The following is a 51,469-nucleotide window of genomic DNA, read 5'->3' as shown; positions in this document are numbered from 1 at the left end:
TCATTGAAGAGGATTCAGAATTAATACTACCTATAGAGCAAGTAATCATTGAAGAGGATTCAGAATTAATACTACCTATAGAGCAAGTAATTATTGAAGAGGATTCAGAATTAATACTACCTATACAGGAAGTAACTATTAAAGATGATTCGAAATTTATAATTCCTATTTGTGATAGATTAAGTAAGGAAAAGATCTTTATTATTTCAAAACTAATACAACGACTATATTATAGTGAAATGAGCCATAAAGCATTGCAAAACTGCTTAATAGATATTAAGCGTGAAAATAATGTAAAAGTAAATAAGTTAAGCTTGACTAGAAATTCAAAAGATAAATTGGAGACAACATACATACTTTCAACACAAGAAGTAATTATTAAAGATGATATTGAATGTATAAAGAAAAAAGATGATAGTAATATTACTATCAATGATGTTTATAAAATTCATGAAAATATAAATAATGATTACTGTGAAACTTTAATATCAACACTACCAATCATAATAGCTGAAAAAAATATAGATATTCCTATTGAATCAACATTTAGATTGAAAAATGCTGCATTAGATATAAAAAATATGAAGAAGGACGTATATTTAACTAGTAGTAAGTTACTACCTATGTTTGAAAAAGATGATATTTTTCCATCATTGAATGGAAAACTTTTTTTAGAGGGTTTTGTTAGAAATAAAATAGACTTTTCTATAGCAAAAGGTGTTTATGATAACATAATTAACCTAGATACTGAATGCGTTATAATCTATATACCATTTAAATGTACCACTTTAATCAACTGTAAGGTTCGCCCAGTTTTCTCAAAAGGAAAGGGTCTAGATTATATACCCATTTATATATCATCAGATTGTTTAAATATCAATAATGATTTTAATGAATATTTAAACGAAAAAAATACTCAATGTAATGAATATATCAATTGTGACATTACACCTATAAATTGTAAAATAGAAAGGGTGAAAATTTATGAAACATATACACTTGTTGATAGAAAACCTTTTAGTAAAAAATTTCCTTTAGAAATGAATTTTCATACTATTAAAGAGAACATATTATTAAATCTTTCATTAACATTGGTTCAAAAACAAGATATATCAATTAATCATAGAAAAAATCCTAGGTAATAACATGTGAAACGACAAGGAAATATAGACAATAAGCAAAAATGTGCTATATTTATACGATGCAATATAACTTTGTCGATTTTTGAAATGACTGGTAAATAAATTAACAAGTAGATATTTTGGTGATATTTATACAAAATTTAATTTTGAAAATCAAATAATAGGACTATGATTACTTTAAATAAATAATAGTAAGCCCACATCTTATGGTAAGGTGTGGGCTATTTTATGCTTATGATAAATTATAAATTTATGCCTTCCTATACTTTTTAAGAGCTATGGTGTTTAATATAAGAAATAGTAATGCATAGCCTATAAGAATTAGTACATCATATCTAACGTCTATTAGACCCTTTCCCCTTAGCATAACATCCTTTAATGCTTCTGCTCCATAAGTCATAGGAAATATTTTTGATAATATCTTTGCCCAGACAGGCGAGTTTCTCAAATCAAAAATACCACTGAACATAATTTGTGGAACTATTACTATAGGGATAAATTGAAATAATTGAAATTCATTACGTGCAAAGGCAGATAAGAGAGTTCCAAGTGCTAAAGATCCTGATGCAAGTACCAAATTTATTACAAGCACTGCCCAAAAGCTTCCTACCATGGGCACATTAAGGCCATATACACTAAAAATCTGAAGTATTATAGTCTGAATGGCTACAAAGGACCCAAACCCTAGGAAATATCCTAAAACTATCTCCCACCTTTTTAGGGGAGTGGCAAGAATTCTATCAAGTGTTCCGCTTATTCTTTCTCTCAAAAATGCAACGCCTGCTATTAAAAATACGAAAAAGAAGATAAAGAAACCCAGAAGGATTGGAGCCATGGAATCAAATGCTCCCATATCCATAGAACCATGTAAAAAACTAATTTCGGGCTTTTGAGTAGTACTACTTAAAGAAAGCTTGTTTAGCGTGTTCATAACAAGGCTGGTTATAGAAGGGTCAGCGCCATCTAGTGTAACCTTTGGTTTATTGCCAATAAAAACAATATAGGCATCTACACTTTTATTATTCAAATTTTTCAATGCGATTTCTTCGCTAGAAACTTTATTAACATTGGCAAAGGTTTGTAGTTTTTCTACATAAATAGGTGGTGCTGAAATAAGATCAATATTTGGGGTTGTGGTTGCGGAGCTGAGAATAGCACTTAAAAGGTACATTACAAAAACTGGAGCAACAAACATTAGAGCGATAGATCTTTTGTCACCGCGAAGTTGTTTTATTAATCTTTTGGCAATTGATAATACTCTCATATGTGATTCACCGTCCCTTCTTTTCCATAATAGAGAAATGCGCCTTCAACCGTGCTTTCTCCAGATTTTTCTTTTAATTCATCAGGGGTGCCAATTGCAATTAGCCCACCATTTCTAATCAGAGCAAGCCTATCACAATGTTCAGCTTCATCCATAACATGGGTAGTTATAATTATTGTAACTCCTTCTTTTCTTAAACGCTCAAATTCTTTCCAAAATTGGAGCCTAAGAACTGGATCAATTCCTACGGTAGGTTCATCAAGAATAAGTATTTCTGGTTTGTGAACTAAGGCTATAGCAAGGGATAATCTTCTTTTCATTCCACCAGAAAAATTCTTAACAAGTTTTTTACCTTCATCACGAAGAAGAACCAATTCTAAAACTTCACTTGCTCTTTGTTTTGCAAATTTGCCCTTCAGGCCATATAAAGATGCAAAAAATAATATATTATTAAGAGCGGTTAAGTCTTCATATAGTGCGTCACTCTGAGCCATATATCCAATTCTTGAAACTACAGCTAGTGATGGCATTTTAGTATCAAGTACGCATACAGAGCCATTTGTAGGTTCACTCATTCCAACAATAGATTTTATCAAAGTGGTTTTACCAGAACCAGATGGTCCAAGGAGGCCAAGTATCTCTCCTTTCTTTACATCCAAATTAATATTTTCAAGTACAATAAATTTTCCGAATTGTTGCTTATAATTTTCTATTTTTATAACATTTTCATTATTCATTTATTCCTCGCTCCTTTTTACTCCTATTCCATTTATTAAAATATCCACTATTTTTTCTATATCATTTTCATCTCCATCAGTCGTAAATACCTCAGGGAATAAATTACTTAATATAGAATAACCTGCAAGCAAACTAATTAAGCTCCTTGTCATAAGCCTGGGTTCAATTTCTCTTAAATTTCCTTTTTCTATATTGCTTTTAAAAAAGTTATCAACTATAGGCATAAGTTTCGGTGCAATTTCCTTTTGAAGGGGTTCTAATAGTTCTGGATGGTAAATTGATTCAATCATAACAGTTTTTACTAAAGGTCCATTTCTCTTAATCAAAGCCATTCTATCCATCATCATATTTTTCAATACTACATTTATGGACTCATCTTTTTTATTGTCCATAATTTTTTCCATGGATTTAAACATAAGAGGCCTAAAAAATTTTACTATTAGGGGCATTAGTAAACCAACTAATAAATCTTTTTTAGTTTTAAAATATCTAAAAATCGTCCCCTCAGATATGTTTGCCTCTTTTGCGATATCACTAGTTCGACCTCCGTCGAAGCCTTTTTCAGCAAAAATCTTTGTTGCAGCATCTAAAATATCCCATTGCCTTTTTGATATTTCTTCTTCGGGTAGGGTTTCATCAAACAAGTAACTATATAATTTTTTATCATCTGCCACTAATACCAACTCCTTATAAGTTATCATTCTAAAGATAATGAGTGACTACTCACTTTTTATTATAACGCTAAAATATACTTTGTCAATTTAAAAATGTTGCTTTACTTTTTTTGACATTTATGGCATAATATAAATTGGGAATTGTTTTTATTTGTATTTATTAGAATATAATTAAATTTACAAAAAGGAGGATAATTATTCAAAAAAAGTTAAAAAAAGTTGAATATCATTATTCAAAGTGGTAGTATGTACTTGTATTATCCTAAATTCTTCATTAAATTATATTAGTTTCTGAATGTAACTTATTCAATCTGGAACTTAGGTACCACTTAATTTATAATTTTAGGGAGGTAGTGTTTATGAATACTAACAAAACTGACAAAATTGTAAAGGTTTCAATTCTAAGTAGTGTAATTTTAGCTTCATTATCACCGGTTATTGCATATGCAGATGAATCGAATTTAAAGATTCCAGAGTTATCATCTAGTCAAAATGGAACACTTATGATGGGACTCGTAATTTGTCTTTTGGGCATGGCATTTGGTTTTTATCAATTTTTAAGGGTAAAGAAAATTAGAGCACATAAATCAATGCTTGATGTTTCGGCTATTATATTTGAAACATGCAAAACTTACTTAATTCAGCAAGGTAAATTTATTGCAATCTTATTTCTTCTTATAGGTAGTATTATTGCATTTTACTTTGGTTACTTGCAAGGAACTAGCTTTGGTGGAGTATTATTAGTACTTGGCTGGACTATTGTTGGTATACTCGGGTCTTATGGTGTTGCTTGGTATGGCATAAGGATGAATACGTTTGCAAATAGTAGGATGGCATTTGCTTCATTAAAGGGTAAACCTTTAAACCTTGTAAATATTCCTCTTGATGCAGGTATGAGCATTGGAGTACTTCTAATTTGTGTCGAACTCTTTATGATGTTAATAATATTAATTTTTGTTCCACGTAGCCTTGCAGGTGCAAGCTTTATAGGATTTGCAATTGGTGAGTCATTGGGAGCAAGTGCATTACGTATTGCCGGTGGTATTTTTACAAAAATCGCCGACATTGGATCAGATCTTATGAAAATTGCTTTCAAGATTAAGGAAGATGACCCTAGAAATCCAGGAGTTATTGCAGATTGTACTGGAGATAATGCAGGAGATAGTGTTGGTCCTACTGCTGATGGATTTGAGACTTATGGAGTAACGGGAGTTGCTTTAATTTCATTTATTGTTCTTGCGGTTGGTATGGCATTTCCAGAGGCTGATAGATTAATACTTCAGTCTACTCTTCTTACATGGATTTTTACAATGCGTATATTGATGGTTGTTACGTCAATTGCAGCATTTTATATAAACAGAGCTTATAGTGGAATGAAATACAGTAATACCGATGATCTTGATTTTGAACAACCTCTAACAAATCTTATTTGGATTTCATCAATACTATCAATAATTGTTATTTTTGTAGTTAGTTACTTAATTCTTGGACCTGGTACTCAGGTTGCATTAACCGCAAATTCTAATAGTATTTGGTATGTACTAGCTATAATTATTAGTTGCGGTACTTTGGGAGGAGCACTTATTCCTGAGGTTACTAAAATATTTACTAGTGGTAAATCAAAACATGTACAAGAAGTTGTTACAGCATCAAGAGAAGGCGGAGCTTCATTAAACATTCTTTCAGGACTTGTTGCTGGTAACTTCAGTGCATTCTGGCAGGGAATGGTATTTGTACTATTAATGTTTGTAGCATATATTGCAAGTACACTTGGCTTAAAAGATATAATGATATACCCTTCAGTTTTTGCGTTTGGTTTAGTTGCTTTTGGATTACTAAGTATGGGTCCCGTTACTATTGCAGTAGATAGTTATGGCCCAGTAACTGATAACGCACAATCAATTTATGAACTATCACTTATTGAAACTATTCCTAATATTTCGAAAGAAATAGAAAGAGATTTTGGTTTCAAACCAGATTTTGAAAAAGCGAAATATTACCTTGAAGCTAATGATGGTGCAGGAAATACATTCAAAGCAACTGCAAAACCTGTACTTATTGGTACAGCTGTTGTTGGAGCCACTACAATGATTTTTTCACTTATTCTAGTTATTCAAGATGTATTAAAGGTTAAACCTGAAACTATTCTTAATTTACTTAACCCATACACTTTATTTGGATTTATGTGTGGTGGTGCGATAATATATTGGTTTACAGGTGCATCTACTCAGGCAGTTTCTACAGGTGCCTATAGGGCAGTAGAATTTATCAAGAAAAATATAGAATTGGATGAGGATGCAGATCAAAGAGCATCTACAGAAAAATCTAAGGAAGTTGTTAAAATTTGTACTCAATATGCACAGAAGGGAATGTTTAACATATTTGTTGCGATATTCTCATTTGCACTAGCATTTGCATTTTTCTCAGCTCCTAGAGGTAATAACACGCAGCCAGTAGCATTCTTTGTTGCTTACCTTATATCTATAGCAGTTTTTGGTTTATATCAGGCTATATTTATGGCAAATGCAGGTGGATGTTGGGATAATGCTAAAAAGGTTGTTGAAGTTGATTTAGATGAGAAAGGTACTCCGCTTCATGATGCTTGTGTTATTGGTGACACAGTTGGAGACCCTTTCAAAGACACTTCATCAGTAGCATTAAATCCGATAATCAAATTTACGACATTATTTGGAATGCTTGCTATGGAAATTGCTATATCAGAAAGATTCAGAGCTGTAGCTCCATACATTGGAGCAATATTCTTTATAATCGCGATTATATTTGTATGGCGTTCATTCTATGGAATGAGAATTAAAAATTAATGTTAGTTTAAATTTACAAAGGACCAGATTTTATTTTAAATCTGGTCCTTTGTATTTTATGTTGCTTGCTATTCTACGGTATTTCTTAGATTGATTTTTGTGGAATCCAGCAAGCAAAAACGGTACTATTATCCTCTGAAAATATTCTTACTTCACCTTCATGCTTCTCTATTACTAAATTAACAATGCTAAGGCCTAGGCCCACACCATTACTTGTCTTTTTACTCCTAGAGTCATCACACTGGTAAAAAGGTAAAAATACTTTATCCTTATCATCTTTTGGAATGATTATTCCATCATTTTTAATTAAGAGTACAAAGCCTTCATTTTTTATAAGCTTTAGCTCCTCGATATCCTTATGTCTAAGCCTCTCTGTAAGTTTCGTATCTCCCATTGAAAAAGCACCCATGTAGATATTCCCATTTTTAGGAGTGTACCTTAGAGCATTTGACATCAAATTGTCTACTACTCTTGTCATTTGGTTTACATCCACCTTATATTTACCCTGAAGGCTTATTTCACAACTAAGCTTAATTTCATTCTTTTCACAATCTTCCTCATAGCCTGAGAAGAGCATTTCAAAGAGTTCATAACCATCAACTTCTACAAAATTCATCTTATAGTCTGTTGTTAGTAGGTTATACATTAAGAGATCATCTATCATTTTTTGCATATAATCACTTTTATTTAATATAACCAAAGCTTTATTTTTAATTTTCTCAATATCTGAATCCTTCTCATTAATAATAGCTTCTGAGTAAGCTCTTACAGCTGTCAATGGAGTTTTAAGGTCATGTGATATTGCAGAAATCATATATTCTTTTGTTTTTTGATCTGCTTCTATAGTTTTTCTTTTATCTTCTATGTCTTTTTTCATGATATTAAAATTAGTAATAATTTCGCCTATTTCATCCTTGTTTTCGTACTTAACTGTATTTCCATCTCCCGTGGCAAAATTATGCATTCCTTCTACTAATAGTTTTATTGGCTTATTAAATTTTCTATTAAGTAGCAATATAACAGCTGCATAGATTATAATAAGTACGAATATAAAACATATTATTGCAATTATTGTTTTATTGTTTACATCCTTAACAAAAATATTTCTTGCAATAGTAATCTTATAAAATCCTATTAATGTACTATCCTTAAATACTGGTTTTTTTAAAGTATAGGCCTTATACCCAGTAACTACTTTGTATAAATCAGAATACAATTCTTGTGTTTGAGTATATAGCATGCTGCTTTCATTAGAAGGATATATTTTTTCTCCCACATCTGTATATAATTCTATAAGTACTAAATTTTTATCTTTACTTATTACAAAGTTCTTATCTTTTAAGGAATTTGTATTATATATTTCAGGACTTTGTATTTTATCTTCATAGATTTTAAATTTGCTCATAATGAGTAAATAATCTTTTAAATCATTATTTTTATTATAATCTACGAGAACGTTAAACAATAAGGCAGCTGTTATTATTGGAGCTAACATTATAATTAAATGAGATAAGCTAAGCCATTTTTTAAGTTTCATATATTTAGCTCTCCTATAAACTTATAACCTGTTCCCCATACTGTCTGAATAAAAGTAGGCTTTTTTATATTATCATTTATCTTCTCTCTAAGAGACTTAATATGAACGGTAACAGTGTTATTACCATTCACATCAACATTATCCCATATATGATGGTAAAGATCTCCTTTTGAGAATACCTTATTGGGGTTTTGAGCCATCAGAGCCAAAATGTCGAATTCTTTTGAAGTTAAGGATAGTTCATAGCCGTTGAGTAATACTCTGTTTTCTTCTAGGATTATTGTTAGTCCATCTTTAAATTGAAGTTTTTTATCTATCTGAATATAATTTTCTTTTTTTCTACCTCTTCTTAAATGAGCTTCAATTCTGGCGGATATTTCCATAAGGCTAAAGGGTTTTGTCATATAGTCATCCGCCCCTGATTTTAGCCCTTTTACTTTATCTAACTCTGTTTGCTTTGCACTAACAATTATTATTGGTACTTCTTCATTTAACCATCTTATATTTTTACACAATGTAAATCCGTCCATCTCTGGAAGCATAACATCAACCATAACTAGCTGAAACTCTTCTTTTTTAAAATCCTCTAGGCCTTCTTTACCGGTTGATGCCCAAAATACTTCATAACTTTCCTTTGTCAAATGTTCTTTCATTATACTAGCAATCGCTTCGTCGTCCTCAACTATTAATATTTTTTCCTTCATGTACTATTCCTCCATAAAATGCTTATATGCACAATATTATACCATGATATACTTATTTTGAGACCGTAATAACTTTTTAATTGAAATTCATTAATAAAAAAACATTACATGTGCAAATCTTGCACATGTAATGTTTTTGCTAATTTGTAACGACTAAAGCTTCCACTACTTTTTTAGCATCTTCCATAGTAACTTTTGGGTTTTCAACAAGTATACTATAATTAAGATCATTCTCACTCCATGAAATGCATTTAATATCTTTCATAGCTGATCCTTTTTTACCTCTAACAGTTATTTTCTCTTCCCCTGGAATTTTTAAGTCTTCATCAACACTATCAATTACTTTATTACCATCTATTACTGTAGTTAATGTAAAAGCTAAAGCTCCATCTTTTTCGTAAATCTGGTTTATTTCTTTGTGTTTGCTTTTTTCAATATTTAAATACTTAACCTCTTTTAACTTGTAGGTTGAATTTTCTTTTAAAGTCAATATAGGTTTTCCTGTTATTTTAGCAGCTTTTTTTAAATCTATAGTAGTTTCATTATTTTTTGCAGCATCCTCAATATTCTCAACCTTAACATCTGAGGGAATCTTTTGAACAAATATGCTATCATCAAATTTAGGTGAAAAATTTAGTTTTGAATATTCCATAATAGATTTGTTATTTCCACTCTCTGAAGAAAGTTTAACTAAAAACCAATTGGATTTTTCTATCCAATACTCTTGATCTCCCATAATACTGTTCTTTTCTTTTGCCACTGCTGAAATATGATAGGTTTTAAAGTTTCCAACAGTTTCTTCACCTTTAAAAGTTAACTGATGGGTCTTACTTATATTTCCCAATTGATTAATTAATTGATCCTTATAGTTTGCATTTGAACCTAGAGCTAACTCAGAGCCTAATTTCATACTAAAAGCTTTTTTATCTTTAGCTGTATAGGATATAAGTTTGTCTCCATCATTTGTGGTTACAACTTTTCCAGAAGTTTTATCTTCTGTTTCTATACGTGTCTTTACTTTACCACTAGAGTTATCATTCCATTGTTTAAATAACATACTTTCTTTTAACTTCTTATTTTCATAGCTATCCATTTTAAATTCTGCATAATAAGACTTAGATTTTTCATTTGCTTTCATTACATTTGTTATTACCTCTTCGGGTATTATTACATCCCCTTTAGTACTGCAGCCTGTAAATAAAGAGGCTACAACAGATAATCCAATTAATGTAGTAATAATTTTTTTCTTAATCATAATAATTTTCCCCCTATTTTTATTCAATAAATTAACTTCATATATCTATTAGCCATGTGCACAAACCCTGCTAGATAGTGAGATATTGTTCTTCTTACAATTATTATTATATATGTTTATTGTATCTTATTATGAAACTTAATAAATTCTTTATAATTAAAAATTAAGTCCTGCACAATATAGTGAAAAATCAATATTTTATACTAGTAGGTGAATCATTGAATATAGTGATATACTTTATTTATAAACTACGTTACAATAGTACTCTTTAAATATCACCCTTCTTAAATGTAAAAATTATACCCGCCGAAACATTTGCAAATATTTAAAATAAAAGTGAAAAATCTATTAAATATAGGGATTTTGTAATACATTGTGAAGAGTAGTATATATAAGAAGGAGCTGTTTAAAATGAAAATTTTACTTATAGATGACGAAGAAAGCATTCTAAATTTAGTCCGTATGAACCTAGTACTAGAAGGTTTTGAGGTAATAACTAGTGCTACTGGTAATAACGGAATCAAGGCTTTTCAGGATGAAAATCCAGACCTAGTGTTACTTGATTTAATGCTACCTGATTTAGATGGCTATGAAGTTATGAAGAGAATGCAAGAGATTAATAGGGAAATTCCCATTATTCTTCTTACTGCAAAAGGTCAACTTAATGATAAACTACTAGGGTTACAGTTAGGTGCGGATGATTATATTACAAAACCCTTTGATAGCAGGGAAATTATACTACGAATACGTGCAATTTCAAGGCGGATAAATCAATCGAAGCACCATAATGGAAATTCTGAAAACAAAATAGAAAAAGGTTTCATTAAGCTGCTAAAAGATGAAAGAAAGATTTTTATAGATTCCATCGAAGTACAATTTACTTTTCGAGAATTTGAAACTTTAAATCTTTTAATGCAAAATATTAATAAGGTCTTTACTAGAACCGAGTTACTAAAAAAACTTTGGGGTTATGATTATGAGGGAAACACAAGGGCTGTTGACATTCATATAGAACGAATTCGTAAAAAACTTAAAAATCATGGAAATGCTATTCAAACTATTTATGGTGCTGGATATAGATTAGAGGTATGAAATGAAAATTGGTATAAAAAATAAAATTGTAATTATGAATATAGCAGTGTTACTTCCGGTTTTACTTATTGTTTGTTTCATTACCATTGGTAACCTTTATGGAAATATAATAAACAGTACTATTACATTGTTAAAACAAGAGAGTTACAACAGTCAATTAAATATAATTACATATTTAGATAACGAAAAAAACATAGGATTGCCAGAACTTATTAAGAATATGAGCCCTTTTATAGCTAAAAATTTGTCCGATCATTATAAATTCAGAATTCAATTATACAACAAAGATGGACTAGTAGGGGATTCCGAAGAGTACCCTGTAATTTTAGAGAATAAAGATGTTGCTTATGCACTTTCAGGAACCAAATCCTATATTATGAAAAAAATTGAAAACAAGCAATATATATTATTTTCTAGCCCGCTTTATTTTGAAGGAGAAACTATTGGTTGCTTTCGGTATATTTATCCCCTAGATAAAGAAATAGGTTTAGTTAAAAATACAAGTGTAACCATGCTTTTGGTAGGAATACTAGCGCTGATTCTTTCTATCCTTTTAAGCAATGCATTTTCTAGAAAAATTGTAAGTCCTATTGTATCTTTAAAAAGGGCCTCCCAGAAGGTTGCAAATGGAGATTTTACAAATACTATAGAAATTGATACCACGGATGAAATCAAGGATTTAGCAGACTCTTTTAATCTTATGTCTACTAATATAAGCAGCTCTATTTTAAAATTAAAAGATGAGAAAGCAAATCAAAAAAGATTTTTAGATAACGTTACTCATGAATTAAAAACCCCCATAACCTCAATCATTGGATACGCAGATTTACTTCCTAGAGTAAAGACAGAAAAAGATAAAACCCAATGTCTTGATTATATTCAAAAGGGTGGACATCGTTTGCTTTGCCTTGTAGAAGAATTGTTAAATCTCTCTAAATTAAATAAGGAAGATTTTCAAATGGAAGTTGCGCAAATGAATCTTAAATGTATAATAGAGGAAAGTTTGTTAATTTTAAGACCAAGATTAGAGAAATACAATATTTTTATAGAGTCACTTTTATTTGATCATTTCATTTGGATAGATAAACAAAAAACGGAACAAGTATTTTTAAATATATTTGACAATGCCATTAAATACAGTGATTGTACTTCCATTGTTATAAAAATGTTATCAAGGCCTGGATATCTAATTGTTTCTATAGCAGACAACGGTGGAGGTATACCAAAGGAACATCTGAAAAAGGTTTTTGAACCTTTTTATACTGCAAATAAAAGACTACAGAATCAATATGGTGGTATGGGCCTTGGACTTGCAATTTGCAAGGAAATTATGAAAAAGCAAGAAGGGGATATTTCTATAAGTAGTGACAAGGGAACAAAGGTGGAATTGCTTTTTAAATTGTTACAAAGTTGATTCAATTCTGATGTAATTCTGAAAACGTTTTTTGTTATGATAAGGAGGAAGAGAAAAATAAGTATTTTAAAAAAACATAAAAAGTTATTTATTGTTTATTTTGTTTTTATGCTATTGCTCGGAATCATAATATTTTGGCAATATGAAAAAAATTATGATCATGTAGTACTTATTCAAGATAGAGAACAAGTTTTAAAAGCTATAAGTACATCCACACCTGTAAAGTTAGAAGTTTATAGTAACAGTTGGGGTAAAACCGTTATTTCTGAGAGTAATGTTATTCGAAGTATATGGAATATTATAGATGAAATGTCTAAGAGTAGTCCTTTGCAAGAAAGTCAAAATACATATACGAATGATGAAATAAGTGGCACTATTTTTTATCTGAATGGTAAAAAAACTACTTTTACTTTAGGAAGTTACTTGAAAATCGGTACTATTATTTATGGAAATGCTAAAGATAAGCCTTATGTAGATCAGCTTAAAAATTATTTGGATGAAATTTTATGTTCTGCGCAAAATCTAAGCAATCTTATTAATGAACGAAATAAAGTTACTGTAGTAGATAGTAATAATAATATACAAAAATGTGGTCGTGATGATAAAACATTTATTCGTAATAAAATATTAAAATGTTCTAAAATTAAGGATAATGCCTCCCTAGAAAAAGCAATCAATACAAAGGGAAAAGTGCTATACCACATAAAAACCTATTTAGAAAAAGAAAGTAATTCTATTCCAAATACAAGAGATACTTTCTATGCAATTATAAATATTGATGTATATGAAAATGGGTATATTGTTATTCAAGATTTTAGTAATGATGTAGTAAATGCAATATATATGAAAGGAAATTTAGTAGAGGTATGTAAAAACATCAGTAAAACTGGTATTTAATTTTCAAATGTTCTGGAGGTACCTTAATGAAAGCTTACAAATTTACTATATTTATTCTTCTCTTGCTTTGCTCTGCATCGTTAACTGCATGCAATAAAAACAGGAGTGATTATCCTAACCTGGAAGGAAAAAAACTTTTGGTTTACGTAGCCTTTCATGAAGACGAGGCTAAACCTTTACTAGAAGGTTTCAAACAAAAAACTGGTTGTGAGTATTCACTTTTGAGGTTTCCTACAGGGGAAGCTTTAGCACGGGCCATGGAGGAAAAAGCAGCTCCTAAGGCAGATGTTTTTTTAGGTGGAACCGTAGATGCCCATGAGTACATGAAAAAAGAAGGCATAATTCAAAAATATATTTCTAAAAATGCCAGTTCTATTCCTGAAAGATATAAAGATGAAGATGGGTGTTGGACAGGACTTTATATAGAAGCCTTATCTATTGGTATCAATAAAGAAAGATGGGATGCTGAGTTTAAATCAAAGGGAATAAAGCTGCCGGAAAGTTTTCAAGATCTGTTAAATCCTGCTTTTAAAGGTGAAATTATTATTCCTAATCCAAAAACCTCAGGCACAGGCTACACTTTTGTTTCTTATCTTGTACAATCGATGGGAAAGGAAAAAGCCTTAGAATATTTAGGTAAACTCAACCATAATGTAGCACAAGTTACTACAAATGGTCTTACTCCAGCAGAAAAGGTAGGTATTGGCGAATATTTAATTGCTGTTAATTTTATAAATCAACAGCTTATCGTTAAAAAGTCTGGATTTAATATACAATCTAAAATCCCTAAAGATGTTGGATGGACTCTTTGTGCAGTCTCTAAGATTAAAAATGGTCCGGATTCTAAGGCTGCAAATGCTTTTATAGATTATTGCTTAACGGCGCAAGCCGGTAATGCTCTGAAAAATTTTTCTATGGCTATGTCTACAAGAGAAGATGTGTCATTGCCAGAGGGAGGACAAAATTTAAGTAATCTTATAGGTAGTGATAAATACGATTTTAAAAAAGCGGGCATTGATAAAGAAGAAATGTTAGATGCCCTTGAAATGATCAAACCGTAAATTTATATATTTATATATAGATTAATATATTTAAATTAGAAAATATAAAATGAAAGGTCGATGAAATGAATGGAGAATTTATTTAATTTTTTAAAACCTGCTCCAGCTATTGAAAGATTGTCAAAAGAAAAAATTGATCCAGTTTACAAAAAGTTTCGGTTACAAGTATTTATAAGTATTTATATTGGTTATATGGGTTATTACTTTGTTAGGAGTAATTTTTCACTAGCTAAGATGTACTTAATTCATGAAGGATTTACAAAAACACAACTTGGATTTGTTGCCTCTGCGCTAGGACTTGCTTATGGCATTAGTAAATTTGTTATGGGTAACGTATCAGATAGATCCAATGCAAGGTACTTTCTAGGCATCGGTTTAATTTTGTCTGGTATTACAAATCTATTTTTACCACTTACAACAAGTCTTACAGTAATGTTTATGTTAATGCTTATAAATGGATGGGTTCAAGGTATGGGTTGGCCACCATGTGGAAGGATCATGACTCATTGGTTCTCAGATAAAGAGCGTGGCGTTAAAATGTCGATTTGGAATACTGCACATAATGTGGGTGGTGGATTTATAGCTGTTATTGCGCTTCTTGGTGTTCAAATATTTGGAAGTTGGAAAGGAATTTTTTATTTACCAGCTATTATTGCAATTGTAATTGGAACACTTTATATGATTTTTGCAAAAGATACACCTCAATCTGTAGGTCTTCCTCCTATTGAAGAATATAAAAATGATTACCCTGCTGTAAAAGTAAAAGACAGAGAAAAGGAAATGACTGCAAAGGAAATACTGTTTAAATATGTATTTAATAATAAATATTTATGGTATATCGCTCTAGCAAATGGATTTGTATATATGGTAAGATATGGCATTATTAATTGGGCTCCATTATACCTACAAGAAGTAAAAGGTTTTAATATTAAAGAGTCAGCAATTGCATTTTCTTTATTTGAATATGCTGCAATTCCGGGTACTATACTTATAGGATGGATAAGCGATAAGGTATTTCATGGTCGTCGTGCACCAGTAGGTGTAGCTTGCATGGTAGGTGTTACGGCTGGTGTGTTCATTTATTGGCAATCTTCAAGTGTTTTAGCAATAAACATTACTTTAGCTTGCATAGGTGCCTTAATATATGGACCGGTTATGCTTATTGGAGTAAGTGCCTTAGATCTAGTTCCTAAAAAGGCTGCTGGAACTGCTGCTGGATTTACAGGACTCTTCGGTTATCTTATTGGGCAAGTTTCAGCTGAAATTGTAATGGGAATAGTTGTAGATAAATATAATTGGGATGGAGGATTCATGCTTCTTATGGTTTCTGCTGTACTTGCTATTGTATTTCTTTCTCTTACCTGGAACGTACATGATAGGTCAAAACCAGAATCTGAAGATATTCCGTCGGTAGGTTAGATCATCTCCTAGGTTGCTGCAATATTAACATGAAAAATATTTTTATAAGCCCCCTATTATATAGGGGGCTTATAATTGTGTAACCAGGCATAGTAAAATACTTATTTAAGGTCTTACTTAAAAAAATGGGAGGAACTAGATAATATAGCTGGACTATGCATAGAGGGATAGTATACAATAAAGAGAATGATTAAAGAAAATTAATATAAAGGGTATAAATGGTTGATCCCAATTAAGGAGGCAATGTTAATGGTTACATACATAGGGGTATTGTTATTATTTACATCTATGGGGTTAGGTATACCTGCTATTTTTATTTATGCTTTTACTGTAGATATAATTAATTGGTTTTCTAATAGAAAAACAAGGACTACTAAGTCTAAACGCAAAATATTTAAAAAGAAACAAAAATCAAAGTTAAATTTAACTGATAAGATTTTTGGATTATTTATTCTAATAGCAATATGTATATTACCAATATGGAGTTTACGTATGGTTACGCCTTATTGGTTAGATGTACCTAGTATAATCACAAAAGACTACAGTGTAGATGAGGGCGTTGTAACTGTTTATGCTTCAATACCTACAAGTAGGGAAACTTGGGGTTATGATTCTATAACTGTAAATGAAAATTATTATAAATTAGTAGATGATAGTAAGGTTAAGACTGGAATGAATGTAAAGATAAAATATTTACCCCATACTAAATTAATAATGAAATTGTGGTATGAATAACAAAGGAACTATTGCCTAGGTAATGGAGAATCCATTTGATATAGTACTTATTTTAATATCCTCTTACCTATAACAAATTTTTCTTTGTAATATCCCGTTAATTCAGAGATTTTTATAACGTCACCGGATTTTGGAGAATGTATAAACTTATTGCTGCCAATATATATTCCAACGTGAGATACTTGGTATGGTAGATCTGGATTTGTTTTAAAAAAGACCAAATCTCCATTCCTAAGATCATTTATATTAATAGAAATACCTTCATTTATCTGTTCCATAGTCGTTCTAGGTAAATCTATACCAAAATGTTTATAAGTATATGCTACAAAACCAGAGCAATCAAATCCACCACTCATATATTTTCCAAAAGCATCAGATATTGCAGGTGTTGTGCCCCCCCATAAGTAATGCATTCCTAGAAAAGTATCAGAGTAGGCTTTTAAATCATTCCCAGTTATTGATGAACTGTATTGTTGCCCGTTTGTTATATATTTAGCTTTATTTAAGGGAGTTTTAGAATTTGAGAAAATAGTAAAAGTCATATACATTAGAGATAAAAATATAAGAATTAAAGTTAAAAACCAGGGGTTTATTGAATTTTGTTTATAATAAGATCTTCTCATATAAGCTCCCATCATTTATTATTTTAAATTATCCTATAGTGTAACTTATTGTAGCATTTCTAATAATATACTAAATATTTAGAAAGATTAGCATGAAAATAAATTTGATTTTGTTTTAACAAAAATATACCAATATGTAAGACATTGTGGTATATTAATTAGGAGTAACTAAATTTTATGTAATAATATGTAAAAATATAAGGCGTTTTATGATAACTATACTGAAATGGACTGATTTTCGATTTGATTGTAGTACAAGCTTTTGAGAAGAGAGGATAATTGTTATGAATAAGACAGACTATAAAAGTAAAAAAGTTATGTTACTGGGATGTTTTTCAGCAGCTTGTTTATCATTAATTATAATCTTATTTAGTACATACAGTATGAATAAAGTACGTATAGAATCTGATTTTATTTCACAAAGAATATTTCCAGGTAAAATATTTTCATTGGAAATTTTAACATCATTAATTAATCAAGAAACAGGAATCAGAGCCTATATTATTTCAGAAAATAAAGTTTTTTTAGAACCGTATTATTCAGAAAGCATAGGAATTCAAAAATATTACGATTCTCTTAATAAATTAAAAGAGGTAGGATTAAATAATGACACTATTAACCGAATTGATAAGCAAAGACAATATATTCAAAGATTTTTTTACCAGCAAATTCTATTAGTGGAGTCTGGGGAGTCAGATCAGGCAAAATTAAACTTAACTAAGGGTAAAAAGTTAGTAGATGAATTTAGGGTAACTGATAATATTTTACTAAATGATATTAATTCACAAATAAATAGTTCCAGCAACAAAGTTGTAAAAACTCAAAAAATTCATAAATATTCACTGGGTTTTTTAGGTATTATACTTATTGCATGTAACTTTATATTTATTAGTTGTATTTGGAATTGTATGCATAGACAAATTAAGAAAAAAGATGAAGTAAATGAAGACTTACAAAAGGTGCTAACTAGTCAAGAGCAGTATATTACAAGTATATCTCATGAACTTAAAACACCGCTAAATGTTATATTATCTGCAGCTCAATTATTGGATATGTATTGTGACAGTGGGTTACTATATGAAAATAAAAATTCAACGATTAAACATATAGATTCAATAAAGCGAAATGCATATAGATTGTCTAAATTCATCAATAACATTATTGATTTATCTAGAATTGAATCCGGAATTTTTGAGTTAAATTTATCTAATAACAATATAGTGGAAGTTGTAGAAGATATGGTGATGGCTGTAACTGAGTTTACAAAAAGCAAAGGACTAAATATTATTTTTGATACAGATATAGAAGAAAAAATTATTGCTTGTGACCCAGAAAAGGTAGATAAAGTAGTATTGAATATTATATCAAATGCGATAAAATTTTCAAGTGATGGAGGGCAGATATTTGTAAATATTAAAAATCATATTGAATTTGTTGAAATATCTGTGGAAGATAATGGAATTGGGATTGACACAAAACATTTGAAGTCAATATTTAACAAGTATAGTCAGATAGACAAATCATTATCACGAAATGCTGAAGGTATAGGTGTTGGATTAACTTTAGTCAAGTCAATTGTAGAATTATCTGGTGGTAGTATAAATGTTGAAAGTGAACTTGGGATAGGAAGTAAGTTTACGGTTAGATTTCCTTCAAAACAAGTACTTAATGAAAAAATTCAATTTAATAATGCAATGAGAAATGAAAAGCAAAATATTAAAGTAGAATTTTCAGATGTTTATTAATAAAATATGTGTTTTAAATAAATATAATTCATCAAAAATAAAGAGAGCCCATTAGGCTCTCTTTATTTAATCCGTTTTAATTTTATGTCATAATGATTTTGATACTCTTTCATTCGAGGATCGTTTTTAAAATAACTCTCGTACATACCTCTTGCAACTTTTGCAGCATCAGAACCATAACCACCATCAAATATAACTACAGATATTGCGATTTTAGGATTATCAGCAGGTGCGTAGCCAACATACCATGCATAATCGCCTCTACCAATTTTGCTTTGTATGTCCGTCGTAGTAAACTGTGCTGTACCTGTTTTACCACCTGTAGGTATAGGAAAATCGCCAAGTGCTGCATATGCTGTACCATCAGTACCACCACCTGCACCTGTAACATTATTCATGCCTTGCATAACTAGATCTCTAGTTTCGGCACTCATATTAGCTTTATCTATTACTACAGGTTTCGTTTGAGATATTAATTTTCCATTAGAATCTTTTATATTATCAACTAAATGAACTTTATATCTTGTTCCGCCATTGGCAAGGGTTGCTATATAATTTGCCATCTGAAGAGGCGTGAAATTGTCCATACCTTGACCAATTGATGCAATAAACATATTGTATGGTAAGCTCAAAGAACTATGACCTGTTTGAACTGCTTGATAGTATACATCAGTTACGATTGCATTTATATTAGCATCAGTAAATTTTTGTTTTTTGTATATAGGATCGGCAGCGATTAATTGCTTAAATAAACCTACATAATTACTTTTAGAGAAAGTTCCGTTTTTTACAGAATCCCTTATATAATTTTTAATCTGTGTTTTAATTTCTGAAAGTTTTTTACCATCAGAAACAATACTGGTATCTTCATCCCTATCGTATAAATCTATTGGTGGAAAGTTTACGTTAGTACTAGAAACTCCATTAGTTAAATTTTGCTCAATACTCAAAAGATATTGTGATGCTGACAAAGTTTTTTGTGACACAGTATTATATACTTGCCCAAAATTCTCACTTATTTCTATTCCTGTACCAGGATTCATTGAATTAGGATTAGCTCCTAGGCCAAACATCCATGCGTATTTAGCTAAGGCATTATCACCAAATTGTTCTCTTAATTTCTGACCTATATTCATAAAAAATGGGTTACTAGATACCTCTAATGCCTTTACTACATTTACAACACCACGTGCACCATCTGATACGAAACGATTCCAATTTTTTCCTGAAGTTTCGCCTGTGCCTGCCATATCATACCCACCTATGTCATTGTAAGTTGAATTAGCATCTATAACTCCAGCTTCAAGACCTGCAATTGCAGTCATTGGTTTAAATGTGGAACCTGAAGGAATAAGCGACATAGTTGCATAATTATATAAGTATTTTGGATAATAATCAAACTTATCCTTTCTAAGGGTTGTATTTCCTTTTATATTTTTGTCTATTGGAAACATATAATCAGTTAAATCTTTTGATAAATTATCAGCCTTTGCCATTTTTTCATAATCTGGATTAAAATATTTTTGTGATTGAGCTTCAGTTAAACCTTGCGTTGTAGAAAAATCATTTGGATTATAACCTGGTAGACTTACAAGTGCTAGTACTCCACCAGTATTAATATCTATGGCAACAGCTGCAGCTCTTGTAGCGTTTGAAACATCTAAGTCTTGTACATGCCCTTCACTTTGTAATCTCTTCATTTCAGTGTTTAATGCGTTTTCTGTGGCATATTGCATATTTGCATCTAATGTAAGTTGAACATTTTTACCGGGAATTGCTTTTTTATTATGAGCGGTATTTTTAACTATTGCCACAGAATCATCATTTATATCTTTTTCTCCGTTAGTCCCTTTAAGGCTACTCTCCATTGCAGCCTCAATTCCAGAAGTTCCAACATAATCTACACTTGTGTCATAACCCTTTGCTGCGTACTTAGATTTATCGGCTGAGTTTATTTTGCTTATATATCCTAGAACTGATGAAGCAAGTTGGCCATATGGATATTCTCTCATAGGCTGATTTTCTACTTTAAAACCTTGTAGTTCTGAGAGGCTTTGCTCGAATATAAGCGATGTATTTAGCTTCATATTAGTTGCTACATTAATTGATTTATAATCAGAAAAAAAGTTCATGCTGATACCGTCTTCTATAATTAAATATCTTCTTAACATATCTGGAGTTGGTTGTATATTCAAACTTGCAAGTCCATCTTTCACCTTATATTTAACAAGAAGTTTGTTAAATATTTGTTCTGGAGTTAGTTTTAAAAGCTCATTATCAAGAGCAGTTTTTTCAGAAGGACTTAATTCTTCTTCTTTTTTATTTTCAAATTTTGCCTTTAATATAGTCAATTGAAGGTTTCTATCCTTTAAAAATCTTAAAAGCAGGACTTGATTTCCCTTAGCGTCATTTGAAGTAAATTCAAATCTGTATGGATTAATCTTTAATGCAAAATTGTCTGTCTGAACTTCTTTATTATCATCTAAAATTTTAAATACTTTTTGTAGTGTTGTAAATAGTTGTTTGTTATCCTTACTTGTATCAGTTGTACTTGTATATGTAAGGTTATAACCTAGTGTTTCGGTCGCAAGTTTTATTCCGTTTTTGTCTGTTATGAGACCTCTTGGTGCAGCTACTGTTACAAGCTTTGCAGAATTAATAGTTTCAGCCTCCGCTTTGTAATAATCTCCTTTGAATACTTGTAAATAATATAACTTTGAACCTATTGCTATAAATATAGCTACCATAATTATAGAAAGAATATTATACCTATTAAATTTCTTATTTTTTTTCATTTCATCACCATTTTAAACTTTCATTTTTTTTTGCATAATAAAATTATCAGTATCTGTCAGCATTCTTAAAAAACAATCTAAATGGTGACTTTGTGAAGCATTGCAATTCATATGTATTTTAAATATACGTCTAGATGTAAGCTTTGTCAATTACATTAATACATTAAAATGAAAATGGCCCAGCAATTACGCTAGGCTATTTTTAAAATAATTATATCACATATCTTATACCTAGCATACATGATTCGACAAAATAAATCCATAACCGCATTTTGTCTCATTCATTTTTCATAAGTTATGATATAATATATATGGTAATATTCTTCGTAGGGGGACAAAATATATATGATAGGGACATTTCTTTTAAATAGATATGAGTTATTAGAGAACATTGGCGAGGGGGGCATGGGAACTGTTTATAAAGCAAAGTGCCATGTGCTAAATAGATTTGTAGCTGTAAAGATATTAAAGGCAGAGTTAAGTAATGATGAGGAGTTTGTTTCAAGGTTTAAAAGGGAAGCTACTTCAATTGCAAAATTATCACATCCAAACATAGTGAATGTTCATGATGTTTGTTCAGAAAATGATGTTAATTTTATAGTTATGGAATATGTTGATGGAAAAACATTAAAGCAAATAATAAAGGAAAATGGAAGACTTACATCCAAGAAGACCTTAGATATAGTTTTTCAAATAGCAAAAGCTCTCCAGTGTGCGCATGTGAATGGTATAATTCATCGCGATATAAAGCCTGATAATATTATGATAACCAAGGATGAAATGGTTAAGGTAATGGATTTTGGAATAGCTAAGGTTGCAGATGCAAGAACTGTAACCAATTCTAATAAGGTAATGGGAACGGCACATTATTTTTCTCCAGAACAAGCAAAAGGAAATTTTGTGGACTGTAGATCAGACATATATTCATTAGGCATTGTAATGTACGAAATGGTGACAGGTAAAGTACCTTATAATGCAGAAAGTGCTATTACCATAGCTATGATGCATATTCAGGGGCCAATTACTGCGCCAAAAGATATAATTACAAATATACCAGAAAATATAAATCAAGTAATTTTAAGGACCATGCAAAAGGAACCTATTAAAAGATACCAAACGGCGAGCGAAATGTCAGAGGTAATAGGTGCTATTAGAAAAAATCCTAATTATAAAGTTATAGTAAATAGTGAAATAGATGGCGCTACAAAAATTATGGACACAGTAGTAGCTTCTAATATAAGAGATGATTTAACAACAGTTATGAGCAAAGAAGAAATTTTTGATAAAACAGTTTTTGAAAAACCAGTGGCTGAGGAAACAATACTAAAAAAAGAAAGTGAAGTAATACCTATAAGGAAGAAGTTTAGTAGGAATAAAAAGGTTATGACAATTATAACGTCAATTATTTTAGTTATTAGTGTTGTCGCTTTAGGGAAATCTCTTTTTAATGGGAATGCGATTGAGGGTAAGGAAGCTACTAATACGAAATCTACAGTTGTGAAAACTATTGTTCCAAAAGTACCGGTAATTGAAAAGAAATTTGTGACCTCACTTATTGGGAAAACTCAAGATAGTGCAAGGCAGGTAGCTGTTAATAATGGTTTTTTGCTTGGGGATGTAACAAATAATTATAGTGATAGTATTGATAAGGGATTAGTTATTAGTCAATCACCGGGGGTGAATACAGCTTATGAAAAAGGTGGTAAAATAAGTATAGTTTTAAGCCTAGGTAAAGAAATAGTTCAAACTATACCACCACAAACAAAGGTAGGAAAAGATACAAAAAAAATTAAACAGAGACATGAAAAGAGCTCTAATGACAAGCATTCTAAAAATAAATAGAGCCATATTAGTGATATATTTGTATTAAAATGAATAAAACTTAATAAGTAAATATAATAAGAAGTAAATATAATAAGAAGGCATACAGTTATGGTAGTGATATGAATGGTATCTACCTAAAATCATTGTAATATAGTAAAATATAAGGTATATTATAGAAAGAGTGTAAAGTTTAGAAGTGATTTTAGAAAATATAAAAAATCGTTGTTAAGGTTTGTGTTAATTGATGAATTTTAATGCCAAGTGAAAGAAGGAGATACAAACGGAGACTTTAATGGTTTTTATCATAGGAGTGCTACAAATTACCATACTTGATTTAACATTATCTGGTGATAATATAGGTGTTATAGCACTAGCAACAAAAAATTTATCGCCTAAATTTGCGAAGAAAGCTAGTTTTATAGGAATAGCAGGAGCTATAGGATTAAGAGTATTATTTGCCTGTGTCATTACTCAAATAATGGCTATACAGTGGTTGCCGATTAAGTTAGTTGGTGGACTTGTTTTAGTAAAAATAACGTGGGACTTTATTAAGCCTCAGACTAAAGAAGTAGAGTGTGATGTAAAAAAAGCAGATAAATTTTGGGGAGCTGTAGCGGTAATTATTATTGCTGATATTAGTATGAGTCTTGATAATGTAATAGCAATAGCAAGTACAGCAGATGGCAATGTTTTATTAATTGTTATCGGTATTTTGATAAATATACCAATAATTTTTTACGGAAGTCGATTTGTTGCAAACTTAATGAAAGATCACCCTATTGTTATATTCTTAGGTGGTGCAATATTAGCTCACACCTCATTTAAAATGATACTCGAGGATAATATAACAATAAAATATTTAGGCCTTTCCAATACAGTTTCAGTAATAATTCCATGGGTTTTTGCCATTGGTATATTGTTGTATGGATACTTAGTAATAAAAAAATCTGAAAAAGAAAAGACAGCTTTTGGACATAATACATAAGAATAAATATTTAAAAAAACTGTACTTAATAGTACAGTTTTTTTGTTATTATAGAATTAACACTGTCATGAAAAATAGAACCTAAAATGATAACATAATATTAAAAGGAGACGATAATTATGTCAGAATGTATATTTTGCAATATCAATGAATCAGAAATAATAGTAGAAAACAGGTATGCAGTTGCAATACTTGATCATTTCCCAGTAAATAATGGTCATTGTTTAATAATAACAAAAAGGCATTTTGCTAACTTTTTTGAGGCAACAGAGGAAGAGATTAAAGCAATATACAAATTATTACATGAGGTAAAAGAGATGTTTGATATTCAATATGAACCAGCTGGATATAATATAGGTATCAATGTAGGAAAATATGCGGGGCAAACTATAAATCACTTGCATGTACATTTGATTCCTAGATATATAGGTGATGTGGATGATCCAAGAGGTGGAGTAAGAAATTTGAAAAAGCCGTTGGTTGAGTATGATGGATAGAAATTAATATTATTTCTAATCTTGACTATTATTCATTGCTATGCTAGTATACAAGTATACTGATTTAGTTTTTTTATATCATTAGAAATATTTACTGCCTATAGATGATTTTATTCATTAGATGTAGGGTAGTATTAATTATGTGAAAACGTAAACATATAAGTATAAGTAGTATATTTACATTATACTGTGAAGAAAGAGGGGAATATTAATATGAAAATGACACTAAGATGGTTTGGAAGTAAATATGACAGTGTAACTTTAAAACAAATAAGACAAATTCCTGGTTGCGTAGGGGTTATTACAACGCTATATGACACTAAGCCTGGAGAAATTTGGAGTACAGAGGCAATTAAGAATATGAAAAAAGAAGTAGAAGCTGCAGGCCTTGAGGTTAGTGGTATTGAAAGTGTAAATATTCATGATGATATTAAAATTGGACTTCCAACAAGAGATTTGTATATAGAAAACTATATTAAGACTCTTGAAAACTTAGCAAAGGAGGGTATAGATTTAGTTTGTTATAATTTTATGCCTGTATTTGACTGGACGAGATCTAATCTTGCAAAGATGAGAGCAGATGGTTCAACAGTTCTTTCTTATGACCAGGAAATTATTGATAAAATAGATCCAACTAAAATGTTTGAACAAATAGATTCTAATTCTAATGGATTTATAATGCCCGGTTGGGAACCAGAAAGACTTGCAAGAGTAAAAGAATTATTTGAACTCTACAAGGATGTTAATGAAGAAAAATTATTTGAAAATCTTGTGTACTTTCTTAAGAAAATTATGCCAACTTGTGAGAAGTTAGGAATGAAGATGGCTATTCATCAAGATGATCCAGCATGGTCTGTATATGGACTACCAAGAGTTATAAACAATAAGAAAAACATTCAAAGAATGTTAGATGCAGTTCCTGTTATGAATAATGGACTAACATTGTGTACAGGTTCTTTAGGATCTAACCCTGATAATGATATTCCTAATATGATTAGAAGTTTCAAAGGAAGAATTCATTTTGCTCACTTAAGGAATATTAAACACCTTGCACCAGGTAAGTTCGATGAAGCGGCACATTTATCATCTGATGGGTCATTAGATATGTTTGAAATTATGAAAGCACTTTATGATATTGGTATGGAAGGACCTATAAGGCCAGATCATGGAAGAATGATTTGGAATGAAGTTGCAATGCCTGGGTACGGATTGTACGACAGAGCACTAGGTGCAACATACTTAAATGGATTATGGGAAGCAATAGATAAATCATCTAAGTAAAGAAGTAACAAAGAGTAGCATCTTAATTAATTAGGATGTTACTCTTTTTAAATTTATAATTTATTAGATAATTTTCATCTCATCCAAGATATATATCACCATTCTATTTCTAAGCCTACTCCAACTTCTTTTACAGGCAAAATCTTATGTATTTCTGCTCGAACAGCAAATGAAGTACAATGGCAAGGATATAATTCTTTTATATTATTTTGTTTCAGATAATCAATAGTCTTGTTTACTCGCTCAGATACTTCAAATAAATGAAATCCACCTATGATACCTAATACTCGGTTATCATTACAAACTTTTTTTGCATATTCTACTATATTGCAAATTCCACTATGAGAACATCCAACAATGATATAAATACCTTTTTCACTTTGATATACGAGTGCTGTATCGTCCAGTACATAATCATCAATAAAAATTCCGTCAACATTTTGTTTACCAATAGATTTTCTTTTTTCAAAGGTGTTGACCTGTGGTATCTCACCTAAGAAAGTCATATGTTTACTAATCTTAATCGAATCTTTTGAAAGAACTAAATTGCACTTTTCTTTTAGTTCATCTATTAAAATAGGAGAACATATTTTTACAGTATCTACTATTTTTTCTTTGAATGCATCCGGATGAGCAAAAATAGATATTCTATTTTTATAGTTTTGTTCAAAATAATATTTTAATCCTCTTGTGTGGTCATCATGACCATGGGAAATAATGATAGCATTTATCCTTTGCAAATCGACACCTAATGTATCTGAGTTTGTTATAAATAAATCAGAATATCCTACATCTAATAATATACGAACATCCTCATCTTCAATATAATATGAAACAGCAGGTTCACCACAATAATATTGGTCAATATATGTATTATTATCTACTAAAACTTTCAATTTCACATCTATACCTCCTGAGAATAAATAAACTCTTAATTTATTTTTAAGTGAATTTTATCATGTAATTATATTTAATGTCAATGTTATACAAATAGAACACTTTAAAACACAGCAAACCATGGTATATAATGGTATAATTAACTGGAGATTGATGCATAATTGTAGATTAAACGGAAATTATTTATAATTTGAGAGGTGAATATTTTGGGAAAAGCAAGAATATCAGAAATTACAGCATACTTCAATTCCAATATAAAATCTGTTTGGAATGTTGTTACCAATAATAGTAATTGTAAATGGCGTAGTGATATTGAAAGAATTGAAATTCTTAATGATGGTAAAGAGTTTATTGAATACACTCATAGCTGCAATGCTACAAAATTTAGCATTACTAAAAAGAAAGAGCATAGAGAATATGAATTTAATATGGGAAATAAAATGTTCAATGGTTCTTGGTCTGGACATTTTTCGGTAACAGAATCAGGTGGAACAAAAATAATTTTTACAGAAAATATCTTTGTTAAAAACCCTATTATTAAGATTTTATCTTATTTTTTTATGGATTTAAAGAAAATGCAGAATAACTATATTTCAGATTTAAAAGTGGAATTAGGAGAGTGAATTATGTATAAGATAATGACAATTGAGGATGATAAGGCATTGTGCATTAACATGAATGAAAGTCTTATAAAGTGGGGCTTTATGACCTCTATTATAGGTGATTTTGAAGACATAACTGCAGAGTTTGCTAATGTAAAGCCTGATTTAGTGATTATGGATGTAAACTTACCTTATTTTGATGGATTTTACTGGTGTGGAAAAATTAGAGAAATATCAAAAGTTCCTATAATATTTGTTTCTTCAAGGGATACTAATATGGATATTATTATGGCAATGAATACTGGCGGCGATGATTATATAACCAAGCCATTTTCTATGGATATTTTAATTGCTAAGATAAATGCTTTGCTTAGACGAACTTATTCTTATGGTGAGCAACCCTCTGATTTAGTAGAATGTGATGGAGTAATACTCAATTTAGTGGATAACACTCTTCAGTATAAAGAAGAGAAAATTGACCTTACCAAAAACGAATTTAAAGTAATGCTTCTACTTATGAAAAATAGGGGTAAGACCATATCTAGAGAGAGGATAATGAGGGGAATATGGGATGATGATAATTTTATTAATGATAACACTCTCACAGTAAATATTAACAGGCTTCGCATGAAAGTTAGCGATATGGGACTAAAGGATTATATAGTTACCAAAAAAGGTTATGGGTACATGATTTTATGAATATAATCGCATACATTAAAAATTCAAGCTTAAAAATAATATATTTCATATGTATCTTCTTCACCATAAATCTAATCCTTTTAAGTAGTAGGCCTATAGATGCACAGTTTAACGATATTATATATATGGATTTTCTACTGTTTTTTATATCATTAATATTTGTATTTATTGATTATAGAAGATGGAAGTATAGTTACAAAGGTATTTACGATGCTATACGTAAGGAAAAAATCGTAGATGATAGCCTGCCTCATAATAGTTACTATTTTGAAGCTCAGCTTATAAAAGACGTCGTTAGGTTTAAAAATGATGAATCAGACAAGAAAGTTAACAACGTAAAATCAGCCTTTGAGGAAATGAATGATTACATAATAAAGTGGGTTCATGAAATAAAAATACCTATTTCGGTATGTGAGCTTATAACTGGCAAAATAGATGACACAGATGTGGCAGAACAGCTTATTGTTGAATACACCCGAATAAATTTTTTTATTAATCAGGTGCTTTATACAAGTAGAGCATCTAGCTACTCAGAGGACTTACAAATAAATGAAATTAGCATTGAAAATATGATAAAAAAAGTTGTTAAAAGAAATGCTACTCTTTTCATATCAAGAAATATAAATTTAGAACTAGGTAATATACATTATGATGTTTTGTCCGATGAAAAATGGCTCTCTTATATTCTTGACCAACTTATCAATAATGCTTGCAAATATGTGACTAGGAACGGGAAAATAAACATTTATGCTAAAAAAGATTTCAAATCTATTAATCTTTATGTTAAAGATAATGGTATTGGAGTTCAAGAAAAAGACATAAATAGAATATTTGATAGAGGTTTTACAGGAGAGAATGGGAGAGCGTTATCAAAATCTACAGGTATGGGTTTATATTTATCTAAAAAGATGGCTCATAAATTAAATCATGATATATATGTTAAATCTGAGGAGGGAAATGGTACGGAGTTCACTATATGTTTTTATAAATTATCAGATTACTCCAAGGTTACATAAATGTAATATTAAATAACAAATGTAACTTAAATTCGATGGTTAGCCATGCGGTTAATAGCTAGAATAAAGGTAAGCTTTTATTTTATGAGGAGGGTTTTTATGAGTTACGTTATTGAAACTAAAGATTTAAAGAAAATTTATGGTTTAAAAGGTATGGGCTTGGCCGTTTTAGATGGAGTTAATTTGAAAGTGGAAAAGGGTGAATTCCTTGGAATAATGGGACCTTCTGGTGCAGGAAAAACAACTCTTTTAAACATTATATCAACAATTGATGAACCTACTAGCGGAAGTTATTTTTTTGAAGGAAAAGATATGAAAAAAATTAAGGGAAAGGAACTAGCTAATTTCAGAAAAAACAAGATTAGCTTTATATTTCAGGATTTTAATCTATTAGATACAATGTCTGCCCAAGATAATATAGCTCTGCCTCTTGCCCTTAGCAAGGTAAATCATACTGAAATAATAAAAAGGGTAAATGAAGTAGCGGGCTTTTTAGGATTAAAAGATCATCTTGACAAATATCCGTATCAACTCTCAGGAGGCCAAAAGCAGAGAACAGCTGCCGCAAGAGCTCTTATAACTTCGCCCTCAGTTATCTTTGCGGACGAGCCAACAGGTGCATTAGATTCAAGATCATCAGCAGAGCTTCTGCAGTGTCTTACTCAGCTAAATGAGGAAACTAAAACTACTATAATAATGGTGACTCATGATGCTTTTGCTGCAAGTTATTGCAGACGAATAATGTTTATAAAAGATGGAAAGATTCATGCAAAACTCGACAAAAATGGAGGCAGAAAAGAGTTTTTCCAAAGAATTATGGACATGGGTGCATCAATGAATGGTGCAATAGATTATTACGCACAAAAGGAAGAAAATAGGGGTGACTCTAAATGAATTCCTTCAGCATAGCTTTCGATAATTTCAAAAGGAATATAAAAGTTTATAGCCTTTATATAATGTCTATGATATTTTCTGTAATTGTTTTTTATAATTTTGTAGCACTAAAATATAATCCGGATTTTCAAAAGGCTAATGAAACTAGTTCCTATATTAAAGCAACATCAACTGCGGTTTCTTATTTACTACTATTATTTATTATATTTTTTATTTGGTTTTCAAGTTCGTTTTTCTTAAATCAAAGAAAAAGGGAAATCGGTATTTATGCATTTATGGGAGTATCCAACACTCAAATAGCGCTTATTTATTCCATAGAGCTTATTTTCATGGGGATAACTGCAACAGCTGTTGGACTAATACTGGGAGTTGTATTCTGCAAACTCTTTCTAATGATGCTAGCTAAAGTAGCACTACTTAATATGAAAATAGGTTTTTTCATATCTACTAAAGCAATAATTCAAACTACAGTAGCATTTTTTGTAATTTTCTTTGTAAATTCAGTTTTAGGGTATATAAATATAGTCAGAAGTAAGTTGATAGACTTGATTAATGCATCCAAAAGAGAAGAAAGACTTCCCAAAGTTAATTATGTAAAGGGATTGTTATCTCTAATATGTATATCTGTAGGATATTACTTTGCATTGCATGCCCGTGGTGAGAAATTTGAAGCAAATTTCCTTATTGCTATTATATTTGTAATACTCGGTACCTACTGGTTTTTTGGATCTGTCTACTCCATAATAATGAAATTTATAATAAACCGAAAGAAAATATTGTACAATGGAGTAAATATAGTAAGCATGTCCAACATTGCCTTTAGAATAAAAAATAATTATAGAACTCTAGCAGCAGTTGCCATATTAGCTACAATTACTTTAACTTCTTATGGAACTGTAGCCTCTCTTAGGTATTTTGTTCAAATAAGAGATTCTATACAAAAACCTTATGAAATCTCTTATATGTCATCAGATGATAAAGTAAAGCAGCAGGTAAGAGACAAGTTAGCATCATCAAAAAAAGATATAATCCTTGAAGAGAGTACAGAAGTCATTATTATAAAACCTCATATTTATGCAGAAATGAATTTACAACTTGGGGAATATGTGGCTTTAAAATATTCGGATTTTATAAAAATTAGTTCTGATCTAAAAGTAAAAGATTTAAAGAATTTTAAAAAAGAAAAATTAGCTAAAGGTGAAATTTTATATGTATCACCACCTAGCGTTGTAATGAGTCTTTATGATTATAAAAATGTAAAAGCGACTATAACTAATAAGAATTATACTATAAAAAATATACTTAAAACTCCTATTTTGGGGAGTAGTATACCCCTTTGTCTAATATTAAATGATGAAGACTATAATTTGCTTAGGTCCACTTCCAAAATATATGAGTTTAATGGTATAAAAATAAATAACACAGACAATATAAAATTACTAGAAAAGGAGTTAATTACAATTAAACCTATTAAGAATTCTTTACATGTAAATGTCAGTAAAGATAAGTCTTTCTACAGTGTTTTTGGGATAGTTTATTTCCTTGGAGCTTTTCTCTCACTTGTTTTCATAATTGCTACAGGAAGCATTATTTATTTTAAACTTATATCGGAAGCTTACTTAGATAAGGATAAATATGTTTTATTAAAGAGGCTTGGAATGACGAATAAGGAGATTTTTAGAGCTACTACAAGGCAAATAGGAATATCATATCTACTGCCTTTAGTTGTAGGTATAATTCATAGCTGCGTAGCAATGTCTGTTTTAAGCAAACTGATAGATTATAACATACTAATGCCAGCTATTAGTAGTATAATTACTTTTATTGTAGTATATGTAGGTTATTTTATTGCTACTACAAGGAAGTATATGAAGATAGTTATGTGAATAAAAAGTAGTGTAAAGCTTCTTTTTTGAGCTGCCACATTGCAAAAACAAAGCTTCCAAAACCATCTTTATCCTCTTGAAAACTGTATAAAGCATTGATATATAAAGGCTTATAGTGTGTTGAGCTAAAGCCTTTTTATTTGTTCTAAAATTAACGTTTAGATAAAAAAATAATATAATCAGAAATGAGGAATAATATATGTATTATGGAAAAATTGATAAATTTGTTAAAGGTTTGAATAATGGCAATATTGAAGAGCTAAAACCACAACTTAGAAAATATGTAGGTCAATTGATGTTATTAATAAAAGATCAAGATAATAATCTATCTTTAGATGATATAGATAGTATGCTAGACATTTTAATTATGAGAGAAGAATTTCAAGAAGATATGGAAAAAGAATTAAAAGCACAAAATAGTAAATTTGGATTATTGACAGATGAATTTATGAATGTTTATAAAGAATTTATGAAAGAAATAGTTGAAAATAGTTATACTCATAATGCTATAAGTTTAACTAAGAGTGTCTTAAAAGCATTGGGATGTACACACAGAGATGTGTTCCTTGCAAATAAATATAAAGGATTAGCAAAAGAAATGAGTGAATATATAAGATCAATAGACTATTTAGAAGATTTACAACAGTTACTTTATGAACATTTAAATCAATATGTAAAAGAAGTTTCAAGAGAATATTTGCTTATTTTAGGATTGGTTAATTATATAAAATGTGAATTAAAAGAGAGCATTGATGGAATTGGGGAAACAATTTTATCAATATTAACAAATAAATCTTTAGAAGAGTTTAATAAAGAAGAACATATTAATGAATTGAAATCAATGCTTAATAAAGATTATATTAAAGAATTGCAAAGAAGAGTATATTCATGGAATACTTTGAGTTCAAAATTAACAGAAGGCTATTATATAGATGAATTGTATAAAAATTTAGAATAAAAGTTTAATAACAATAATTATAGGCATCCTTATGGGGGAATTAGGAATTATCCATTATGAAAGTCGTGTATAATTTGTAGCAATTAACATTCCTCCTTTCTAAATATTTTTAACTCGATAAATAATACAATAAAACAAACCAGTGGTACCAATATTAAAATTGAATTACTAAATTGGACTAGAACATTCTCTACACCAAAGAAAAATCCCTTATAGATATAACAAGCGGGTATAAATAAAGATGCCTTTGTGCCCTGTACTAAAAATGATAAAAAAGTGAACATTACTCCAAATCCAACAGGTAATATAAAATTTTTGAAGGTCATACTCAAAAGATGTTGAATACAGATCAAAGGAAATGTACATATTAGACCTATAATTGGGGCTGTAAGCAGATAAAATTTTATAGGTTCATTGGGTATAAGTAAGGTTTTAAATACTATAATTATAATAATATAACAAACAACATTTAACAAAACTATAATCGAGGTTGTAACTATTTTACCAATAAACAACTTATTTAAATCTATTGGTGTTGTTCTTAAACAAATTATATTGTTATTTTTATATTCTATTCTCCACGAAAGAGATACTATTAAGCAGATAACTAAAGGCAATAGCAAACCACCGTACAAAATAGAACTTTGATTATAAAGAGCATCCCACATATTATCTACTTTAACTGTTCCTGTATAGACATTAATCAATCCAATTGAGACCATAACTAGCGGCATCATAAATGCAATGATTAATGCTTTTAAACTTCTGATTTTGCACAACTCGGTTTTAATAATCTTTAACATTAAGTTATTCCTCCTTTATATCTTGATGCTTAAAATATGCTATTCCAATAGCTGTAAATAAAATCATGTAAAAAATAGACCATACTATATCTTGATTTAGAAGATTTGGATCTGAAAAAGGTGTATTATGCATAAAGTGTAAATATGGATTAAATTTTATTATAGAAGGATTTCTTAAAAAGGGGAAAGATGCACATATAGCTACTATGTTAACTGTAATTAAAAGCCCTATATCTTTTATAATGCTAAATAAAAATATCTGCACACTTATAATTCCTAAAGAAGTTAGTATTTGAAATAGTACATATCGAGTCAGTAGCTCTATATCCAGATTATTAGTGAGATTGTATATTTTCGCAAGGCCTACTAGTAAAAATGCTTCAACCACAATTACTAGTACAGTAAATAATAATACCATTATCCATTTAGCTAAATAGTAGTTTACTCTTTTTAATGGGCTTACAAATAAATGAGTTAAACAATTATTCTTTAAATCAATGTAAAATATGGATATACTAATTAGTATGATAAATAACAGAAGTAGTAATGGCCATATTAATGCCAGATGATTTTCTATTATTAAAGCATAAAATCCATCATTAACAACTTTACTATATTTGGATAATACATAGCTTTTTCTGAAATATAAGTCCATATTAAGCATTAAACAAGAAATTACTATAGGTGCTAATAGCACATATATAATGAAACTATTTTTATATTTCATTAATTCTACCTTTATAGTTTTAGTTAAATTCATAATTACATATCTCCTGTCAAATTTATAAATATTTCTTCAAGATTAAGACACGATTTATGCTCACTTTTTAATTTAGATAATGATCCTTCATATAGAAGTTTACCTTTGTTTATAATGCCAACATCATCTACTATAAGTTCCATTTCACTTAAAATATGTGAGCTAATAAATATGGTTTTATTAAAATCTTTTGCAAGAGATATTAATAGATTTCTTATTTCTCTTATACCCATTGGGTCTAATCCATTAGTTGGCTCATCTAAAATCAGAAAATCGGGATCTCCTATTAACGCCTGGGCTATTCCTAATCTTTGTTTCATGCCTAATGAAAAGTTATTTACTTTTTTACTCTTAGCTTCGGATAAATTTAGTAACTTTAGCACCTCAATTATTTTATTTGAATTCACTCCTTTAAGTTCTGACCATATTTTCAAATTGTCATATGCGGATAAATGACCATAGTACGATGGAGATTCAACTATAGCACCTATTCTTTTTAAAACTTTTATTCTGTTTTCTGGAATGTCATCGCCAAATAATTTTACAGTTCCACTTGTTGCTTTTATTAATCCAAGTATCATTCTTATTGTTGTAGATTTACCAGCTCCATTAGGACCTAAAAACCCGTAGATGGTCCCCTCTTTTACATTTAAGTTAATATTGTCTACCACCTTAATATTTTTATATGTTTTACTTAAGTTATCGACCTTTAAAACATATTTATCCATGAAAATTCCTCCCTTACAATTTGTTATAATATAACTATATAATACGCACCTTATCTCTAGTTAATTTAAACCTTAACTAAACCTTAAATATATTCTTGGGATGATTTTAGAATTTTAAGAAGGTGTATTATATATAGGTGGGGGTGATACTTTGGACATAACTAATAATAAAATTCTTATAATTGATGACGAGGATGCTTTATTAATTTTACTTACTGCAGTACTTAGGAAAGAAGGATTTACTAATGTAAAATCAATAAATGATAGTGTGAATTCAATCTATTTATGTAGAACATATAAACCTGATTTAATACTTTTAGATATAATGATGCCTAATTTAGATGGGTTTTCTGTTTTAAAAGAAATACGCAAATTTTGTATGTGCCCAATAATATTTTTATCAGCTAAATCAGAAGAAATAGATAAACTATTGGGACTTGGGATCGGTGGCGATGATTATGTAACTAAACCTTTTTCTCCTAAGGAAGTTGCCTTTAGAATTAAAGCACACTTAAGAAGAATTGAACTTACTAAGCAATCATTTATGAAAGAAGATTATATCTTTGAGACTAAGGATTTCAAAGTTGATTTGAAAAAAGGCGAGATAGAAAAAGATGGTGAAATTTATTTATTAAGAGCAAAGGAGCTTAAATTACTAACTTTCCTAATTCAAAATTCAAATATAATATTATCAAAAGAACAAATAGTTCAGGAGGTTTGGGAGGATACATTTACGGGTTATGACAATACAATTATGGTACATATAAGAAAGTTAAGAGAAAAGTTAGAGATATTGGCATCTAACCCTAAATATATAATTACAGTAAAAGGAGTAGGTTACAAATTTATTTTATAGAGAGGTATTGAATTAAATGAAACATGAGAAACCACAATTAACGAAGATATCCAATATTTTTATTAAAAGTTTATTAATAATACTTATTATACTTTTTATTTTTAATATGTTCATAATTGCCAATTTATTTAATCACGCTCGCTTTGAGTCAAATCCTTTAGGCTCTGCTGAAATATTGAACCAGTATATTGAATTAAATGGTTCTGTACCAGTTTTAAATGATAAAGGAAAGAAGATTGCTTCTAAAAATAATTTGTGGATTCAAATAGTAGACAATAATTTACAAGAAATCTATGAATTTAATAAACCGGCAGATGTGATTACTAAATATACACCTATAGATTTTGTTCATGCTTATAAATATGATATTGCAAACAGCACGGTTTTTATATATGAAAAAAAATTTAGTAAATCTAAGTACTCATATTTTGTTGGATTTCCTACTAATGTAGTGGCCAAATATAATATTCAATATAGCCCAACTAAAGCTAAAAGCGTTTTAACCAAAAATATAGTATATCTTTTAGCAGCCAATATAGTAATTATTATTTGTTTTTCATATTTCTATTTTGCTAAAAAAATAGGTAATCCTCTACAAAATATCATTGATAATATAGATACTCTTGTAAAAGGAAATTATAGTACTGTCTTAAAAGAAAAAGGATTATATAAAAATATTTTTAGAAATCTAAACGCGTTATCTGTTACGTTACTCGAAAATATAAAGGAAAAGGAATTATTAGATAAGTTAAGAGAAGATTGGATTGCTTCTATAGGACATGACATGAAAACTCCTTTATCTTCTATTAAAGGATTTTCAGAAATATTAATGGATAAAGACTATTCATTTTCTAAGAAAGAAGTAAAAGAATATACAACTATAATTTATGAAAAATCTTTATACATGGAATCTCTTATAAATGATTTGAATTTTAGTTATAAATTAAAAAATGATTGCATAGTACTAAATTTAGAAAAAACTAATATTGTTGAGTTTACGCAAAATATTATTAATGAATTGTTATTAAGTCCTGAGTTTATATCTAGACAAATAAATTTTAATAGTACGAATCCTTCTATATTATTAAATATTGATACTCACCTGATTAAAAGAGCCCTTTTCAATTTCATTATAAATTTTCTTACATATAACGATAGTAGTGTTAGGTTATCAGTAGATATAATAGGAAATAATGATTTTATAAAGGTTGTTATTAAAGACAATGGAAAAGGAATACAGAAAGAAGATATTCCTTATATATTTCAAAGATACTATAGGGGAACTAATACAACTACTAATTCTAAAGGTTCAGGATTAGGAATGGCTATTGCGAGTGACATAATTAAGCTTCACAATGGTTATTGCAATATCGAAAGCGAAATATCCGTGGGCACTACTCTAACTATATCTTTAAAATACCATGAAGTAATATTGTAATCGTCTCATTCATTGCATCTTTCATTGTCATGTTATTTTTGCTTAAGAAATTGTAATCTAGAAATGTGTTACTAACACTCTCTAAGATGGAACTGATAAGATTTAGATTAATATCATTCCTTAAAACTCCTGATTCCATAGACTCTTTTAGTGTTGTTTCTATGAGTTTTAATTTGAAATCCTTTAGATCTTGGAGTTTATTCCATTCATCATAATAAAACTTATGTGCTTCATCTAGTATATTAATGGGAAGTTTATATTTATGATAAGAAAAAATTATTGAATTCAACTTATCTTCTAAAGAACCAGCTTCCTTTATAGATTCAATAGTGTAATTTTTATCACTTTCTATTATTTCTTTAAAATATTCAAATATAATATCATCTTTACTTTTAAAATGTTTATATATAGTTTTTTTACTCATTTTAAGTTCTGAAGCAATTTCATCCATAGTAAATTTTCTTAACCCATATGTCTGTATCTTTTGGGCAGCAATTTTCATTATTATTTCTTTCATTTTATCCTCACTATCCTAAATTTATTTTCTTAAAAGAGCTTCTTTTAGCTTTTTTTACAGTGAATAGGCCCATTATACATATTGCTATTATTAAAAATAGAGCAATGTTTTTGTGATTACTCCATAAGAGACCGGTGATAACCGAACCTACAAAAGATCCAATATATTGAAAACTATTTATTATTCCATTTGCCGCGCCTCTATAGCTATTTTCAGCAATATCATTAGATGCAGAAGGTATTACAGTAGCTAGTAAAATATATCCTGTCATAAATAATATGCTTCCTATCAATATAAAGTAAAATGATTGATTCTTAAAATAAAAGCATATACCTATGGCACTTAAAATGAAGGCCAGCATAATTAAGTTTGAACTAGAGCCTTTTTCAACAAATATTATAGATTTCTTCATAAATATTATAGCGATAATTACTGCTGGCATAAAAATTTTCCACATTCCACTAGTACCAGTGATTTTTTCAAGATATATGGGGACTATATAAAATACTGATACCATTATATAATTATTTAAAAATCCTGCTAAATTAAGTCCTAGAAATTTTTTATTTCTTAATAAAACTTTTATGCCTTCTCCTATCTTAATTTGATTTTCGGGTATTGCACAAGAACTTTCATCATGAGTTTCTTTTAAGAAAAACAATATGATAATCCATACTAAAGAAATTAAAAGCGCACATACTAGAAACATTTGCCTTACTGATATATAGTTATTAATCAAAGGCCCTAAAGCAAATGCTGATGCTGCAAAAAAACCAACAATCATTCCTAAAATACTTAAAGCTCGAGGTCTTTTTTTATTATCCACACTACAAATAAGCCAGGAATATCCAGATGCAAGGATAGCTCCACTTCCTTGTAAAGCTCTAGCGAAAATAAGCATATATATACTTTTAGCAAAGAAGGCAATAACTAGCCCTATTATTACTTGCAAAAGTCCTATTAAAATCACACGTTTGTTTCCAATTTTATCACTCCATATGCCAAAAGGAATTTGGAAGATAGCTTGTGTTAGTCCGAAAATACCAAGGGATACACCAGCCAAAGTAGCATTACTATAGCTTAAAGTTCTACTGTAAGTTGAAATAAAGGGCATAACTATAGTCATTGCCATTTGTCTAATTCCTAAAGCTAAACTTATCGTAATTAGAAATAATAATTCATTTCGAGTAAATATTTTATTCTTCATATTAATACATCACCTTTCAAACGGGAAACTATAAAAACTAAAACGGTTTCCTAATCAAAAGTATATTTCTTATTTGCAATATTGTCAATAGAAGTTAATTATGGATAATCTTAAATTTAAATTAAGTGCTTTTTCTAATTACTAGTTCTGGGCGAACTAGTATATTTGATGCTACATTTTTTTTCTCTATAAGATCACTTAATAATTTAACACTTAAAAAACTTGTTGTTTCAACTTTATTGTCAACAGAGGTTAACTCTGGGTAGCAACACTCGGCGAGTATTGAATTATTAAAACCTATTATAGCAACATCTTTAGGTACGTTAATATCTAAGTCTCGAAGCTCCTTTATAGCACCAATTGCAGTAACATCCTCACCAAAAATTATCGCAGTAAACTTTTTACCTAAGTTAATAAGTTTTTTTACAGCATTCCGACCACCATCTAATCCACACTGTGTATTTATAATGGATTTGTCGTCTAGTTTTAAACCATTCTTATTCATTCCAACTAGAAATCCTTCTTTCTTTTGCTTTGCACTGTAGGTATCCATATCTTTTACGTATACTATATCTGAATGGCCTTTCTCAAAGAGATGATCAACACACATAGAAATACCATAAGAGTCATCTACTAATACTGAGTAGGTATTTTCCATATCTAAAAATCCATTTTGAAGTACGGTTGGAATATGATTAAGGTACGCGGAAATTGATGATTGTATATCTTTATTATTAAATACTGACCCCATTAAAATAATTCCATCTATATTTCGCTCAGATAACATTTTAATATAATTTATGCTTTCCTCGGTCCTTGCACCGGTATTGCAAAGCATAACAGAATAACCCAACTTGTTAAATTCCCTTTCCATTATGTAAGCAGACTTAGCGTGATGCATGTCAGTAATATTAGTAGTAACGATGCCTATAGATTTCATAGATTTAGTTACTAAACCTCTGGCTATAGCATTGGGTATATAATTATATTTTTTTAAAACCTTTTCAACCTTATCTTTAGTTTTGTTACTAATATTTTCTTTGTTGTTAAGAACTCTAGACACGGTGGTTATAGAGACACCAGCTTCTTTTGCAATATCATATATATTCAAAGTCATTCCTCCGTATAAATCTTAAACTCTAATTAAAAAATTGAAAGCGCATACAAGATAAAAGCGGTATATACACAATTATTTCTTGTGACATTTAGATTTTAAAATTTATTTATTAATTAGTTAACTTAATTATATTTATTAATTAGGATAAAGTCAAATTTATAATGGAAAGGTTAGAAATGCTGATATTACTAATGTATAAAAATAAATACAGTTTAAAAAGCCATAGATAATGTAAGCAATAAATACCTATATTATCAAAAAAATATAGGTGAAAGATAATATTATAAAAATAACTATTGAATTTTGTTAGAAGTTATATTATACTAAACTTAGTTCTTATGAAAGCGCTTCCAATTTAAACTAAGCGATAAAAATTGCAATTGTAAAACAATATATATTTAAAAAAATAAAATTTATAAGGGGTGTTAATCTATGATATTTGGTGATATTAAAAATATTAATGATATGGAAAAGGTTCTTCCAAAATCAATAATTAAGGTTATTAACTATTTGAAAGAGAGTGATTTTCTAAGTATGAAACCAGGAGTTTATAAAATTGAGGGCGAAGACATATTTGCTCAGGTAGTAGACATTACAACAAGAGAAAAAGCTGAAGTAAACCCAGAAGTTCATAAGAAATATATTGATGTACAATTTTCTGTAGAAGGAAAAGAAAAAATAGGGTTTGCTCGAGATACTGGTAATAATGAAGTATTAGAGGATCTCTTAAATGAAAAGGATATTAAATTCTATAAGAGTATTGATGATGAAATCGATTTAATAATGAATAAGGGCAGCTTTGTAGTGCTTTTCCCAAATGATGTTCATAGACCTGGTTGTTTAATAGGAGGTCATTGTTTAATAAGAAAAGTAATTGTAAAGATAAATACAGAGATACTTTGAAGTAGCATATAAGTGAATGACATTTGTAAACGAGTACTTAAAATAATCATAGGGGTGTGTAGATATGAGTGAAAATATGAGTTCAAAAGTAAAGATCCCAAGTAAACGCTGGATGCACATAATTCCACCAATACTTTTTGTATATATAGTAGCTTTTATGGATCGTACGAATATTGGGTTTGCAATGGCAGGAGGAATGAGTAAGGAACTTGGAATGACATCTAGCGTTGCAGGAATAGCAGCTGGTATATTCTTTGTAGGTTATTTATTTCTTCAAGTTCCTGGAGGGCAAATCGCAGAGCATGGAAGTGCTAAAAAGTTTATAGCAGGAACCATTGTGGTATGGGGAATTCTTGCTATAATGTCTGGATTTGCGACAAATATAACTCAACTATTAATTCTTAGATTTTTGCTAGGAGTTGCTGAAGGTGGCGTTATGCCAGCAGTACTTACAATAGTTCGTCATTGGTTCCCAAGTGAGGAACGTGGCCGTGCTACTGCCTTTGTTATAATGAATAATCCAATTGCATCTATTATAACAGGTCCACTTTCAGGATATATTTTAGTTAAATATAATTGGCATTATGTATTTATAATAGAGGGTATAATATCACTTTTATTAATCTTAGTTTGGTTACCATTAATAAGCGATAGGCCTGAAACTGCTAAATGGATTAGTAAAGAGGAAAAAGATTATCTTGTTGAAAGACTTCGCGAAGAACAGGAATGTTTCGATAAAAAACAGGTGAAGAAGGCAACTTTAAAGGAAATCCTTTTTAACAGGACTTTATGGAAATTAGTGCTGATATTCTTCTTTTATCAAACTGGTGTTTATGGATACACCTTATGGCTTCCAACAATACTTAAGAACTTAACCAAAACAGGAATGGATCAAGTTGGATTTTTATCAATATTTCCGTATATTGCAACTATAATTGGATTGTTTGTTTTTGGATCTTTATCAGACAAAACAAGGAAGAAAAAAAGGTACGTTATAATGCCAATTATAGGTTTTGCAGTATGTCTATATCTATCAGTAAGACTTCAACAATCTGTATGGTTATCTTTTGGAATGCTTGTTGGTTGTGGATTTTTCCTCCAGGCTGCATCAGCAGTGTTTATGACAATCCCACCAGATGTTTTCAGTGGAGAGGTAGCAGGTGGTGCTACTGGGATCATAAATGCATTAGGTAATCTTGGCGGTTTCCTAGGACCATTTTTAGTTGGATTCTTAATGCAAACATTCAGTTACAATATTAGTATATATAGTTTAGTGTTATCTTTAGTGATCGCGGTTATAATTACAACTACATTGCCAAAGGAAAAAGATGATTGTGCCCACTCGATAGCAGCAATAAATGTTGAAAATAGTGAAAATGTATAAATAAATATAAAAAAACCATAAACTAAGGTATAATAGAACCAGGGTTAGTGGGAATGAAAGCCCTTTCATTAAGAAAAGCAGTTTTTAGGGTAAATCAGATTTAGTGAGGTCTTAATATGATATTTGGTAATATTAATAACATTTGCGATATAGAAAAAGTCTATTCTAAATCAATAATAAAGGCAATTAACTATTTAAAAGACAATGATTTTGTTAATATGAAAACTGGTGTATATAATATCATGGGAGATGACATAATTGCTCAGGTAGTAGACAGAGAAACAAAATTTAAAAAAGAAGCAATAGCTGAAGTTCACAGAAAATATGTGGAAATACAGTTTTCTGTTTTAGGAAATGAAATAATAGGTTATGCAAGGGATACTTTTAATAACATTATTTGTGAAGAGTTATTAGAAGAAAAAGATTCTATTTTTTATAATGAAGTAGAAAATGAATTTGATTTAATAATGGTGAAAGGAAGCTTCGCTATATTTTTTTCGCAAGATGTTCACCGGTCTTGGTGTATATGTAATCAGCAAGGTATAGTTAGAAAGGTTAATATAAAAATAAAGATGTCAGTTATTTAATATTATATTGGTTTGAAAATATAGATTACACGAAAAGGAGAGATATTATAATGAGAGTTTCTTTTGAGAAAATGAAAAATGAATTTAAGAGAGTATTAATAAAAAAAGGTTTTGGTGAGGAAAGAGCAGAAGCATCAGCTTTATTATTTACGCAGACTAGCTGTGACGGAGTTTATTCTCATGGGTATGTTAGATTTCCAAGAGTAATAGAATATATAGAAAAAGGATATATCGATGTAGATGCTGTTCCAAGTAAAATTGAAGGAATGGGAGCATTTGAAAAATGGGATGGTAATATAGGAATGGGAAATTTAAATGCAAAATTTTGCATGGACAGGGCTATTGAACTCGCTAAAACAAATGTTATAGGATGCGTGGCATTAAAAAATACTAATCATTGGATGCGTGGTGGTAGTTATGGATGGCAGGCAGCTGATGCAGGATGTATTGGTATTTGCTGGACCAATACTCTTCCTAACATGCCAGTCTGGGGTGCAAAGGAAAGTAGGACAGGAAATAACCCTCTTATATTAGCAGTTCCTAAAGTTGATGGTCATGTGGTAGTAGACATGGCTATGGCACAGTTTTCTTATGGTAAAATTGAGGTAACTAAATTGAATAATGAACAATTGCCAGTACCTGGGGGTTATGATTCGTTGGGCAATATTACAAGAGATCCAGGGGAAATTGAAAAGACAGGACGAGTTTTACCAATAGGATATTGGAAAGGGTCTGGTTTGTCTATATTATTAGATCTAATAGCTACAATTTTATCTGGTGGTAACTCATCATATAAGGTAGGGAAAATTGATGGAGTAGCAGAATATAAATTATCACAAATATTTATAGCTATTGACCCAAGTAAGGCAACGGATAGTGAGTTTATAAAAACGGCAGTTAATGAAGTGATAAAGGATATTAAAGCCTCAGAAAGAGTGGATGAAAATAGGGAGATTTTCTACCCTGGTGAGAGAACATTAAATACAAGAAATAAAAATTTAGCAGAAGGTATACCAGTAGATGAAAAGATTTGGAGAGCTATAGAAAACATGTAAGTATATTAAAAAAGCAAGATAATATTAAGGAAATCATCTAAATAAAGATGATTTTTTTTGTACGGTTTATTATAAACTAAGACATTGTAGAATAGATTATGCTAACCTTAATATTTTAAGAAGGCGGATTGGATATCTTTTTCCGCCAAAGAAAAGTTCTTACACTATGGGAGAGGTAAATATTTCATACATATTGAAAAATTCAATGGAAAAGATGAATTAAAACAAGCAATGTAATATCTTTATTTAATAATCAACAAGCCAAATATAAAGATAATACTACCTATTTCAAGAACACTAATATAATAAATGTTTATTATAAATAAGTTAGAAATTTCGCATATAGGGTAGATAAATGGAGTTAACTAATAAATTAACAGTTATTTATATTTTAACATGATTTTCTTTCAGATAATTTATAACAAAGGAATGAAACAAACTTACGGCAGACGTACAGGATCTATTTTTAATATTAGCTATATAAATAAATCGTTTGCTTATATGATTCTTGATTTTTATTACTTTGAGGTCCATGGTTTTTAAAGATGGCATTTTTGGAACGATTGCTATCCCAAGGTTTGCCTCTACAAGACCAGCTACAGCAGTATCAGTTTCTGTCTCGAAAGCAACTATAGGTGTAATACTTACCTCTTTTAAAACATTATCAATAACAGCACGTAACCCACTACTTTTACTAAAGAGTATATATGGATAGAGTATTGTTTCTTCTAAAGTAATACTATGTAGCTTGGCGAGAGGATGATTCTTTGAAACAATAACCACTAATTCTTCTTGAGCTATTGGAGTAAAGTCAATTTCTGTATCATTTTCTATATAAGATGAAAGAACTAAGTCATATTTTTCTTCCTTAAGGTCAGAAATAAGATCTTGAGTAGTGCCTTGACCAAATGTAAATCTGATTTTTTGATGTTTAGGGTTGCTTAGAAAAGCTGAGACGATACTTGGAACAAAGTGAAAACTTAAAGGACAAATATATCCTAAATCTATTTGTCCTTTGTTTTGATCTGACATTTTCAACAACTCTTTTTCACCTAGTTTAAGTTCAGCCAATGCTTTTTCTACATGTGGGAAAAAAGAACGTCCATATTTGTTTAAATTAATATTTCGGCCTACTCTTTCAAATAATTGTGTTCCTAGTTCTTTTTCTAGTTCAGAAATGGCATGACTTAAACTAGGTTGTGTAATGTACAATTTTTCAGATGCCTTAGTACAATGTTCCATTTGAGCTAACACATAGAAGTATTCTAGCTGCCTTAAATGCATTGAAATCACCCCTTAAAAAGCTTAGTAAAAATTTGAAAAGAACCATATTAATAGTAAAGGTATTTTACAAATTATAGTTTTTCAGCTTTGTCAACGTTTTCATATAATAGTTATTATATCATAAACTATAGAGATTTTCTATGAAATTACCATATTTTATTAATGTGAAACATTATATATGCTATAGATTCTATAAATTATGTAATGATTATCAATTAGTTTTATGAAAACGGTTTTGTTATAATTGTAGTACAAGAACATTTAGATTATGCATAAAAATAAAATTAAACACACATTTAATTTTATAGGTGGGGGAATTTTATGAACATAAGCTTATTAAACCAGAGGAGGCTGTGACGCATATTAAATGTAGATATAATGGGTAGGTATGCCCAGAATGTATATGGCTTAAACAAATTAGCTCAAAAGGTAACAGCTTAATTCTGTTTTCTATCTTGAGCGTAGTGAAGGGAATGGTTATAAAAATGAAAGTATTTATATTAGGAGCAGGCACGATGGGTTCTGGAATAGTTCAGACTTTTGCACAGGCTGGTTATGACGTAATTATGAGAGACATCGAAGAAAGTTTTGTTAAAGGAGGTATGGCAATAATAACTAAGAATTTAGAGAAAAGTGTTAAAAAGGGAAAGATAACAGTTGACGCTAAAAATGATATTTTATCGAGAATAACCACTACTACAGATATAAATTTAGCAGTGGATGCTGATATTGTGGTAGAAGCTGCTGTTGAAAATATGATAATTAAGAAGAAAATCTTTGCTGAGCTAGATGGAATATGTAAGAACGAAACTATACTAGCTACAAATACATCTTCATTATCAATTACAGATGTAGCAAGTGCTACTAAAAGACCAGATAAGGTTATAGGTATGCATTTCTTTAACCCAGTAACAGTAATGAAATTGGTAGAAGTTATAAAAGGTATACTTACCTCTGATGAAACTAAAACAACTGTAATTGAAGTTACTAAGATTCTGGGGAAAGATCCAGTAGAAGTTAAAGAAGCACCAGGATTTGTAGTAAACAGAATATTAATACCTATGATAAACGAGGCTGTAGGAATTTTAGCTGAAGGAGTAGCAAGTGCAGATGATATTGATAAAGCAATGAGGCTTGGTGCAAATCATCCTATAGGACCTTTAGCATTAGGAGATTTAGTAGGAAACGATGTTTGCTTAGCTATCATGGAAGTATTATATACACAATTTGGCGATTCAAAATATAGACCACACCCATTACTTAGAAAAATGGTCAAAGCAGGATTATTAGGGAGAAAAACAGGAAAAGGATTTTTTAACTATACAAATTAGTTTATAAGTAAAACATATTTTAAGGTGGAAATTAAGGATAACTAATATTTTGTTAATGACTAAGGTAATATTTTAGAATATCATAACATCACAGAAAAGGTGATGATATTAAATAGGGGGTAGAAATTATGAATTTTAATTTAAATGAGGAACAAAAGGATTTACAAACAATGTTCAGAGAGTTTGCGGAGAAGGAGGTAAAACCTTTAGCTCATGAAATTGATGAGGAGGAAAGATTTCCACAAGAAACTGTAAAAAAGATGGCTGAACTTGGAATTATGGGAATCCCATTTCCAGAAGAGTATGGTGGATCTGGAATTGACTACTTAACATATACGGTTGCTGTAGAGGAGTTATCAAAAGCATGCGCTACGACTGGCGTAATTGTATCAGCACATACATCTTTGTGTGCTTCACCAATTTATGAATTTGGAACAGAAGAGCAAAAACAAAAATATTTAGTACCACTTGCACAGGGTACATGGCTTGGAGCATTTGGACTTACTGAGCCATCAGCAGGAACAGATGCGTCTATGCAAAAAACAACGGCAGTACTAGATGGCGACAACTATATTTTAAATGGTACTAAAATATTTATAACTAATGGAGGAAAAGCAGATGTATACGTTATTCTTGCTATGACAGATAAGACATTAGGAACAAAGGGTATTTCTGCATTCATTGTTGAAAAAAATTTTAAAGGATTTTCTATAGGAAAAAAAGAAGAAAAAATGGGTATACGTGGTTCATCTACCTGTGAGCTTATAATGGAAAACTGTATTGTTCCTAAGGAAAATTTATTAGGTAAAGTTGGAAAAGGATTTAGTATGGCAATGAAAACTCTTGATGGAGGTAGAATTGGAATTGCGGCTCAGGCGCTTGGCATTGCACAAGGCGCCATTAATGAGGCTGTATTATATGTGAAAGAAAGAGTCCAGTTTGGAAAAAGAATATCACAATTCCAGAATTGTCAGTTTGAATTGGCTGATATGCAGGCGAGTACTGATGCCGCAAGACTATTAGTGTACAGGGCCGCTTGTGCAAAGGATAATCATGAACCATTTAGTCATTTAGCTGCTATGGCAAAGTTAGTAGCATCTGAGGTAGCAAGTGATGTAACTCGTAGAGCTGTGCAGCTTTTTGGAGGATATGGTTATTGCAGGGAGTATCCAGTTGAAAGAATGATGAGAGATGCGAAAATAACTGAAATATATGAGGGCACATCAGAGGTAATGAAAATGGTTATTTCAGGATGGATGGGAGTTAAATAGAAGAAAGTTAGTTTGCAGCTGAACTTGATTAAGAATATAATTTTCATAATGATGGTAATTTATAAACCGTACACCAAATTTAATTGGTGTACGGTTTTTTAGAGGATTTTTCTTTAACGTATAGTAGAATTAGTTCAATCAATAGGCATATTCTATAAATTGTACGCTTATTATCAATTAGTTTTATGTAAACGGTTTTGATATACTTACATTAAATAAAGAAAGTAGAATTGTGTATTAAAAAACTATAAAAATATATATGTGTAAGGATGGTGATAAAATGTCTATGGAATTTAAATTTAATGAAGAACGAAAGCGTGAATATCGCAAGATGGGTTACTGGGGGGACGCCACTCTGGCTGATTATTGGCAGACAACTGTCTTAAAAGTCCCAGAGAAAGTGGCAGTTATAGATCTACAGGGGAGCATTTATACTTATGCAGAACTTGATGACGCTGCTGGGAGGGTGGCAACTTTTTTAAAGAAAGCAGGTGTTACACCAGGTGATATTGTATCAGTTCAATTACCTGGATGGTCTGAATTTACAGTCATTTATGTTGCATGTTTGAAAATAGGAGCAGTTATAAATCCAATCTGTACGAGAATTCATGCTGATGAATTATTATATATTCTCAATAAATGTGAAACCAAGGTATTATTTATTCCTTCTGAGTTTAAAAATTATGACTATGCTGAAATGTTAAAATCTATATCGCCAAAGATACCAAGTCTTATTCAGGTTGTCATGGTGGATAAAGGAAAGAAAGTTATAAATGGAATTACCTTAGAGAAGGTAATAAGGGAACATTCTCCTCTAGAATGTAATAGTAAATGTGGTGCGGATGATTTGGCGGCAGTTATGGTTACTTCTGGAACAGAGAGCTTTCCTAAATGTGTTATGTTAACACATAATAACATTATTTCTAGTGAAAAAGCGTTTGCTGCTTCAATTAACTTCAATTATCTTGACATTATGCTAATGCCTGCACCAGTGACACATGCTACTGGTTTTCATCACGGAGTGATATTACCATTTATGTTGGGTGCTAAAAGTGTACTACAGGATATATTTAATTCAGATACAAGCCTTAGTTTAATTGAAAATGAAAAGTGTACAGTTAGTATGGGATCTACACCATTTGTATATGATATATTAATTGCACTTAAAAAAAAGAAATATAACATATCTTCACTACGTTTTTTTATATGTGGGGGTGCTCCTATACCTAGACATATGGTTAAAGAAGCTTTGAAAGAAGGTATTAAAATTATTAGTTGTTATGGAGCCACAGAAAGTGTACCACATACGGTAGTACGTCCAGATGATCCTATTGAAAGAGTAATTAACACAGATGGTTTAGTTGTACAAGGTACAGAAATACGCGCGGTTGATGAAAAACGTCGACCAGTGGCAGTGGGTGTTGAGGGAGAGGAAGCATCACGTGGCCCAAATGTTTTTATGGGATATTTTAAAGAAACCGAATTAACAGCAAATGTTTTAGATGAAGATGGTTGGTACTATGGTGGAGATCTTTGTATCATAGATAAAAATGGATATATAAGAATAACAGGTAGAAAAAAAGACATTATTATTCGTGGTGGAGAGAATGTAAGCTGTAATGAAATTGAAGAACTTTTACTTCAACATCCTAACATTCGTGAAACTGGTGTAGTAGGTATGTTCGATGAACGTTTGGGTGAAAGGATTTGTGCTTATGTAGTATTAAATAATCCGAATAAGGGATTAACATTGGAAGAAATAAAAGCCTTTTTATGCAAAAAAAATGTGTGCAAGGGAAAACATCCTGAGCGTATAGAAATAGTGGAAAGTCTTCCTAGGACGATGTCTGGCAAGGTCCAAAAGTTTGTTCTGCGTAAGTTTATTAAAGAAAAATTGGAAAAAGAGAAAAAAATAATTGATGGATTGCCTATTTTAATATCTAAATAATAAAAAGTATAGAATTATTGTAGAAAATTTGTAAGTAGGAGTAAAGGGCGAGGAGGAATCCGAATGCAACAACAAGAATTTGGTCCCAGAAGATCCAGAGAACCAAAAAAACCTAAGGTTCTATGTCCGGAACTAATATTTTATTACTGCGGACATTGCGGAAGCGTCTTTCAGGCATCTAGTCTGAGAGAAGGAGCTGCTCCTATGTGCTGTAATGAAATAATGGTGTCATTAGAGGCAAAAGATCCCTTAGATGTTTTGGAGAAGGTATTGATTGATTATAAAATAACAGGAGGATATAACGAAAATGCAGTAGAAGTTTTCTGGAAAATAAAGGAGGATGATATTTGTATAGAATGGATTTATCTTAAAACATTTACAGGTGGACAATTAAAGTATGTAACTAATTTAAAAAAAACATCTTTTGTGTTTGCATTAGCAGATGAAGATGCATATGTGTATTGTGACGAAGATCCATGTTTAGAATGCACGTTTAGGTGTAAAAGGGAATTTGAAATTTATGTACACATAAAAGGAATGGGATTAATTAAAATTCCATTAGAAAAGATGCAGGCAAGTTGGCAATCATAAGTATATAAGCTTATATAATAAATACATGCAGATAGTCTATTGATTTCATTAAATAACTATTAGAATATTCAGAAAGATTTTGCTATACTTATTTTGTTATCAAGTTTAGATAATAATTTAACAAGCAATTTAAACATAAATTAAATAAAATTTAAGGAGGAATTATAATGTCAAAATTAAATGAAAAAGAGTTTCAGGCATACCTTAAACAAATAAGAGCTTTAGCAGAGGGT

The 51,469-nt window shown here is 30.1% G+C and carries 45 protein-coding genes; 29 read left to right on the top strand and 16 right to left on the bottom strand.

Annotated features, from left to right (window positions below):
- Nucleotides 1-1,142 (top strand): DUF7852 domain-containing protein (locus tag KPL54_RS23270; RefSeq protein ID WP_216108884.1); only part of this gene is annotated, 1,142 nt, incomplete at its 5' end.
- Between the two features lie 250 nt (nt 1,143-1,392).
- On the opposite strand, the gene KPL54_RS23265 is transcribed toward KPL54_RS23270, so the two are convergent.
- Genes KPL54_RS23265 through KPL54_RS23255 form a run of 3 tightly spaced genes read right to left on the bottom strand, consistent with a single transcriptional unit; the run spans nt 1,393 to nt 3,818 of the window.
- Nucleotides 1,393-2,406 carry an ABC transporter permease gene (locus tag KPL54_RS23265; protein WP_216108883.1) on the bottom strand — a complete coding sequence of 338 codons (1,014 nt, stop codon included), beginning with the start codon at nt 2,404-2,406 and terminating at the stop codon, nt 1,393-1,395.
- The gene (locus tag KPL54_RS23260) at nt 2,403-3,143 is read right to left on the bottom strand and encodes an ABC transporter ATP-binding protein (RefSeq protein ID WP_216108882.1); all 741 of its coding nucleotides are present in this window, start codon (nt 3,141-3,143) and stop codon (nt 2,403-2,405) included. The genes KPL54_RS23265 and KPL54_RS23260 overlap by 4 nt, the downstream gene beginning before the upstream one ends.
- Nucleotides 3,144-3,818 carry a TetR/AcrR family transcriptional regulator gene (locus tag KPL54_RS23255; protein WP_268038077.1) on the bottom strand — a complete coding sequence of 225 codons (675 nt, stop codon included), beginning with the start codon at nt 3,816-3,818 and terminating at the stop codon, nt 3,144-3,146.
- 359 nt (nt 3,819-4,177) lie between these two features.
- Here KPL54_RS23255 and KPL54_RS23250 point away from each other — a divergent pair, with 359 nt between their 5' ends.
- Nucleotides 4,178-6,640, top strand: a complete 2,463-nt coding sequence (locus tag KPL54_RS23250; protein WP_216108880.1) for a sodium-translocating pyrophosphatase — start codon at nt 4,178-4,180, stop codon at nt 6,638-6,640.
- An 85-nt stretch (nt 6,641-6,725) separates the two neighbouring features.
- On the opposite strand, the gene KPL54_RS23245 is transcribed toward KPL54_RS23250, so the two are convergent.
- From KPL54_RS23245 to KPL54_RS23235, 3 genes are all read right to left on the bottom strand, one after another.
- Nucleotides 6,726-8,177 carry a sensor histidine kinase gene (locus tag KPL54_RS23245; RefSeq protein WP_216108879.1) on the bottom strand — a complete coding sequence of 484 codons (1,452 nt, stop codon included), beginning with the start codon at nt 8,175-8,177 and terminating at the stop codon, nt 6,726-6,728.
- Nucleotides 8,174-8,881, bottom strand: coding sequence for a response regulator transcription factor (locus KPL54_RS23240; protein ID WP_216108878.1), 708 nt, complete (start codon nt 8,879-8,881; stop codon nt 8,174-8,176). Before KPL54_RS23240 ends, KPL54_RS23245 begins: the two co-directional genes overlap by 4 nt.
- Nucleotides 8,882-9,020: 139 nt before the next feature.
- Complete coding sequence (locus KPL54_RS23235) at nt 9,021-10,136, bottom strand: LolA family protein (protein ID WP_216108877.1); 1,116 nt, start codon at nt 10,134-10,136, stop codon at nt 9,021-9,023.
- Nucleotides 10,137-10,547: 411 nt separating this feature from the next.
- Between KPL54_RS23235 and KPL54_RS23230 the strand changes: the two genes are divergently transcribed.
- The 6 genes from KPL54_RS23230 (at nt 10,548) to KPL54_RS23205 (ending at nt 16,754) form a co-directional block, all read left to right on the top strand.
- Nucleotides 10,548-11,228 carry a response regulator transcription factor gene (locus KPL54_RS23230; RefSeq protein WP_216108876.1) on the top strand — a complete coding sequence of 227 codons (681 nt, stop codon included), beginning with the start codon at nt 10,548-10,550 and terminating at the stop codon, nt 11,226-11,228.
- A 1-nt stretch (nt 11,229) separates the two neighbouring features.
- Nucleotides 11,230-12,642 (top strand): HAMP domain-containing sensor histidine kinase, encoded by a 1,413-nt coding sequence (locus KPL54_RS23225; protein ID WP_216108875.1) that lies wholly within the window; start codon nt 11,230-11,232, stop codon nt 12,640-12,642.
- A 36-nt stretch (nt 12,643-12,678) separates the two neighbouring features.
- Complete coding sequence (locus KPL54_RS23220; protein WP_216108874.1) at nt 12,679-13,539, top strand: DUF3919 family protein; 861 nt, start codon at nt 12,679-12,681, stop codon at nt 13,537-13,539.
- A 26-nt stretch (nt 13,540-13,565) separates the two neighbouring features.
- On the top strand, nt 13,566-14,600 hold the full coding sequence (locus tag KPL54_RS23215; RefSeq protein ID WP_216108873.1) for an ABC transporter substrate-binding protein: 1,035 nt from the start codon (nt 13,566-13,568) through the stop codon (nt 14,598-14,600).
- A gap of 69 nt (nt 14,601-14,669) precedes the next feature.
- A complete protein-coding gene (gene pgtP / locus KPL54_RS23210; protein ID WP_216108872.1) occupies nt 14,670-16,019 on the top strand; it encodes an MFS transporter in 1,350 nt (449 codons plus the stop codon).
- Nucleotides 16,020-16,268: 249 nt separating this feature from the next.
- A complete protein-coding gene (locus KPL54_RS23205) occupies nt 16,269-16,754 on the top strand; it encodes a hypothetical protein (protein ID WP_216108871.1) in 486 nt (161 codons plus the stop codon).
- A gap of 47 nt (nt 16,755-16,801) precedes the next feature.
- Here KPL54_RS23205 and KPL54_RS23200 read toward each other — a convergent pair whose 3' ends face one another.
- Nucleotides 16,802-17,377 (bottom strand): C40 family peptidase, encoded by a 576-nt coding sequence (locus tag KPL54_RS23200; protein WP_216108870.1) that lies wholly within the window; start codon nt 17,375-17,377, stop codon nt 16,802-16,804.
- A gap of 284 nt (nt 17,378-17,661) precedes the next feature.
- Between KPL54_RS23200 and KPL54_RS23195 the strand changes: the two genes are divergently transcribed.
- Nucleotides 17,662-19,122: a sensor histidine kinase gene (locus KPL54_RS23195; protein WP_216108869.1), complete on the top strand. Its 1,461-nt coding sequence runs from the start codon at nt 17,662-17,664 to the stop codon at nt 19,120-19,122.
- A gap of 62 nt (nt 19,123-19,184) precedes the next feature.
- On the opposite strand, the gene KPL54_RS23190 is transcribed toward KPL54_RS23195, so the two are convergent.
- A complete protein-coding gene (locus KPL54_RS23190; RefSeq protein ID WP_216108868.1) occupies nt 19,185-21,917 on the bottom strand; it encodes a peptidoglycan D,D-transpeptidase FtsI family protein in 2,733 nt (910 codons plus the stop codon).
- A 345-nt stretch (nt 21,918-22,262) separates the two neighbouring features.
- On the opposite strand from KPL54_RS23190, the gene pknB reads away from it, so the two are divergent.
- The 4 genes from pknB (at nt 22,263) to uxuA (ending at nt 26,504) form a co-directional block, all read left to right on the top strand.
- Nucleotides 22,263-23,759: a Stk1 family PASTA domain-containing Ser/Thr kinase gene (pknB, locus tag KPL54_RS23185; RefSeq protein ID WP_216108867.1), complete on the top strand. Its 1,497-nt coding sequence runs from the start codon at nt 22,263-22,265 to the stop codon at nt 23,757-23,759.
- 274 nt (nt 23,760-24,033) lie between these two features.
- Nucleotides 24,034-24,726, top strand: coding sequence for a TerC family protein (locus tag KPL54_RS23180; RefSeq protein WP_216108866.1), 693 nt, complete (start codon nt 24,034-24,036; stop codon nt 24,724-24,726).
- A gap of 119 nt (nt 24,727-24,845) precedes the next feature.
- A complete protein-coding gene (locus KPL54_RS23175; protein WP_216108865.1) occupies nt 24,846-25,223 on the top strand; it encodes an HIT family protein in 378 nt (125 codons plus the stop codon).
- A gap of 213 nt (nt 25,224-25,436) precedes the next feature.
- On the top strand, nt 25,437-26,504 hold the full coding sequence (gene uxuA / locus KPL54_RS23170; RefSeq protein ID WP_216108864.1) for a mannonate dehydratase: 1,068 nt from the start codon (nt 25,437-25,439) through the stop codon (nt 26,502-26,504).
- Nucleotides 26,505-26,599: 95 nt separating this feature from the next.
- Here the strand turns inward: uxuA and KPL54_RS23165 are convergent, their stop codons facing one another.
- On the bottom strand, nt 26,600-27,406 hold the full coding sequence (locus KPL54_RS23165) for an MBL fold metallo-hydrolase (protein ID WP_216108863.1): 807 nt from the start codon (nt 27,404-27,406) through the stop codon (nt 26,600-26,602).
- Between the two features lie 201 nt (nt 27,407-27,607).
- Here KPL54_RS23165 and KPL54_RS23160 point away from each other — a divergent pair, with 201 nt between their 5' ends.
- The 6 genes from KPL54_RS23160 to KPL54_RS23135 all read left to right on the top strand — a co-directional run bounded on the left by KPL54_RS23160 (nt 27,608) and on the right by KPL54_RS23135 (nt 33,456).
- Nucleotides 27,608-28,024: a hypothetical protein gene (locus KPL54_RS23160; RefSeq protein ID WP_216108862.1), complete on the top strand. Its 417-nt coding sequence runs from the start codon at nt 27,608-27,610 to the stop codon at nt 28,022-28,024.
- A gap of 3 nt (nt 28,025-28,027) precedes the next feature.
- Complete coding sequence (locus tag KPL54_RS23155) at nt 28,028-28,702, top strand: response regulator transcription factor (protein ID WP_216108861.1); 675 nt, start codon at nt 28,028-28,030, stop codon at nt 28,700-28,702.
- A complete protein-coding gene (locus tag KPL54_RS23150; protein ID WP_216108860.1) occupies nt 28,699-29,718 on the top strand; it encodes a sensor histidine kinase in 1,020 nt (339 codons plus the stop codon). Before KPL54_RS23155 ends, KPL54_RS23150 begins: the two co-directional genes overlap by 4 nt.
- Before the next feature lie 99 nt (nt 29,719-29,817).
- Entirely contained in the window at nt 29,818-30,612 is a 795-nt protein-coding gene (locus KPL54_RS23145) for an ABC transporter ATP-binding protein (RefSeq protein WP_071612154.1), read from the top strand.
- Nucleotides 30,609-32,498, top strand: a complete 1,890-nt coding sequence (locus tag KPL54_RS23140; RefSeq protein WP_216108859.1) for an FtsX-like permease family protein — start codon at nt 30,609-30,611, stop codon at nt 32,496-32,498. The genes KPL54_RS23145 and KPL54_RS23140 overlap by 4 nt, the downstream gene beginning before the upstream one ends.
- A gap of 199 nt (nt 32,499-32,697) precedes the next feature.
- Nucleotides 32,698-33,456, top strand: a complete 759-nt coding sequence (locus KPL54_RS23135) for a hypothetical protein (protein ID WP_216108858.1) — start codon at nt 32,698-32,700, stop codon at nt 33,454-33,456.
- An 83-nt stretch (nt 33,457-33,539) separates the two neighbouring features.
- On the opposite strand, the gene KPL54_RS23130 is transcribed toward KPL54_RS23135, so the two are convergent.
- Genes KPL54_RS23130 through KPL54_RS23120 form a run of 3 tightly spaced genes read right to left on the bottom strand, consistent with a single transcriptional unit; the run spans nt 33,540 to nt 35,747 of the window.
- Entirely contained in the window at nt 33,540-34,259 is a 720-nt protein-coding gene (locus KPL54_RS23130) for an ABC transporter permease (RefSeq protein ID WP_216108857.1), read from the bottom strand.
- Between the two features lie 4 nt (nt 34,260-34,263).
- The gene (locus KPL54_RS23125; protein WP_216108856.1) at nt 34,264-35,019 is read right to left on the bottom strand and encodes an ABC transporter permease; all 756 of its coding nucleotides are present in this window, start codon (nt 35,017-35,019) and stop codon (nt 34,264-34,266) included.
- A 2-nt stretch (nt 35,020-35,021) separates the two neighbouring features.
- Nucleotides 35,022-35,747 carry an ABC transporter ATP-binding protein gene (locus KPL54_RS23120; protein ID WP_216108855.1) on the bottom strand — a complete coding sequence of 242 codons (726 nt, stop codon included), beginning with the start codon at nt 35,745-35,747 and terminating at the stop codon, nt 35,022-35,024.
- A gap of 151 nt (nt 35,748-35,898) precedes the next feature.
- Here KPL54_RS23120 and KPL54_RS23115 point away from each other — a divergent pair, with 151 nt between their 5' ends.
- Both KPL54_RS23115 and KPL54_RS23110 read left to right on the top strand, forming a co-directional pair.
- Nucleotides 35,899-36,603 carry a response regulator transcription factor gene (locus tag KPL54_RS23115; RefSeq protein WP_216108854.1) on the top strand — a complete coding sequence of 235 codons (705 nt, stop codon included), beginning with the start codon at nt 35,899-35,901 and terminating at the stop codon, nt 36,601-36,603.
- 16 nt (nt 36,604-36,619) lie between these two features.
- Nucleotides 36,620-38,041, top strand: coding sequence for a sensor histidine kinase (locus KPL54_RS23110; protein WP_216108853.1), 1,422 nt, complete (start codon nt 36,620-36,622; stop codon nt 38,039-38,041).
- Here KPL54_RS23110 and KPL54_RS23105 read toward each other — a convergent pair.
- The 3 genes from KPL54_RS23105 to KPL54_RS23095 all read right to left on the bottom strand — a co-directional run bounded on the left by KPL54_RS23105 (nt 38,007) and on the right by KPL54_RS23095 (nt 40,882).
- Nucleotides 38,007-38,558, bottom strand: coding sequence for a TetR/AcrR family transcriptional regulator (locus KPL54_RS23105; protein WP_216108852.1), 552 nt, complete (start codon nt 38,556-38,558; stop codon nt 38,007-38,009). The two genes, KPL54_RS23110 and KPL54_RS23105, sit on opposite strands and share 35 nt — an antisense overlap.
- A 10-nt stretch (nt 38,559-38,568) precedes the next feature.
- Nucleotides 38,569-39,765: an MFS transporter gene (locus KPL54_RS23100; RefSeq protein ID WP_216108851.1), complete on the bottom strand. Its 1,197-nt coding sequence runs from the start codon at nt 39,763-39,765 to the stop codon at nt 38,569-38,571.
- Nucleotides 39,766-39,886: 121 nt separating this feature from the next.
- The gene (locus KPL54_RS23095; protein WP_253203730.1) at nt 39,887-40,882 is read right to left on the bottom strand and encodes a LacI family DNA-binding transcriptional regulator; all 996 of its coding nucleotides are present in this window, start codon (nt 40,880-40,882) and stop codon (nt 39,887-39,889) included.
- Between the two features lie 432 nt (nt 40,883-41,314).
- On the opposite strand from KPL54_RS23095, the gene KPL54_RS23090 reads away from it, so the two are divergent.
- From KPL54_RS23090 to yiaK, 4 genes are all read left to right on the top strand, one after another.
- Complete coding sequence (locus tag KPL54_RS23090; protein ID WP_216108849.1) at nt 41,315-41,785, top strand: YhcH/YjgK/YiaL family protein; 471 nt, start codon at nt 41,315-41,317, stop codon at nt 41,783-41,785.
- Between the two features lie 64 nt (nt 41,786-41,849).
- On the top strand, nt 41,850-43,169 hold the full coding sequence (locus KPL54_RS23085) for an MFS transporter (RefSeq protein WP_216108848.1): 1,320 nt from the start codon (nt 41,850-41,852) through the stop codon (nt 43,167-43,169).
- 116 nt (nt 43,170-43,285) lie between these two features.
- Nucleotides 43,286-43,756: a YhcH/YjgK/YiaL family protein gene (locus KPL54_RS23080; protein WP_216108847.1), complete on the top strand. Its 471-nt coding sequence runs from the start codon at nt 43,286-43,288 to the stop codon at nt 43,754-43,756.
- A gap of 50 nt (nt 43,757-43,806) precedes the next feature.
- Nucleotides 43,807-44,811: a 3-dehydro-L-gulonate 2-dehydrogenase gene (gene yiaK / locus KPL54_RS23075; protein ID WP_216108846.1), complete on the top strand. Its 1,005-nt coding sequence runs from the start codon at nt 43,807-43,809 to the stop codon at nt 44,809-44,811.
- A 384-nt stretch (nt 44,812-45,195) separates the two neighbouring features.
- On the opposite strand, the gene KPL54_RS23070 is transcribed toward yiaK, so the two are convergent.
- Nucleotides 45,196-46,095 (bottom strand): LysR family transcriptional regulator, encoded by a 900-nt coding sequence (locus tag KPL54_RS23070; RefSeq protein ID WP_216108845.1) that lies wholly within the window; start codon nt 46,093-46,095, stop codon nt 45,196-45,198.
- Nucleotides 46,096-46,580: 485 nt separating this feature from the next.
- Here KPL54_RS23070 and KPL54_RS23065 point away from each other — a divergent pair, with 485 nt between their 5' ends.
- From KPL54_RS23065 to KPL54_RS23050, 4 genes are all read left to right on the top strand, one after another.
- Nucleotides 46,581-47,426 (top strand): 3-hydroxybutyryl-CoA dehydrogenase, encoded by an 846-nt coding sequence (locus KPL54_RS23065; protein WP_216108844.1) that lies wholly within the window; start codon nt 46,581-46,583, stop codon nt 47,424-47,426.
- A 128-nt stretch (nt 47,427-47,554) separates the two neighbouring features.
- Nucleotides 47,555-48,697 carry an acyl-CoA dehydrogenase gene (locus KPL54_RS23060; protein ID WP_216108843.1) on the top strand — a complete coding sequence of 381 codons (1,143 nt, stop codon included), beginning with the start codon at nt 47,555-47,557 and terminating at the stop codon, nt 48,695-48,697.
- Between the two features lie 280 nt (nt 48,698-48,977).
- Nucleotides 48,978-50,645, top strand: coding sequence for a medium-chain fatty-acid--CoA ligase (gene fadK / locus KPL54_RS23055; RefSeq protein ID WP_216108842.1), 1,668 nt, complete (start codon nt 48,978-48,980; stop codon nt 50,643-50,645).
- Between the two features lie 63 nt (nt 50,646-50,708).
- Nucleotides 50,709-51,236, top strand: a complete 528-nt coding sequence (locus KPL54_RS23050; RefSeq protein WP_216108841.1) for a hypothetical protein — start codon at nt 50,709-50,711, stop codon at nt 51,234-51,236.
- Nucleotides 51,237-51,469 lie beyond the last annotated feature (233 nt).

Source organism: Clostridium estertheticum (genome assembly GCF_018861295.1).
GTDB classification, from domain to species: domain Bacteria; phylum Bacillota; class Clostridia; order Clostridiales; family Clostridiaceae; genus Clostridium_AD; species Clostridium_AD estertheticum_D.
This window is presented reverse-complemented; position numbering and strand designations above follow the sequence as displayed.

Excerpts from the sequence above, each read along its gene's own strand:
- KPL54_RS23265 (WP_216108883.1), bottom strand. The coding sequence starts at position 2,406 with ATGAGAGTATTATCAATTGCCAAAAGATTAATAAAACAACTTCGCGGT.
- KPL54_RS23260 (WP_216108882.1), bottom strand. The coding sequence starts at position 3,143 with ATGAATAATGAAAATGTTATAAAAATAGAAAATTATAAGCAACAATTC.
- KPL54_RS23250 (WP_216108880.1), top strand. The coding sequence starts at position 4,178 with ATGAATACTAACAAAACTGACAAAATTGTAAAGGTTTCAATTCTAAGT.
- KPL54_RS23245 (WP_216108879.1), bottom strand. The coding sequence starts at position 8,177 with ATGAAACTTAAAAAATGGCTTAGCTTATCTCATTTAATTATAATGTTA.
- KPL54_RS23240 (WP_216108878.1), bottom strand. The coding sequence starts at position 8,881 with ATGAAGGAAAAAATATTAATAGTTGAGGACGACGAAGCGATTGCTAGT.
- KPL54_RS23235 (WP_216108877.1), bottom strand. The coding sequence starts at position 10,136 with ATGATTAAGAAAAAAATTATTACTACATTAATTGGATTATCTGTTGTA.
- KPL54_RS23230 (WP_216108876.1), top strand. The coding sequence starts at position 10,548 with ATGAAAATTTTACTTATAGATGACGAAGAAAGCATTCTAAATTTAGTC.
- KPL54_RS23225 (WP_216108875.1), top strand. The coding sequence starts at position 11,230 with ATGAAAATTGGTATAAAAAATAAAATTGTAATTATGAATATAGCAGTG.
- KPL54_RS23220 (WP_216108874.1), top strand. The coding sequence starts at position 12,679 with ATGATAAGGAGGAAGAGAAAAATAAGTATTTTAAAAAAACATAAAAAG.
- KPL54_RS23215 (WP_216108873.1), top strand. The coding sequence starts at position 13,566 with ATGAAAGCTTACAAATTTACTATATTTATTCTTCTCTTGCTTTGCTCT.
- pgtP (WP_216108872.1), top strand. The coding sequence starts at position 14,670 with ATGGAGAATTTATTTAATTTTTTAAAACCTGCTCCAGCTATTGAAAGA.
- KPL54_RS23205 (WP_216108871.1), top strand. The coding sequence starts at position 16,269 with ATGGTTACATACATAGGGGTATTGTTATTATTTACATCTATGGGGTTA.
- KPL54_RS23200 (WP_216108870.1), bottom strand. The coding sequence starts at position 17,377 with ATGAGAAGATCTTATTATAAACAAAATTCAATAAACCCCTGGTTTTTA.
- KPL54_RS23195 (WP_216108869.1), top strand. The coding sequence starts at position 17,662 with ATGAATAAGACAGACTATAAAAGTAAAAAAGTTATGTTACTGGGATGT.
- KPL54_RS23190 (WP_216108868.1), bottom strand. The coding sequence starts at position 21,917 with ATGAAAAAAAATAAGAAATTTAATAGGTATAATATTCTTTCTATAATT.
- pknB (WP_216108867.1), top strand. The coding sequence starts at position 22,263 with ATGATAGGGACATTTCTTTTAAATAGATATGAGTTATTAGAGAACATT.
- KPL54_RS23180 (WP_216108866.1), top strand. The coding sequence starts at position 24,034 with ATGGTTTTTATCATAGGAGTGCTACAAATTACCATACTTGATTTAACA.
- KPL54_RS23175 (WP_216108865.1), top strand. The coding sequence starts at position 24,846 with ATGTCAGAATGTATATTTTGCAATATCAATGAATCAGAAATAATAGTA.
- uxuA (WP_216108864.1), top strand. The coding sequence starts at position 25,437 with ATGAAAATGACACTAAGATGGTTTGGAAGTAAATATGACAGTGTAACT.
- KPL54_RS23155 (WP_216108861.1), top strand. The coding sequence starts at position 28,028 with ATGTATAAGATAATGACAATTGAGGATGATAAGGCATTGTGCATTAAC.
- KPL54_RS23150 (WP_216108860.1), top strand. The coding sequence starts at position 28,699 with ATGAATATAATCGCATACATTAAAAATTCAAGCTTAAAAATAATATAT.
- KPL54_RS23145 (WP_071612154.1), top strand. The coding sequence starts at position 29,818 with ATGAGTTACGTTATTGAAACTAAAGATTTAAAGAAAATTTATGGTTTA.
- KPL54_RS23140 (WP_216108859.1), top strand. The coding sequence starts at position 30,609 with ATGAATTCCTTCAGCATAGCTTTCGATAATTTCAAAAGGAATATAAAA.
- KPL54_RS23135 (WP_216108858.1), top strand. The coding sequence starts at position 32,698 with ATGTATTATGGAAAAATTGATAAATTTGTTAAAGGTTTGAATAATGGC.
- KPL54_RS23130 (WP_216108857.1), bottom strand. The coding sequence starts at position 34,259 with ATGTTAAAGATTATTAAAACCGAGTTGTGCAAAATCAGAAGTTTAAAA.
- KPL54_RS23125 (WP_216108856.1), bottom strand. The coding sequence starts at position 35,019 with ATGAATTTAACTAAAACTATAAAGGTAGAATTAATGAAATATAAAAAT.
- KPL54_RS23120 (WP_216108855.1), bottom strand. The coding sequence starts at position 35,747 with ATGGATAAATATGTTTTAAAGGTCGATAACTTAAGTAAAACATATAAA.
- KPL54_RS23110 (WP_216108853.1), top strand. The coding sequence starts at position 36,620 with ATGAAACATGAGAAACCACAATTAACGAAGATATCCAATATTTTTATT.
- KPL54_RS23105 (WP_216108852.1), bottom strand. The coding sequence starts at position 38,558 with ATGAAAGAAATAATAATGAAAATTGCTGCCCAAAAGATACAGACATAT.
- KPL54_RS23100 (WP_216108851.1), bottom strand. The coding sequence starts at position 39,765 with ATGAAGAATAAAATATTTACTCGAAATGAATTATTATTTCTAATTACG.
- KPL54_RS23095 (WP_253203730.1), bottom strand. The coding sequence starts at position 40,882 with ATGACTTTGAATATATATGATATTGCAAAAGAAGCTGGTGTCTCTATA.
- KPL54_RS23090 (WP_216108849.1), top strand. The coding sequence starts at position 41,315 with ATGATATTTGGTGATATTAAAAATATTAATGATATGGAAAAGGTTCTT.
- KPL54_RS23085 (WP_216108848.1), top strand. The coding sequence starts at position 41,850 with ATGAGTGAAAATATGAGTTCAAAAGTAAAGATCCCAAGTAAACGCTGG.
- KPL54_RS23080 (WP_216108847.1), top strand. The coding sequence starts at position 43,286 with ATGATATTTGGTAATATTAATAACATTTGCGATATAGAAAAAGTCTAT.
- yiaK (WP_216108846.1), top strand. The coding sequence starts at position 43,807 with ATGAGAGTTTCTTTTGAGAAAATGAAAAATGAATTTAAGAGAGTATTA.
- KPL54_RS23070 (WP_216108845.1), bottom strand. The coding sequence starts at position 46,095 with ATGCATTTAAGGCAGCTAGAATACTTCTATGTGTTAGCTCAAATGGAA.
- KPL54_RS23065 (WP_216108844.1), top strand. The coding sequence starts at position 46,581 with ATGAAAGTATTTATATTAGGAGCAGGCACGATGGGTTCTGGAATAGTT.
- KPL54_RS23060 (WP_216108843.1), top strand. The coding sequence starts at position 47,555 with ATGAATTTTAATTTAAATGAGGAACAAAAGGATTTACAAACAATGTTC.
- fadK (WP_216108842.1), top strand. The coding sequence starts at position 48,978 with ATGTCTATGGAATTTAAATTTAATGAAGAACGAAAGCGTGAATATCGC.
- KPL54_RS23050 (WP_216108841.1), top strand. The coding sequence starts at position 50,709 with ATGCAACAACAAGAATTTGGTCCCAGAAGATCCAGAGAACCAAAAAAA.